Here is a 56584-nt window from a genome sequence, read left to right as displayed (position 1 = left end):
GATGACCGCCATCTCCATCTGCGCGAGGACGGTCTCGGGCGGCAGGTGCGCCTCGTCAGGCGCTTCCCCCCAGTGGCTCATCTCCCCATCCCGATACCCGTCCCGATCCTCGCCCCGATGACCACCGCGCGTCGCGGCGCGGACGTCCTACGTGGTTGCCTCGTCGTATTGAACGACGAACCCGCCGCCGGGATACGCCCGAAAGGCGCGATGTTATGGAGATCTTCGGTATAGACCGTCGAGGCGGGGGTGCACACGCCGACCGTGTCAGCGCCTGCTGACGAAGACGTGCTCGGCGATGCCGCGTGACAGCTCCGTCGCGGGACTGTCGTCCTCGTCGTCACCGATCACCCGCACCCCGTCGTCGGTCGCCCGGAGAATCACCTCTCGTCCCGGTTGTATCCCTATCTGCTTGAGTCTAAGCATCAGGTCGCTGTCGCTCTGCACCTGCTCGCTGATCCGGCGGATCACCGCGCCAGCGCCCTGCGGGCTCGCCACCGCGGTCATCACCGCGAGCGGCGGCTCCTCGGCGTCGTCGCCGTGCCCGCCGAGCTCGTCCAGGCCCGGGATCGGGTTGCCGTGCGGGCAGGTGGTCGGGTTGTCCAGCAGCGCGACCAGGCGGCGCTCGACGTCCTCCGACATCACGTGCTCCCATCGGCACGCCTCGATGTGGACGTCCTCCCAGGGCAGTCCGATGACGTTGACCAGGAGGCATTCGGCGAGGCGGTGCTTGCGCATGACGCGCGTCGCGAGACCCCGCCCGCTGTCGGTCAGTTCGAGGTGCCGATCGCCCTCGACCCGCAGCAGCCCGTCGCGCTCCATCCGCGCGACGGTCTGGCTCACCGTCGGGCCGCTCTGGGAGAGCCGCTCGGCGATGCGCGCGCGAAGAGGGATGATCCCCTCTTCCTCCAGCTCGAAGACCGTCCGGAGATACATCTCCGTGGTATCGATCAGGCCGTGTGAGGTCACAGCTCCCTCCAGTCTTATGGGCAAGAGTCTACTTGCTCGGGCCCCACGTCGCCGGGCCCTGCGAATATCCCCCCGAAGCCGGGTACGGGGAAACGCGAGATGAACGCGAAACCTTCCCACGACGCGGAGCCGTTCCTGCCCGGGACACCCGAGGAGCGGGCCGACCTGGACGCGCTGCGCCGCGCGGCGGCCGACTGCCGCGGCTGCGACCTCTACCGGAACGCCACCCGCACGGTCTTCGGCGAAGGCTCCCCCGGCGGGCGGATGCTGCTCGTCGGCGAGCAGCCCGGCGACCAGGAGGACCGCAAGGGCCACCCCTTCGTCGGCCCCGCGGGTCGCGTCCTCGACCGGGCGCTGGAGGAGGCCGGGATCGAGCGCGGCGACGTCTACGTCACCAACGCCGTCAAGCACTTCAAGTTCAAGCGGCAGGAGGGCGGCAAGCGGCGCATCCACGAGACGCCGAACGCCGGCGAGATGCGGGCGTGCCGCCCCTGGCTCCTCGCGGAGCTGCGGCTCCTGGACCCGGAGGTCGTCGTGGCCCTGGGGGCGACGGCGGGCAAGGCGCTGCTCGGCTCGTCGTTCTGGGTGACCAGGCAGCGCGGGCGGCTGCTCCCGCTGCCCGACCTGGAGGCGGTCGGCACTCCGGCCGCCGGGCGGGAGTCCGGGGACGAGCCGTCCGCCGAGGACGGCGCACGGCTCCTCGCGACGATCCACCCGTCGGCGGTCCTGCGCGCCGAGGACCGGGAGGACGCCTACCAGGGCCTCCTGGACGACCTGAGGATCGCCGCCTCGGCCCTGCGCTGACGGCGGCTCAGTCCTCGACCCGCACGGGCTCGGCCGGCACGGCCTCGGCGGTGCGGGTGTCGTAGCGGAGCAGGGAGGGGACGGCGAACCCCGCGACGACGACGAGCGCGGCGCAGGCCAGCCCGCCGCCGACCCAGGAGGCGGTCGCGCCCGCGACGCTCGCGGTCGCCCCCGCCCGCACGTCCCCGAGCCGGGGGCCGCCCGCGACGACGACGGTGAAGACGCCCTGGAGCCGTCCGCGCATCCGGTCGGGCGCGTACGTCTGGAGCATGGACTGGCGGAAGACCGACGACACCAGGTCGGCCGCGCCGCCGACGGCGAGCAGGACGACCGCGAGCCAGAGGCGGCCGGCCAGCCCGGCGGCCGCGACGGCGAGGCCCCAGACGGCGATGGCCGCCACGAGCGCGATCCCCTGCCGGTGCACGCGCCCTATCCAGCCGGACGACAGGCCGCCGAGGAACGCCCCGACCGCGATCGCGGCGAACAGGTAGCCGACCGCGCCCTCGCCGCCGAACCGGGTCTCGGCCACCTCGGGGAACAGGGCGCGCGGCATGGCGACCGACATCGCGATGACGTCCACCACGAACGACATGAGGAGCACCGGCTGCGTCGCGAGGTAGCGGAGCCCGTCGAAGACCGACCGCAGGCCGGGCGTGCCGGTGACGTCGCCGAGCGGCGGGATCGGCGGCAGCCTGAGCGCCGCGTACAGCACGACGGTGAACAGCACGGCGTCGAGCGCGTACGCCGCCGCGTAGTTCCAGTGGGCCAGCAGGACGCCGGCGAACAGCGGCCCGGACAGCATCCCGAACTGGCTCGCGGTGAAGTTGAGGGTGTTGGCCGCCGGGACGAGCGGCCGGTCGACCAGCCGGGGGACGATCGCGCTGCGGGTGGGCGAGGACACCGCGAACCCGACCGCCTGGACCGCCACCACGACCATGATCAACGCGAGGCTGCCGACCCCCAGCAGCGCCTGGACCAGCAGCAGCAGCGTGGCCGCCCACATGACGCAGGACGAGGCGAACAGCAGCCTGCGGCGGTCCATGTGGTCGGCCACCGCGCCGCCCCAGAGCCCGAAGACGATCAGCGGGACGAGGTTGACGACGCCGAGGGCGCCCACCCAGGCCGAGGAGCGGGTCATGTCGTAGACCTGGACGGGAACGGCGACGGCGGTGACCTGGAACCCGACGAACGACACGCCCTGGCCCAGCCACAGCCGCCGGTAGGCCGGGTGCCGGAGCGGCCGGGTGTCGATCGCGAGCCCCCGCAGCCGCCTGCGGCGGACCGTTCCAACGGGCGGCGGGGGTTTCTCCGGCTCGGCGTCGTCCTGCTCGGCGGACCGGCCGTGCCTTCCGGTCTCCCGTGCGTCGGCGCCGTCGGCGGGGGGCGGCTGCTGTTCGGGTGTCACGGAGCCAGTCTCTCCGTCACCCATCCCTCCGGGTCCCCGGGGGTCGCCCTCCGGTAGCGGATCCGGTCGTGCAGCCGGTCGCGGCGGCCCTGCCAGAACTCGATCGTCTCGGGCTCCACGCGGTAGCCGCCCCAGAAGTCCGGCAGCGGGACGGCGCCGGCCGCGTCGCCCTCCGGCGCCTCCGCCCCGCCGAAGGGGGACGCGGCCGGATCCGGCCAGCGCTCGGCCGCCTCGGCGTAGCGGCGCTCCAGCACCTCGCGGTCCCGGATGACGCCCGACTGGTCCTCGCTGGCCCACGCGCCGATCCGGGACCCGTACGGGCGGGTCCGGAAGTAGGCGGCCGCCTCCTCGCGCGAGAGCTCGGACACCGGCCCCGCGACCCTCACCTGCCGGTACAGGGGATGCCAGGGGAACACCAGCGCCGCGCGCGGGTTCTCCGCGAGGTCGCGGCCCTTGTGGGACGTCAGGTTCGTGAAGAACCGGAAGCCCTGCGGCCCGTAGCCCTTGAGCAGGACCGTCCGGGCGCTCGGGACCCCGTCGCCGGAGGCGGTGGCCAGGATCATCGCGTTCGGCTCGGCCAGCCCGGCGGCGTGCACCTCGGCGAACCACACGGCGAACAGGGCGAGCGGGTCGGCGGGGAGCGCCGACTCGGACAATTCGCCCACCTCATAGGATCTGCGGAGCCGTGCGGGGTCCGGCGTTGGGGAATCCACAGCGTCAGAGCCTCTCACCCCGAGCCCTGTGCAACTTGCAGGACCCCGGGGTACTGGTCAGTAAGGCGGGCAGGGTTCAATGGCACGGCACCGCCTTATCACACGGGACGAAAGGCAGGACGACACATGTCCGACTTCAAACCCGGTCTCGAAGGAGTCGTCGCCTTCGAGACGGAGATCGCGGAACCGGACAAGGAGGGCGGCGCCCTCCGCTACCGGGGCGTCGACATCGAGGAACTCGTCGGGCGTGTCTCCTTCGGCGACGCCTGGGGGCTCCTCGTGGACGACAGCTTCACCCCCGGCCTGGCCCCCGCCGACCCCCACCTGCTCCCCGTCACCTCAGGGGACGTGCGGGTGGACGTGCAGAGCTCCCTCCCCACCCTCGCCACCGCGTACGGGATGAAGCCGCTGCTCGACATCTCCGACGAGGAGGCCCGCGCCGACCTCGCCCGGGTGTCGGTGACGGCGCTGTCGTTCGTGGCGCAGTCCGCGCGCGGCGTCGGCAAGCCGATGGTCCCGCAGCGCCGGATCGACGAGTCCGGAACCATCACCGAGCGGTTCATGGTCCGCTGGCGCGGTGAGCCCGACCCCAAGCACGTCCGGGCCATCGACGCGTACTGGGTCTCCGCCGCCGAGCACGGCATGAACGCCTCCACCTTCACCGCCCGCGTCATCGCCTCCACCGGCGCGGACGTGGCGGCCAGCATGTCCGGCGCGATCGGCGCCATGTCGGGCCCGCTGCACGGGGGCGCCCCCGCCCGCGTCCTGCCGATGATCGAGAAGGTCGAGCAGCTCGGCGACGCCCGCAAGGTCGTCACCGACATCCTCGACTCCGGCGACCGGCTGATGGGCTTCGGGCACCGCGTGTACCGTGCCGAGGACCCGCGCGCCCGCGTGCTGCGCCGCACGGCCAGGGAGCTGGACGCGCCCCGCTTCGAGGCCGCCAAGGCCCTGGAGGACGCGGCGCTGGCCGAGCTGCGCGAGCGCCGCCCGGACCGCCCCATCGAGACGAACGTGGAGTTCTGGGCCGCGGTCATCCTCGACTTCGCCGAGGTCCCGACCTCGATGATGCCCGCGATGTTCACCTGCGGCCGCACCGCCGGGTGGGCGGCGCACATCCTGGAGCAGAAGCGCACCGGCCGCCTCGTCCGGCCGAGCGCCCGCTACACCGGCCCCGGCAGCCGCTCCCTCGACGAGGTCGCCGGTGCGGCGGAGGTCCTCAAGCGCCAGGCCGGCTGACGCGGCCGGTCCCCCGCCCCAACGCGCCTGAGGCCCCCGGTCGAACCGGGGGCCTTTGCCGTGCACGGAGGCGCCGGCCCGTCCGAGCCGCTTCGCGCAGGCGCCGCCGTGCCCGGGCTACTTCACGGCGGCGCCGCTCCCCTCCCCCGGCGGGCAGTCGGCCCGGCCCTGCCCGCGGGCGACGAGGCGGCCGCACACCTGCCTGACCTCCGTCGTCCCGTCCTGCCGGATCGTCGCGAGGATCACCGGCCGGTCGATCACCTGGTGGCCGGCGCCGCGGGAGGCGAACCGCAGCACGCCGCTGGCGCCGTTGCGCAGCACGTCGTGGTCGGGGTCGTTGAGCGCCGCGAACACCGAGCCCGCCGACGGCAGCGCCTTCTCCTGCCAGTACACCTTGCTCGCCACGGTCGCCACGAGGGTCGCCGCGTCGTAGCCGACGGCGGCGCGGGTGATGGACGGGCGCCGCCCCGACGGGTCGTCCTCGTCGTCGGTCATCTCCCGGACCCCCGGGTCGTAGTCGGAGTAGAACGTCTGCGGCGACTGGTCGCCGATCCACCGCCACGTCCACGCCTCCCGGGCGGCCAGCGGCGTGAAGTACAGGTCGAAGGTGTTCTTGCGGCCGAGCTCCTCGGCGTTGTCGCTGACGTACTTGGCGATCTCGTCGTCGGCGAGGACCAGCGGGCGCTTGGGGCAGGAGAGCTCCAGCACGTTGACGAACGAGCGGAACTCGTCCGACCGCCCCGCGTAGTAGAAGAGGTCGGGCTGGTCCTGGCAGGCCTCCCTGACCGACTTGTTCAGCTCGCCGGGGTTCCTGTACGGGCGCATCAGCGCCTTGCCGGGCCGGAACGACCGCTGGAAGTCGGTCGCCAGGTTCGCGCTGTAGAGGTCGTCGGGGTCGCCGTCGTAGATGACGACCGCGTCGTCCACCTTCCCGCCGCCGACGTCGCCGTGCCGCGCCCAGTACGCGGCGTGCCGGGCGGTCCGCGCGTTGGGGGACGCGAGCCGGAAGTAGTAGGGCGAGTATCCGGCGTCGCCGTCGAGCAGCGCCGTCCCGTCGTAGCTGTTGGCGGTGCCGACGAGCGGAAGCGCCGACTTGGCCAGCAGCCTGATCGCCTCCTGGGTCTGCCGGCGGCTCTGCTCGAACCCGATCACCGCGACGATCGAGCGGTCCTTCAGCGCCCGCGCGCGGATCTGCTCGGCGACGTCTCCGGCGTAGCGGAACTTGGCGCCCGCGTTGGCGACCAGCACCCGCAGCCGCAGGTCGTCGCCCTCGGCCGCGTCGTTGAACCGCTTCTGCGCGATCGCCAGCCCGATCAGCTCGCCCTGCACCCCGGCGAGCAGGTCGATCCGCTTGTTCTTGATGGACGGGTCGGCGGTCACCGGGCCGAGGTAGACCACGGTCGCGTACGGCTTGCGGGACTCCATGACGTGGTCGTTCAGCGACTCGATCCGGTCGAGGACCCTGTTGAGCCGGTTGTCGTTGTTCTTGCCGCCGGAGTCCTCGCCGAAGCGGAACGACCCGTCGGTGATGCCGACGCACTCGCCGTTCGCCATCCGCCTGATCCCGAACGGCGAGCAGTACCGCTCCACCTGCACGGAGATGACGGAGACGGACGCGGCGGCGACCGCGACCATCGCGATCCACGGCAGCGCCGGATGGGCGAGCCGGGGCCTGCGCCGCACCGGCCGGACGGGCGGCAGGTCGCCGCCCGGGTCGCGGGTGACGTCCACGCGCAGCTCGCGGCGCGATCCGAGGGCGCCGACGCGCCGCTGCTCGCGCGTGTAGCGGTCCCACAGGCCGCGCGCGGCGATGACGCTCTGCGGCTCGTCCGAGCCCACGTCCACCCGGACGGCCCGCGCGAGCCGCTCCAGCAGCCGGGGCCCGGACGGGTCGGACGGCTCCGCCGGGGCGGCCGGGTCGACTCCGGCGACGACGACGAGCGGGTCGAAGCCCGGCGGCCGGTCGCTCGCCTGGCCGTCGGCGCGGACCCGCTCGACCAGCTCGACGAACGCCACCCCCGGATGCCCGGCGGACAGGTGCTCGAAGATCAGCACCGGGTAGCGGACCCGGGCCCACGCGGCCCGCCGGTAGTCGCGCCGGTAGTTGCGGCGCAGGTCCTCCAGGAACGCGGCGACGAGCAGCAGGTCGAGCTGCTCGCCGTGGTCGTCCGGCTCGACCGGGCGGGGGTCGAACACGCCGAGCGCGAAGCCGAGGAAGCCGGTGGAGTCGCGGTCGACGTAGGGCTGGCGCAGGAACCAGCCGAACCGCCGCACCCCGTACCAGCCGCGCGTCCGGGCGACGATCTGCACGGTCACGAACGCCAGGCCGACGACCGCCGCGAGCACGGCGGAGGCGAGGTCGAGCGCCGCCGCCGTCCCGGCGCTGATCAGCGCGACGGCGGCGATGCCGATCGGAGCGATCTGCTCCAGGAACGATAAGAAGGTGGCGCGCCTGCCGGGCACCTCTTCGAGGTCGCGCAGGACGTCGCGCCCGCGCCGCCGGATCACCCGGTTGAGCTCGCGGCGCCGCGCGTTCTCGTTGTCGCCGACCGGCGGGTGCGTCAGCCGCCGGACGAGCAGGTGGTTCTCGCGCTCGGACGAGGAGGCGCCGCGCGGCGGGGGGCGCTCGCCGGCCAGCCGGATCTCCCGCAGGTCGCGCAGCCACAGCGCCATCTCCAGCAGCGGGAAGCGCAGCGCCGGCTCGCCCCGGGCGCGGCTGCTCGGCTGCGACAGCTCGCGCTTGGCCTCCCGCAGCACGCCCGCGACGCCGGTGGCGGGCGTGTCGGCGGCGATGTGCGACACCGGGGCCCGCTCGTCCTCGCAGCGCGCCTTGAGGATCTCGGCGGCGTGGGAGGCGGCGCGCTCCGGCCCGAGCAGCAGGAGCAGGGGCCGCAGCCGCTCCCGCCACCGCCACGGCGGCCGCTCGCGCAGCCGCTCGAACAGGTCGAGGACCCCGCGCAGCCGATCCTCGCTCAGGATCCGGTCGCCGTCGCCCGCCATGCGCCACGCCTCGCTTCCGTGCCTCGCCCGCTTCTGCCCCGCAGCCCCCCGACTCGCCGTCCCCGTTCAGGTTGGACGCGCGGAACGGTCGATCGGATCGAAACTTTCCGCTGATCATGCGCCGGTTCCCGAAACCCGGCCACTTTGCCATCATGGGGCGGCATGAGAGCAGCCCGCGGCGGAGACGACGAGCCCCTCGAAGGCGACATCGGCCCCGCGGCCGGCGCCGTGTCCGGTGCGGGGCACGGCCGCGCGGCGGCGCCCGCGCTCTCGGAGGCCGCGGAGGCGGCGCAGGCGCTGAGGCGGTTCGACGCGGAGCGCGAGGAGCGCCGCCGCGCCACCAACGCCGTCGCGGGACGGATCGCGGTCGCGCTCGCCGCCCTCTTGCTGGCGTTCCTCACCTACGACTCCACCGCCACGGCCGTGCGGGCGCACTCCCGGGGCGACGCCTGGATCTACCCGCCGGCCGTCGTCGGCGGCGTCTGCGCCGCCGGGCTGGTCGCCCTGCTGACCTGGGGGTGGCGCCGCCGGCGTCTCGGGATGTGAACTCGACCCACGATCTTCGCCGCAGGTCAGATAGCCTCGGGTGAGTGACCGACAGCGCGAATCCCACCATCGACATCCCCGCCGATCTCAGGCCCGCCGACGGCCGTTTCGGGTGCGGTCCCTCCAAGGTCCGTCCCGCGCAGCTCGCCGCCCTGGCCGAGTCCGGCTCGACCTACATGGGCACCTCGCACCGGCAGAAGCCGGTGAAGTCCCTCGTCGGCCGCGTCCGGGAGGGGCTCGCCGAGCTCTTCTCGCTGCCCGAGGGGTACGAGGTCCTGCTCAGCAACGGCGGCACCACGGCGTTCTGGGACGCGGCCGCGTTCGGCCTCGTCCGGCAGCGGTCGCAGCACCTGACCTTCGGCGAGTTCTCCAGCAAGTTCGCCAAGGTCACCACGGGTGCGCCCTGGCTGGGGAACCCCACCGTCATCTCCGCCCCGCCCGGCACGCACCCCGAGGCGTCCGCCGAGGAGGACGTGGACGTCTACGCGCTCACCCACAACGAGACCTCGACCGGCGTCGCCATGCCGATCAGGCGCCCGGCGGGCACGACCGCGCGGGACGGCCTCGTCCTGGTGGACGCCACGTCCGGCGCGGGCGGCCTGCCCGTGGACGTGTCCGAGACCGACGTCTACTACTTCGCGCCGCAGAAGTGCTTCGCGGCGGACGGCGGCCTGTGGGTCGCGCTCGCGTCCCCGGCGGCGCTTGAGCGGATCGACGAGATCGCCTCGTCCGACCGGTACGTCCCGGAGTTCTTCAACCTGAAGACGGTCGTCGACAACTCCGCCAAGGACCAGACGTACAACACCCCGGCCGTGGCCACGCTGCTGCTGTTCGCCGAGCAGATCGAGTGGATGAACGGGCAGGGCGGCCTCAGCTGGACGACGTCCCGCACGGCCGACTCGTCCCAGCGGCTGTACACCTGGGCCGAGAAGACCTCGTACACGACGCCGTTCGTGGTCGACCCGGCGCAGCGTTCGCAGGTCGTCGGCACGATCGACTTCAGCGACGACGTGGACGCGGCGGCCGTGGCCAAGGTGCTGCGCGCCAACGGCATCGTCGACACCGAGCCGTACCGCAAGCTGGGCCGCAACCAGCTGCGCATCGGCATGTTCCCGGCGATCGACCCGGGCGACGTCGAGGCGCTGACCGCCTGCGTCGACTACGTCGTCGAGCGCCTCTGAGACGAGCCGGAGCCCTCGGGGGGCCACGCCGCTCCCCCGAGGGCCGGTTCAGGCGACGGTCAGCAGACCGCCGGTGCCGCCCGCCTGCCGCACCACGCGATGGAGCAGGCCGGCTCGGTCGCCCTCGGCGTCGGCCGGGGTGAAGCCCGTCCAGACGCGCGGGTCCATGTCGGTGTCCCGCGCCGTGGGCACGAACGCCGCCGTCGCGAGGACCTCGGGCAGGTCGCGGCGCCCGGGGCGGCGCTCCATGCCGACCTTCAGGTAGGTGCCCTCGCGCAGCAGCACGACGGCGGCGAAGCGGACCCGGGTGTGCCGCTCGACCTCCCGGAACCAGCGCGGGTTCGACGCCCAGTAGATGTTCTGGTCGGTGTCCACGGCCATGGTCAGCGGGCTGAGCGCGCCGCGCGCCAGGTGCACCTCGGTGGGACGGTCGCGCTCGACCCACGCCAGCGCGACCCGTCCGACCAGGGCCCCCAGAACGCCGGTGATCTCGGCCGGGGGCCGGCGGCCGGCCAGCAGCCGGAGGATCGGCTCGCTGCCGGTGGCGCCGGACGCGGGCGGCGGCGCGAACCGCGCCCGCAGCCCGGCGGCGTCGATGTCGCCGTCGTACGCGCCCACGACCGTGGCCGGCGAGCCGGCGACGACCATGGGGCCGGCGTCGGCGGCCTCGGCCGGAGACCCCTGCGCCGCCCAGCGGGTGTGCCCGACGGCCGCGGCGGCGCGGTCGAGTTCGTGCAGGAACTCCGGCCGCCAGACCCCCGAGAACCGGCCGCGCCCCTTCACCACCCGGCAGCCCCCGCCGCCGGCCCCGCCGAGCCCCGGGGCGGCGCCGAGCAGCGCCAGGCCGGCCGAGTCGGTCCCCCGCTCCTCGGCGAGAGCGCCCAGCATGACGAACACGTCCGACGCCCGACCCGGGTCGGCCGCGAACGGCGAGCGCACCACCCCGAACAATCCGCACATGCAGGATGAGATGCGGATCGCGGGCGGGCGGTTCACCCCCGCGGCCTGGGCACGCACCGTGACCGGCCTTACCGGTGCTTATCACCCCATCAGCCACATTGGCCCCGATTAATTCCCACCATTGATCAGGGGCCCGGCACCCCGCCCTGTCCAGGGCCCTGGGGCCTACTTCTATGGCCGCATGTGGACCTTTCGTCCGCCGTTGATCAACGCTCCGCACGTCAGAGAGAATGGCCAGGCGGGGGCGACCTCTGGAGAGGAGAGTGAAAATTCCACTCTTCTGGGAGCGCACCGGCGACGGCGGCGGACGACTCCCGCGATCATCCGCTCCGACCAGGCGAAACACCATTCTCACCGACCGCCTGTCAGGACGGATGTGACAGGTTTTCTCGAACGTGTCACCACCATCGGGAACCTTGGTGGCGGACGCGGCATCGAACAATGCGATGCTCCCCGGTTTTGACGCCGGCACCCCTGCCGGAAGGACTAATCCCTTGAATGGTGACAGCCGTAATGACTATAGTCATCGATTCCGTGACCAGACGAATATATCGTCTGCCGTTCGGTCGCCGTTCAGGACGGGAGGGTTCCGCCCGGTGAGGCCTAGAGATCATCTGAGGTGCCCGTGACCGCGGTGGTGCTGGTCGGCGACTTCCCCAGCACGGGAGTCCTGCAGGCCACGGTGGCTCAGCGGGTGGCCGTGGAGGGCCGCGGCGACGAGGCCGCGCCCGCCTTCGTCGACCACATGGAGTACGCCCTCCGGCGGCGCGGCGCCGTGCTCGTGCTGTACCCGGCGTGGAAGAGGAGCCGTGCGCAGCGGCTGGTGCGCCTGGCACGCTCCGCGCTGCTCACCGACCGGATCGCCGGCCTGCCGCTCGACGTGCCGCCGCTGGCGCTGTCCCTGGTCGCCGACCAGTTGACGTTCGCGTCGGCCCACGCGCGGCCCGGAGTCCTCGCGACCCTCGCCCACCGGCTCTGCGCGACCCTCCACGCCGGAGCCTGGGTGAACAGCGTGGCGCGCCTCGAGCACGTCAAGACCGGACTCGGGGCGCACGTCTCGTCCTACCTGCCCGGCGGCGGGTTCTCGGTGACGGCCGGCGCCCACCCGGAGGTGCACCGCATCACCGCCGCCAAGCCCGTCCCGCGCCTGGCGTCGCGGCCCGCCGACCCCGTGCTGATGCTGGTGGCCGACGCGAACGGCGACGCCGGTTGGCTCCAGAGCAGGATGCGGCCGGTGCTCGCGGCGGTGACGTCGACCGCGGTGGCCCCGCAGCCGATGAGCGCGGAGTACTGGGGGACGAAGAAGTACACCGAGTTCGTGGCGTTCAGCGGTCACCCGCACGCGCTGCGGAGCCTGCTGGCCGGTTCTTCGTACAGGGCGTGCGGATGGTGCGGCGAACCGACCGCGCTGCCCGAGTGCCCGTTCTGCCTCATGGTCCAGCCGGCCCGGGAGGCGGCGCCCACCGAGGCCGTTCCCCCTGGTCACCCGCAGCGGCCGCACCCTCAGCCCTCTGGGGCCCAGCCTCCCCGTCCCCAGCCCCAGCCCCCGGCTCCCCAGCATGTCCAGCGACCGGCCGCCCCACCGCAGCCGTCCTGGCCGCAGGCTCCGCATCCCCCCGCGCCCCACCCCGTCCAGCCTCCCCAGGTCCGGCCCGACGAGGAGGCGCCGCCGACACGCCCGCAGTACCCGCGCCAGGACGGCGGTCCGCCGTCGGCGCCCCCCGACCAGACCGATGACGCCCCGTCCCTCACCACGCTCCTCGACGACGCGGCGCCCCGGCGGGCCGCGGCACCGGACTCCCCGCCCGAGCGGACGCCCCGGACGACCCCCGACGACGAGTGGCGCGATGGAACCGTCATCTTCCGTCCGCAGCGCCGCCGGTAAGCCTCCCTGCCCCCGACCAGAACGGAGTCCCATGAACCCGCGCCAGCGACGTGGAGTTCTGCTGATGATCCTGGCTGCGCTCGGCGCCGTTGCCGTGTTCATCAGCATCATCGGCTATGTCGGCTCTGTTCGGGCCGAGGTCGGTGTGAAGACCGACGTGCTCATGCTCAAGCGCGCCGTCCCCGCCTTCAGCCCGGTCACCGCGGCGGACCTCGACCGCATCCGGGTGCCGAAGCGGTGGTCGCCGGAGACGATGGTGACCGACACGGCCGCGCTCAACGGCAAGGTCGCCGCCGCCGATCTTCCGGCGGGGGCCTACTTACAGACGGGCATGCTCGTCCCCGGCCCGACCCTGCAGCCCGGCCAGCGCGAGATCGCGATCATGATCGACGCCGAGACGGGCGTGGCGGGCAAGGTCCACGAGGGCATGCCGGTCGACATCTACGCGACCTACCAGACGCAGAAGGGGAACCAGCAGCAGTCCTGCGCGGCGCGGATCGTCCGGGCGGCCAGGGTCATCCAGATCGGGCAGACGACCCAGGTCAAGGACGAGAAGAACAGCTCGGTGACGCAGTCCCAGGTTCCGATCACCTTCGCGCTGAGCGCGCAGGACAGCCTCAAGCTCACCCGCGAGGAGAGCTTCGCGACGAAGATCAGGCTCGCCCTCATCGGCGGGTCCGGAACCGGCCTGGACGGCACCCGGCTCCCGCCGGTCTGCGAAACGCTTCCGGCGAGGTGAGACCGGTGAACATCCACGTCCTCCTCGGCGTCGAGGACCGCGATCTCGCCGCCGCCCTCAGCGGGCAGTTCCGCGAGATCCCCGACATCGAGCTCGTCGCGGTCGAGACGACGTCCAACCATCTGGCGGGGACGGTCGCGACGACCCCGAACCTCGACGTCGTGCTGGTGCACCAGGGGCTCGGGCCGCTGCCGGCGCTCGACCTCATCCGCGACCTGGTGATCCGCCAGCCCCAGCTCGCCGTCATCCTGATCGCCGACGACGCGACGGCCGAGATGCTGGCGGCGGCGATGGCGGCCGGCGCGCGCGGGGTGATCTCCAACGAGCCGACCCTGTCGGAACTGCAGAACCGCGTCCAGCAGGCGTCGGAGTGGTCGCGCAGCATGCGCCGGCACTTCACCTCCGCCGAGATCCCCGGCCGGCCGGGCCGGATGGCCAGGCTGGTCACGCTCACCGGCGCGAAGGGCGGCGTCGGCACGACCACGCTGGCGATCCACCTCGCCATCGCCGTGTCCAGTGCGGGGAGGACGGTGTGCCTGGTCGACATGGACCTGCAGAACGGCGACATCCCGGGCTACCTCGACGTCCAGCACCGGCACAGCCTCGCCGACCTCGCCGCGGCCGCCGGCGACCTCGACGGAGCGGTCGTGGCAGAGGCGCTGTTCGTCCACCCGGCCGGACCGCACCTGCTGCTCGCGCCCGCGCACGGCGAGGACGCGGAGGAGATCTCGGCCCGTGCCGTGCGGCAGATCCTCACCGTCATCCGGTCCCGGTACGACGTGGTGATCGTGGACGGCGGCACCCATCTCGCCGACGCCAACGCGACGGCGGTGGAACTCGCGGACGAGGCCGTCATCGTCACCACCCCCGACGTGCCGGCGCTGCGCTCGGCCCGCCGGCTGGCGCAGATGTACGCGCGGCTCGCGATCCGCAAGGAGGACGAGGTGAGCGTCCTGCTCACCCGGCACGACAGGCGCAACGAGATCCAGCCCGAGCTGGCGAAGAAGATGGTCGGCTCGCCGCTGCGCGGCGTCACGGTGCCGGCGGTCTTCCGCGCGCTGGAGGAGGCGGCCAACACCGGCTCGCCGGGCGCGGTGAAGAACGCCGACTTCCGCAAGGCGATCGGCAAGGCGGCCCTGGACCTCGGGCTGCTCGACGCCGGGGCCGGGCAGGGCGCCGCCGCGGCGGCGGCGCCGGACACCGGCGACCGGGGCGAGGCCGCGATCGGGTTCGCCGGCGTCTTCCCGCTGATCCTGCTGGTCCTCGTGCTGGTGTGGCAGATCGTGCTGGTCGGGCTGACGTCCACCTACTCCAGCCACGCGGCGAACGAGGCCGCGCGGGCGGTCGCCGTGATCGGCTACGACAAGCGCGACACCCCCGAGGCGCGAGCCAACCGGGAGGAGGTGCGGCGCCGCGCGGTGGCCCGCATCAAGGGCAGGTGGAAGGACCGCGACCACCTCACGCTCGACGTCGTGGACGGCTACGCCGTGGTCACCATCGACACGCCCGTCCTGATCCCCGGGCTCCGCAGCTCGTGGGGCATCCGGACCCGAAGCAAGATCGTCTACGAGGGCGAGGGGTGAGGGACGTGGCGGCGCACGACGCCCGGCGCCGGGACGCGGGCGCGGCCGCGATCGAGTTCGCGGGCGTCCTCCCGATCGCGCTCTTCGTCATCTTCGCGGCCTTCCAGGCGTACATCTCCTTCACCACGGTGTCGCGCGTGGAGAACATCGCCCGCACCGGAGCCCGCGAGGCCGCCCAGCACTACGACCCGTCCCTCTGCGTCGAGTACGCGAACCGGGTCAGGCCCTACTGGCTGAACGTCTACAAGATCGATGGAGGGCGGACCGAGGTGGCGGGAGCCGACGCCGTGTACTGCCATGTCGAGGCCAAGCTGCCGCTGCTGTTCAAGGGGGTCCCCTTCGACTACACCGTGAACCGCACCGTCACCATGCCGCTGGGATAGCCGATGGCACTCAAGGACCGTCTCGACGACGACCGGTCGTCCAACGACCGGATGAGCAAGAGCACCGTCCAGCACTGGCGGCAGCGCCTGCTGGAGGAGGTCAACCTCGACGAGCTGGCGCGGCTGACGATGGCGCAGCGGCGGGCCCGGCTGGAGAAGGTCGTCGGCCTGCTGGTGACGCGGGAGGGCCCGGTGCTGGCGGCCGGGGAGCGCGCCAACCTGATCCGCCGGGTGGTGGACGAGGCCCTCGGCCTCGGCGTGCTGGAGCCGCTGCTCGCCGACCCGACCGTCACCGAGATCATGGTGAACGGCCCGGACTCGATCTTCGTGGAGCGGGCGGGCCGGGTCCACCGGCTGGACGCGGGGTTCGCCAACGAGGACCAGCTGTACCAGACCATCGACCGGATCGTGGCCCAGGTGAACCGGCGGGTGGACGAGTCGAGCCCGATGGTGGACGCCCGGCTGCCCACCGGCGAGCGCGTCAACGTGATCATCCCGCCGCTGTCGCTGGTCGGCCCGATCCTCACGATCCGCCGGTTCCCGCGCTCCTACAGCATCGAGGAGCTGGTCTCGATGGGCTCCATGGACCAGGCCACCGGCATGCTGCTGGCCGCGTTCGTGCGCGCCCGGCTCAACCTGGTCATCGCCGGCGGCACCGGCACCGGCAAGACCACCATGCTGAACGCGCTGTCGGCGTTCGTGCCCGAGTCCGAGCGCATCGTCACCATCGAGGACTCGGCGGAACTGCGGCTCAAGCAGGAGCACGTGCTGTCGCTGGAGTCGCGTCCGGCCAACATCGAGGGCAAGGGCGCGATCACCATCCGCGACCTGGTGCGCAACGCGCTGCGCATGCGGCCCGACCGGATCATCGTCGGCGAGGTCCGCGGCGGCGAGACGCTGGACATGCTCCAGGCGATGAACACCGGCCACGACGGCTCGCTGGTGACCGTGCACGCCAACTCCACCGAGGACGCGGTGTACCGGTTGCAGACGCTGGCCAGCATGAGCGACGTGCGGCTGCCGTTCGAGGCGATCCGCGACCAGATCGGCAGCGCCGTCGACGTGATCGTGCAGCTCAACCGGGGCCCGGACGGGTCGCGGCGCATCGTCGAGGTGGCGATGCTGGAGCACGCCCGGCGCGGCGAGATCACCACGCGTCCCGTGATGCGGTTCGAGTCCGATCCGATCGGCGCGGACCGGGTGGTGCGCGGGCGCTTCCGGCCGGTCCCGCTGCCGCGGGACCTGCTGACCAGGCTCTTCCACGCCGGGGAGAGCGTGCCGCCCGCGTTCGCCGGCGCGCCGTCCCCGAACGGGACCGCGCATCCCGGTGGCCGCCCGCGAGGGGAGCAGTCCCGATGAGCCTTCCACTTCCGGTGATCCTGGCGATGCTGGCCGCCGTCCTCGCGCTGGCGACCTGGGGCATCGGCGACCTGGTCGCGGGCTGGGGGCAGCAGCGCCGGCTGGTCGCGCGCTCCGAGATCGGCGGCGACGGCGACCGCGTCGACGGCCTGCTGGGACGGCTGGACGTCGCCCTGCGGCGCACCGCGGTCGGGCAGGCGCTGGCCCGGCGGCTCGCGGCCTCGGGGATGCGGATGCGGGTGTCCACGCTCGTGCTGCTGATGGCGGGCAGCGGCCTGGCGGCGATCGTGCTGATCAGCCAGTGGATCGCGCCGGTGTTCGGGGTGGCCGCCGCGATCGGCGTCGGCTTCGCCTTCCTCGCCTACCTGCGCCGCAAGGAGGACCGCCGGCGCGAGGCGTTCATCGCCCAGCTGCCCGAGCTGGCCCGGGTGCTGGGCAACGCCACGCACGCCGGGCTGGTGATGCGCACCGCCATCGAGATCGCCGCCGACGAGCTCGCCGATCCGGCCGGGGAGGAGGTGCGGCGCACCGCCGACGCGCTGCGCCTCGGCCAGTCGGTGGAGGACGCGCTGCGCGACCTCGGCGGGCGGCTGCCGTCCCGGGAGCTCGGCGTGCTGATCAGCACCCTGCTGGTGTCGGCGCGGGCGGGCGGGTCGCTGGTCACCGCGCTGCGCACCATCGCCAGCACCCTGGAGGAGCGCAAGGAGACCCGCCGCGAGGTCAAGACGATCATGGGTGAGGCGGTGGTGACCAACTGGGTCGTCGGCGGGTTCAGCGTGGTCGGCGTCATGATGATCAACTTCATGGTGCCGGGGGCCCTGCGCACCATGAGCGAGCACCTCGGCGGGCAGGTCATCCTCGCCGCGGCGGCCGCGATGTTCGTGGTCGGCCTGGTCGTCATCGGCCGGATCACCCGGATCGACGTGTGAGGCGGTGGACGAACAATGATCATTCTGGCCATGGCGGGCGCCGCGGCGCTGTGCGTCATCCTGGCCGCGTGGGGGTTCGGGCTGGTGGCCGCGGGCCAGCGGGTCGCCGCCTCGGCGGTGCCCGAGCCTCCCAAGGCGGACAAGAACGAGGTGTTCATCCTCGACGCCATCGCGGACCGGGTGGGGCGGCCGTTCACCGGCGCGGCGATGGAACTGCTCAGCCCGTGGCGGGCGGCGATCCGCAGACGGATCGACGCGGCGGGCCGTCCCGGCGGCATCACCGTCGAGGGCTACGCGCGCCGGACCGCGGGCTACGCCGTCTTCTTCCTCACCTTCGCGCTGCTGCTGGCCCTGAACGGGCATCCGCTCTACGGCACCGTCTGCCTGATCGGCTGCCTGCAGAACGAGTTCGTCATGTACGGCAAGAGGGTGGCCAGGCAGGACGAGATCCAGCGCTCCATGCCCGACTTCCTCGACGTGCTGGCGGTCACCGTCAGCGCCGGTCTGAGCTTCCGCCTGGCGCTGCACCGCGTCGCCGAGAGCATGCCGGGCGCGCTGGCCGACGAGTTCATGGTGGCGCTGCGCCAGATGGAACTGGGCACGCCGCGCCGTGAGGCCTTCGAGGACCTGCGCGACCGCAACAACTCCGAAGCGGTCAACCAGTTCGTGACGGCGCTGCTCCAGGCGGAGGAACTGGGCGCGCCGCTCACCACGGCGATGATGGACATCGGCAACGACATGCGCCGCGAGTCGGCGCAGTGGGCCAAGCGCAAGGCGCAGCGCACCACACCGAAGATCACGGGGATCACTCTGGGGCTGACCCTGCCGGCGCTGATGCTCGTGGTCATGGGGGCCGTCTACTACGGGTCGGGAGTGGGGGCCGGTGGTGGGCTCTTCGGCAACTGACCACGTCTTACCCACAGGGGGCATGATGGGCGACGCGCCGGCACCGCTGGGCGGCACCCGGGCCGCGGCCTGGGAGCGGCCCGTCCAGGGGGAACTGACCGAGCAGGTCGGCGGAGCCTTCCAGATGCTCCTGCAGATCCGCATGTTCATCGCGGCGGTGACGCTGTCGCTGGTCCCGCTCGAAGTCGAGTACCTGGACGTCTTCCTTCTCGTCCTGACGGTGGCGCTGCTGTCCTGGCTGGCCGGGCGGTACTGGCGCTACGTCGCCCCCCGCCTCGCGCGCCACCCCCTGCTGTTCGCGCTCGACATGGCCGCCTCGTTCACCGTGCTCGGCCTCGGCGGCACGTCCGGCCCCTACCTGCTGGCGACCGTCGCCACCGCCGCCCTCGCGGGCCTGCTCTATCACTGGCGCGGCATGCTGACGGTGGCCGGGCTCCAGACCCTCTGCTACTACGTAACGTTCGTGTTCACCATCGACTCCGCGCCGGACGCGCAGCCCCCGACCTTCCAGGACGTCCTGGGGCAGCCGCTGTGCTACCCGCTCGCGGGGTTCGCCGGGGTGGCGCTGCGCCGCCTGCTCGACGCCAACGCCGAGCAGGAGTCGGCCCGGCGGCTGGCCGAGGTGAAGGCGGCCGCGGCGGAGGAACGCGCCCGCCTGGCCCGCGAGATGCACGACTCGCTGGCCAAGACCCTGCGCGGCATCGCCCTGGCCGCCACGGGGCTGCGCGTGTGGGTCGAGCGGGACCGGGACCGGGCGCTGGACGAGGCCGACCGGATCGCCACCGCCTGCCAGGTCGCCTCCCAGGAGGCGCGGAGCCTGCTGTCGGAGCTGCGCCGCGACACGATCCCGCGCTCGCTGTCGCAGGTGGTCGCCGAGACAGCGCGGGACTGGTCCGACGCCGCGGGCGTCCCGGTGGTGTGCGAGATCGCCCCGGACATCGATCTGCCCTTACGGGTGCGGCACGAGGCCGTGGCGATCCTTTCCGAGGCGCTGACCAACGTCGAGCGGCACGCCGGAGCCGGCTCGGTGCGGGTCCGGCTGGCCCGCGGGGACGGCGAGGTGCGGCTGACGGTGTGCGACGACGGAGCGGGATTCCGCCCGCCCGAGCTCACCGCGCTGGCGCGGGAGGGCCACTACGGCCTCATCGGCCTGCACGAGCGGGCCCAGCGGGTCGGCGGCGTGGTGAAGATCCTTTCGACCCGGGGGAAGGGCACCACCGTTCTGGTCCGGCTGCCCATCGACGAACGAGCGCACCGATTGGCCGAGGTGAGTTGAACGATGGCCCGAGTCGTGGTGGTCGACGACAATGTCGTCGTGCGGTCCGGATTAGTGTCGCTGCTGGAGGCCTCGGGCATCGAGGTGGTGGGCGAGGCCGGCGACGGCCGGACCGCCATCGAGATCGTCGAGCGGGTGCGGCCCGACCTGGTGCTGCTGGACGTGCAGATGCCGCTGGTCGACGGCGTCACCGCCGCGCAGACGCTGAGCCGCCTCACGAGGGTGATCATGCTGACCTACACCGAGGATCCGCGGATCGTGCGGGAGGCCATCGGCAACGGCGCCTCCGGCTACCTGGTGCACGGCCAGTTCTCCGCGCAGAAGCTGGCCGACGCGGTGCACGGCGCGCTGCGCGGGGCGAACCCCCTGTCGGAGGCCGCGGTGTCGGCTCTCGTGGGGGCGTTACGCGAGGTCTCCGCCCGTCCTGAGCCGCCCGGCGCCGACGGCGACGCCGAACCCGGCGGGGAGCCGCGCGACGACACGCCCGCGGCGTCCGGGCCGTCGGGACCGTCCGGGCCGGCCGGAGCGCCGTCCGACGACGGCGAGCGGCGGGTCGCGCGGTTCGGGCTCTCCGCCCGGGAACTGGACGTGATGCGCCTGATCGTGCAGGGCAGGACCAACGTCGAGATCGCCGGCCACCTGTTCCTGGCGGAGAAGACCGTGAAGAACCACGTGAACCGGATATACGCGAAACTCGGCGTCACCTCCCGCGCCGCCGCCATCGCGCAGTGGATGGGAACCGCAGGGGAGGACACCCGGTGACCGCGTCCGGGAATTCCCGCCCCTTAGGTCCGAGGGCCCTATCGGAATTGGGTCCGCGCCGGGTCCGTGATTGGGTCGACGGGCCCTGGGAGGGCACCGCCGATTTCCGTAATGTTCCAGTCAATGGAGCAGATGGAAACGGCGGTCAGGAGGCAGAAAATGAGCCCGATCCTTCCCCTGTACGTGCACACCGAGACTTTCATGCGGAATCGCGCCGACGACGTCCAGGACTTCGTCCGGGCCCGGATCGCGCGCATCCGCGACGCGGAGGACCGCGGGGCCAGCGCGATCGAGTACGCCGGCCTGGTGCTGATCGCGGGCATCATCATCGTCTTCCTCATCACCGCCGCCAAGTCGACCATCAAGCCGAAGGTCGAGGGGGCCATCAACGAGATCTTCGGCGGCGGCGGCGACGGCGGGGACCCGAAGAAGAAGTAACGCCTCGACTGACCGCGGTCGCCGAGCTGCGGCGCACTCGACAGGGAGAGCCACCGGAGGGTGGCTCTCCCTGTCTTTTTCATGTGGATTATCCATTCCGTGTGACGGGAGCAGACAGATGTTCGAACCTGGCCGGGGACATTCTCGGGGCTTTCGAGCCGGAGTGGGCGCGGCCGCCCTTCTCCTGGCCCTGTCCGCTTGCGGCGGTGGCGACGACGGTTCCGACCCGCCGAAGAAGACCGGCGGACCGGCCGGCAAGGCGCCCGGCACCGGAATCTCGGTGCCCATGGCGCACCGTGCGGGGCCTGCGCACGTGGAGCTCCTCGCGTTGAGCCGGACCTCCGGCAGCGCCGTCACCGGGCAGTTCCGCATCGTCAACGACGGGCAGAGCCAACTGAACCTGCATATCAGCCTGTTCGAAGGCGGCCGTGAGGGCGACATCCGAAGTCTGGAGGCCAACGGCATCGGATTACTCGACGGCGCGGGCGGCAAGCTCTACATGCCGTTGAGGAAGGCCGACGGCACCTGCCTGTGCTCCTCACTCGCCGACAAGGAACTCGCCCCCGGCGCCTCGCTGGACGTCTACGCCGTGTTCCCCGCGCCGCCCGCCGGGGTGAACAGGGTGACGGTGACGCTTCCGCTGACGGTGCCGATGCAGGACGTCCCGCTCTCCAACGGCCCCGTCCGGGCGCTGCCGGACCAGACCGATCCGGCCTCGGTGTCGCTGGCGTCGCCCCGCATCCTCACCGTGGCGGGAGTCGCCGAAGGCGACGAGCAGTCCGTGGACGACGACGGCGACAAGCGGGCCGTGCGGTTGTCGTCGGACGTGCTGTTCGCGCTGAACAAGGCCGATCTGACCCCGCAGGCCGACAAGCTCCTGCGCGGCGTGGCCAAGCAGATCGACGCCTCCCGGGGCAGCACGGTCAAGGTCGACGGCTACACCGACTCCAGCGGCAACGACGCCATCAACCAGCCGCTGTCCGAGCGGCGCGCCAAGGCCGTGGCCGACCGGCTCAAGCAGCTCGTCACCCGCACTGGCGTGACCTTCCAGACCGCCGGGCACGGATCGGCCGACCCCGTGGCCCCGAACGACACCGAGAGCGGTCGCCGCAAGAACCGGCGGGTCACCGCGAGCTTCACCATGCCTTCCCCGCCGGCCGCTCCGGCGGGCGGGCGGCCCTACCGCTGGGCGCCCGGCAAGCCGGCCTCGTCCAAGACGGCCGCCTTCACCGCGGCGGAGGCCAGGAACCTCCAGGTGGAGGTGAACTCCATGCACCGCGATCCGGCGGGCCTGACCACCTTCGTCTGGACGCTGCGCAACAACGGCCGGTCCCAGGCGGACGTGGGCTCGGCGTTCCAGCTGGACCTCCAGTACAACGGCAGGCTGAGCCCCGTGTCGCAGAGCACCGACGGCATCTCCATCCGCGACACGGCCGGCGACGTCTGGTACTACCCGCTGCGCGCGTCGAGCGCCGAGTGCGTCTGCACCTCCCTGCCCCGGGCCGACGCCAAGAAGGTCCTCGCCCCCGGCGAGAGCGTGACCTACGCGGGCGTCTACCGGCTTCCTCCCGAGGCCCGGACCGTGGACATCGACTTCCCCTGGTCCGGCCAGGAGGGGCTCCGCATGAAGGGCGTCGCGGTCAGGTAGCCGACACGGACCGGCGTGGTCCGCGCGGCCCGCGAGGCCGCACGGACCACGCCCGTCAGCGGCGGTTCATCTTCAGCAGCTCGAACAGGGCGGAGTGGGCGTCGGTCCACACCGGGCCGCCGCTGCGGATCCCGTGCCAGCGGGTGGAGCGGGCGGCGAGAGGACGCAGGTCGTCCGCCGACCGGGCCATCGCCACCCACTCGGACGAGAACGACAGCCTGTCGCCCTTCGGGGCGGTGTCCGACGCGGTGAGCGTCGCCATCCCGGCCGCCCGGCCGGTCGCGCCCAGCATGGGGGCCAGCTCCAGGTTGCGGTTCGACACGTTGAAGACCAGGACGCCGCCGGGCGCGAGCTTGGCGGCGTACAGCCCGATGGCCTGCCGGGTGAGCAGGTGGGTCGGCACCGCGTCGGAGCTGAAGGCGTCCAGAAGGATCATCCCGTACGAGCGGTCCGGTGCGCGCTGGAGCTCCAGGCGGCCGTCGCCGACGATGGTCCGCACGCGGCAGGGGCAGTCGCGGAGGTAGGTGAAGTAGCGCGGGTCGCGGGCGATGCGGACCACCGCCGGGTCGATCTCGAAGAAGTCCATCCGCTGGCCCGGGCGACCGTACGCGGCGAGACCGCCGGCGCCGAGCCCCACGACGGCCACCCGCCCGGACCGCGGCCCCGCGCCGTACGCGGCGAACACGTCGCCGATCGGCCCGCGCCGCGCATAGTACGAGACCGGCGTCATGCGCTGCCCGGGCGCGCGCAGCTGGAAGCCGTGGACGGTCGTCCCGTGCACGAACGTGGCCCGCTCGGGGGTGAGCCGCACCTGGTACTGCCCGAAGAACGTGCGCTCCCGGTCGATGCTGTGCGACTGCTTGACCGTGAACGGGACCAGCACCGCCGCCACCGCCACGGCCGCCAGTACACGGGGCCGCCGGACGATCAGCAGGATCCAGGACGCGGCGAGCGCGAACCCGGCGCAGCGCAGGGCCGTCGTGTCCATGAAGCACAGCAGCAGCGCGGCGAGCGGCGCGGTCACCAGGAACGCCCACCGGGTGAGCGCGGACCCCGGGATGCTCCGCGCCGGCCACCGCGCCGCCAGGGGCAGGAGGCCGAGGCTCGCCACGACCACCGGCAGTTCGGCGGTCCAGTTGAACACCAGCGGGGCCACGATGCCGTTGAACAGGCCGCCGAGCGCGCCGCCGACCGAGGTGACGAAGAAGAACTCCGTCAGCCGCCGGGGCGCCGGCCGGTCGGCGGCCAGCAGGCCGTGGCAGGTGAGGCCCGCCAGGGCGAGCAGCGCCAGGTCGAGGGCGATGGCCGCCGGGGCGTACCCGATGCCTCCTCTGATCAGCGTCCAGGGCAGCACGACCGCGGCGATCGCCGACGCGACCACCGCTGCGGGCAGCCGGCGATGCGTGCGCAGGGCGAACGCCACGATGAAGGTGACCAGGTACAGCGCCAGCGGGATCACCCACATCAGCGGCACGGGCGCGATGTCGGTCGACATGTGCGCCGTGACGCCCAGCATGAGCGAGGACGGCACGAACGCAAGGAACAGCCAGCGCCCGCGGCGGCGCCATCCGATGGGCTCCTCCCCCGCGTCCTGAGCGGCGGCCTCCTCCGCGGGCCCGGTCTCGGGAGCCTCGCTCTCGGGAGCGCCGGCCGCGCCGGGCCGGACCGCCCGGCGGACCACCACCGCGCACGCGGCCATCAGCGTCACGAAGACGCCGTAGCCGATCGCCCACCAGGTCGCCTGCCCGCCCACCTCGGCCGCCGGCTCGATGAAGAGCGGGTAGGACAGCAGCGCCAGCAGGCTTCCCGTGTTCCCGGCCGCGTAGAGGAAGTACGGGTCGCCGGAGCGCGGCAGGTCGGACCAGGAGTACCAGCGCTGGATCAGCGGGCTGGTCGCCGCGACCGCCGTGAACGGCGCGCCGACCATGACGGTCAGCACCAGCAGCAGCCACAGCGCGGGGGGAGCGGACGCCGGGGCCCCCGCCCATTCCGGCGCGGCGATGGGAAGCAGCGGGAGCGGCAGCAGAATGAGGACCGCGTGGAGGATCGGCTGCTTTCTCGCGCCCAGCCGCTGAGCGAAATGCGCATATCCGTAACCGAGCAGCAAGGCCCCCTGAAAGAACAGCACCGCCGTGTTCCACACCATCGGCGATCCGCCATAGGCCGGCAGGATCATCTTGGTGACCATCGGCTGCACCACGAAGAGGAGGCCGGCCCCGACCAGGCTGGCCAGGGTGTAGATCCCGACCAGGGCGGGCAGCCGCCACCGTCCGCTCCGCGCTGCCCGCTCGCTCCGGCTCGGGGACTCGACGACGACGCTCAACTGCGCGCTCCTCGCGATAGATCGGTGTCCGCATGCGGCGGTATTCGTCGATGAAGACCTCTCCGCGGCCGAGCGTAACTGTGCCCAGGACTCATTTTTGAGGGCCCGGAGACCCAAATGCGACGCGGTTTATCCGGGGCGGAGAACCTGGGTCCGCGGGCCTAGCGAAACCACTCCGAGCAAAGGTGAGGAGTCGGCCGGGGCGGGCGGGCGGCGGCGGAACGGGCCGCCTCGCTCAGCGGTCGAGGCCCCAGCGGTAGATCACATCGCGGCCGCGGGTCAGCCATGTTCCGTCGCCGAACGGCACGGCCGGGGTGAGGTCGTCGAGGTGGCTCTCCTCGGGGTAGGCGACCATCCCCAGCGGGCGTCCGGATCTCACCAGCCAGTGGCTGGACGGGCGCCACCGCTCCGCTCCGAAGAGCTCGGTCTCGATCTCGTCGTAGGCGTCCTCCAGTTCGAGGAGCAGGAGATCGTCGCTCAGATGGCCACCGCTGTGGCCGGTGATATCGGGGGCGATGTGCACCGGTTCCGTGTCCCGTTCGGAGGCGAGGAGGTCGGCGCAGGTGACCACGGTGGCGGTGTCCTTCCCGCGGGCGGAGTGCCACCGCACGTCGGTGGTGTCGCCACCGTCGCTCAGGCCGACGGTGACGAACCCCGAACCGGAAGGGTCGCCGTCCAGGAGTGCGCGGTCCGCGGCGTGCGAGACCGCTCCGCCGGAGCCGACCCGGAAGGTCATCGCTCGGGCGGCGACGCGGAGGCCCACCGCTAAGGGGCGCGCGTCAGGCCCTAAGGCGAGGTCGACCGAACGCTGACGGCCGCCGGCCGGGACGACCAGCCGGTCGAGTTCGTCGCCCGCGACGCTGAAGAGCGCCAGGTCGATCGCGTCGTTCGGGTCCGCGCCACCGGCGGGGACGGCCAGCCACACCCGCGGCTCGGCTCCGGACGGCCGGACCCAGCGCACGTAGCGGACGGGGTTGCCGGCCGGGCCCGTGCACGGGCGTTCCCACAGCAGGGTCCCGTCCCGGGTGACGAGCCGGTAGGAGTTCTCGTCCACGAGCACGGCGTGGGACAGGTCCGGGGCGACCGGACCGGCCCCGATGATCGGTCGTCCCCTCGCGCGGCCGGGGAAGAAGGCCACCGGCTCGGCGGACCGGGCGCCTTCCGCCGTCATGTCATGGACGGCCAGGCCCTTCTCGGTGCGGACGAGCAGGCGCGGCACGGGACCGGTGCGATCGATCACCCCGGCTCCGCTGCCCAGGAGCCTGGCGTTCTTCGTGCGGTACACGAGCAGAAGCCGTGGACGGATCACTCTGCCTACCTCCTCCCGGCGGCGCCCGCCGCCGAAGACGATGCTCGGGGACCACGACTCGCCCCCACCGTGCCACACCCCGAATCGGCGGCACGGTGAGGCCGTCATGGCGGATTCAATGCCTTGACCGGATCGGGATACATGGTGTAGAGGTACGGTTTCCCGTTCGCGTCCAGCTTGTAGATCGCGCGGATCGTCGCGTTCTGGAAGTTGATCGCCTTGAACTGCGTGGGGTCGGCGGCGTTGCGGTACCACCCCTTCATCCGGCTCGCCGCCCCGGCCGGCAGGTCGTTGATCGAGAGCTCCACCGCCTGCGTGCCGCTCGGGGGGAAGGTCGTGAGCTTCGCCCGGGCGGCGCCCTCCGCCAGCGCGAAGTCGAGCGGGTCGCTGAACTTGGTGGAGAAGGGCCCGACCTTGTGCGTCCCGCCGGTGATGGCGTCGGTGTTGTCGAGCGTGCCGTCCGGACGGCGGGGGTTCGGGTTCATGGGGTCGACCTTGGTGGCGTTGTCGCCCTTGACGTACCCCTGGTAGTTGCTGGTCGGGCCGTAGAGCTGCGGTGTCCCGTCCGGGTTGTACTTGGGCTCGCCCAGACGGAGCCTGATGCGGTCGTCGGGCGGGTCGAGGTGGCGCTGGACGCCATGGGCGCCGGGCCCCGCGTTGCGGAGCTGCGCGATCTTCTTCAGGGCGGCCTCGCGCAGGGCCTGGTCGACCCTGGTCTTGCTCGCGTCGGCCTTCTCGCACGGGGTCGGCGCGGCCGCCCGCACCTGGACGGCGAGTCCCCGCGCGCCGCGCAGGACCGGCAGTGTCAGCGCGCCCGCGGGGGCCGTGAAGGATCCCCCGCGGGGCGGGCCTAAGGCGCCGGGTTTGCAGCCGGCCGCCCGCTTGGCGTCGTCGGCCTTCCGTTTCGCCTCGTCGGCGGCCTTGCGCGCGCCGACCAGATCGCCGGACTTGGCGGCCTTGCCGGCGCGTTCCGCGGCGCCGGCCGACTCCTCGGCCAGCTTGCCGGCCTTGCCGAGCTTCGAGGCGGCCCTGCCCAGCCTGCCGAGCTTGCCGATCTTGCCGATGCCCTTGCCGACGTCGTAGTAGGGGATGGCCCAGGAACCGACGTTCCAGATGGTGCGGCCGGTGGCGCCGAGGTAGTTGCCGTCCTTCCACATGTCGACGGTCTCGTCGTCGACCACCATCTGGCGGAGGGCGTCCCAGGGATGCTCGAAGACGTACTTGCCGGCGTCGATGATCGTGCCGGGGTCGGTGACGAGGTCCACCAGGCCGGTGACGTCGTCGACGATCGCCTTGCCGAGGCCGTCCCACACCAGTTGCTTGATGCCGGTGCCGAGGCCGCTGAAGAAGTTGCCGACCTGGTCACCGAAGCCCTGGGTGACCGCTTGCAGCGGCGATAACCCGGTGTACGCCTGGTTCCAGCCGGGCCCACCGCTGTCGTTGCCGCCGTTGCCGCCGTTACCGGTTCCGCCGCCGTTACCGGTTCCGCCGTCGGTTCCGGTTCCGCCGTCGGTTCCGGTTCCGCCGTCAACGCCGTTCCCGCCGTTCCCTCCCTCGGTGCCCTGGCCCGTGCCGCCGTCCGGATTCCCCGTCCCCCCGTCGAGGCCGTGCCCTCCCCCGCCTTCGGGTGACACGCAGCCGTCGCCCTGGAACACCTTGCAGATCGCGCCCCTGGTTCTGGGCGAGACCACGTTGGGAATGGACATGGCCAGCAGCCCGACGATGATCGCGGACGCGACGAGCACCAGGCTCGCGTACTCGATCGCGGAGGCGCCGGAATCCCTTTTTCGGCCCTGCCAACGACCGCACCACATCGCGCGAACCCCCGATACCCCGTGCATATCAAGATTGATGAGAGTAGACGGGGTTCTTCGGTGGGGCTTGGGCCCTGGGACCTAATTAAGTGGCCGGTGGTTAATGCCGCGCCACCATGGTCGGCACATGGCACGCCGAGGCTGGGTCCGCAGGCCCAGAACCGCACGGAAATGCCAGAACGTTCACGATCGGACGGGGCCCGGGGGCCCTGGGGATTGCCTCGTTAAATGTTTACCGTGCTGAAGTATGCGCGCTGTGCTTTCGGCCTGGTTCTCGGCCGCGCTCGTGGCGGCGCTCGCGGTCTGCACGCTGAAGGTGACGGCCCCCGCGATCGAGCGCGGCGAACCCGTCGACGAGTACGCCCAGGTCCTGCGGGTCCACCTGCCCTGGCTGCTGTTCTGCACCTTCATGGCCGTCACCGCCGGCAGCTACGTGCGCGACCGGGATGGCGGCCGCGGCCGGGTCCTCGCCGCGCTCCCCGTCCCCCTGCTCGGCAGTCTCGCCGCCGCCGTCCTCGGCATCCCGTTCTCCGACACCGCGGTCGGCCTGATCCTCCATCTCATCGAGGCGGTCCTCGGCGTCGCTCTCGGACTGGCCCTTTCCAGAACCCTTTCCCGGCGCTGGGCGGCCGAGGCCGTGGAGGCCCGGGAACGCCGCGGCCGGCGAAAGGCCCGCCGGTGAGCGGCGGGCCCGGAATTGGGTCCCTGAAAAGGCCTGGGGGCGCGGTCGCCCGCGGCCAAAGCGGGCCGGCGGGCCGCCCGCGCCATTCCTCATTGGGCCTCAGGGCCCTGTCTTCCCGATCAACGGCTCCTTAGAGTTCTTCGGGGGTCATGGGGCCGATCTCGTGAAGATGGGGCGCAGATGCTGCGACGGATCAGATCCGCTGGCGGACACGGGGGCGACGCGGGGGTCGCCACGTCGGTCCTGGTCATGGGCGTGGCCATCATGCTCGCCGGCGGCTTCCTCATGTTCGGCCGGATCGCCCAGGCGGGCGACATGCGGAACCAGGCGCAGATCGGCGCGGACGCGGCGGCGCTCGGCACCCTCGCGCCGCTCCGCGACAAGGCCGTCGACCAGTTGGTCGGGTGGGGCCGCGACCCGTCGTCGGTCGGCTACTGGATGGTGGACTCCCCGCCCGAGAAGGTCGCGGAGAAGTACGCGGACAAGAACGAGTCCCGTGCGACCAGGGTGCGGTTGAGCGGGATGCTGGGCTACACGGCCATGGTGGAGGCCGCCACGAAGCTCTGCCAGCTCAAGCGGGAGGACGAGCTGACCGAGAAGGAGAAGGACGACCTCCGGAACGGTCGGAACCTGTGCACCGACAGGGCGGGGAGGAAGGGCATCGGCCGGTCGGGGACGGCGCGGGCCGTCGCGAGGATGATCCCGCCGCAGTGCGAGTACAGGACCGGGCCGGGCCCGGAGGGCTCGACGGGCAGCGGACCGGTCGTGGAGATCACGTGCGGCGACCGCCACGTCCGGGCCTTCCCCAACGGTGACCGGGCGGCCATCACCCGGCTGTTCAAGATCAGGCTGGTCGACGACGAGGACCCCGTCGCCTACACCGGCGCACCCGACGGGCTGAGCGGCGGCAGCGGCGCGGTCGTGTCCGAGTGCGCGAAGACCGGCAAGAAGCCGGCGGAGGACCTCGAGTTCGGCGCGGCGGTGGTGGCCTGGTCGCTGTGCTGGCTGGGCACGCCGTACGCGTGGGGCGGCGGCAACTACAGCGGGCCCACCAGGGGCATCTGCTGCTCCCCCGGCGGTTATGACGGGCGCCTCTACTTCGGGTTCGACTGCAGTGGCCTGACGCTGTACGCGGTGTACCAGGCGTCCCGGGGGCGGATCGCGCTCGGGCACTACACCGGCGACCAGGTCAGCGACCCGCGCGGAAGCTATGTGCCGACGAATGCGCTCAAGCCCGGCGACCTCCTGTTCTTCGGCGCGCCCCCGCATCACGTCGCCATTTATTACGGGGACGGGAAGATGGTGGAGGCTCCGCAGACGGGGGACGTCGTGAAGATATCCCCTCTGCGGCCGGTGACCTCGGCCCGCCGATTCGGCTGAGCGCCTACGGCAGGGGCCTATAGCACATCGGGCCCCCACCCGGGTCCGCAGGCCCTGGAAGTCGAGAAAAGGCCGGTCTACCGTTCCCGGCATGCGTGAGGGATCTCGCCGAAACGTCGGCGCACAATGGCGGGACGCCGGAGCCAGTGCGATCGAGTACGCGGCATTGGTCGGCATCGGATCGATCCTTATCGGCATGCTCGTGCTGATGATGCCCAATCCCGTCCTCCCGGCGGCGAAGAAGGCGATCTGCGAGATCTTCGGCTCCGGCTGCGAGGCGCCGGAGTACGACTACAAACCTCCGGCTTCGGCGTGCGTCACCGGCTCCGACTCCAAGAAGGTCGGTTATTCGATCACCGCCTTCTCCGTGAAGTTCGGGCAGAACTTCCAGTTCGTGAAGGTCAAGTACGCCGACGGTTCGACGCGCATCACGATCGTGCCCGCCGACTACAAGCTCGGCGCGGAAGCCGAGATCGGCGCCAAGGCGCAGTTCGGCAAGGGGAGTTTCGGCGGGGATCTGGGCGCGAAGGTGGAAGGGTCCGTCAACTTCAAGTACGGCGACACCTGGGTCTTCCCCAACGACAAGGCCGCCGACGACTGGCTCGACGACGTGAAGTGGGACCTGGCGCGCAAGGAGGCGGAGAAGGTCAGCCCCGGGCTCTGGGCCTTCGACAAGATCACCGGATGGGAGCCCCGGACCCGCGACCCCGAGATCACCCAGTGGGAGGTCGGCGCCGAGGGCGTGTTCAAGGTGGCCGCCGCTCTCGGCAACCTGACCACGAGCACCTCGGGTGAGAAGAAGGTGAAGGACATGGCGACCGGACTCGAACTCGAAGGCAAGGCCGGGGACGCCGCGCTCGTCACGACGGACCGGAGCGGGTCGGCGAAGGACGGCTACCCGAAGACCACCTACACCTTCCAGGTGAAGGGGTCCATCAAGGGCGGCGCCAAGGTGCTCGGCTACGGGACGGGCGGGGAGGCCACCTACCTCGGCCAGACCAGGATGACCTTCGACAAGGACGGCAGATTAGCGAGCATCACCTGGCTCACGACGCAGGAGAGCAACTCCAACCAGAGTCTGAAGAACCCGGGGAAGAAGAACGGGAGCGGAACGGGCACCGGCAAGCAGGTGACCACCACCGCCACCACGGTCAACTTCGACGATTCGAACCGGGCGATCGGCGAGAAGTGGATCCGCGACAACGCCTTCATGATGCCGTTCCAGACGATCCGGAACGCCGTCGACGAGAACGGCTCGATCGTCTCCAAGGACCCCGGGCCCAACGCCGACCCGCTCGACCGGCTGATCTACGAGCGCGGCCTGGTCAGCAGGAACGTCTACACGGGCGAGGTGGACGAGTTCAAGATCGCGGCCGAACTGGCGGCGGAGATCAAGTTCGGTGTCGAGGGCGGCTACGAGGGGGAGAAGCAGAAGATCACCGACTCCCAGTACCTCGGCCCCCCGCAGAATGGTGAACGGACCTTCCAGCAATGGCCGGAATGCGCGAAGAACTGAGAGGGCGGCGATGGGTGCGAAGAGACTGACGACGGCGGCGGCGGGCGCTCTCGCGATCATCGCCGCGGTGGCCGGGTGCTCGTCCGGCGGGTCGGGGAAGACCCCCGGCGGATACGTCCGGGGTGACGCGAAGGTGCTCACGGTCGCCTACCCGAAGGACTGGGGGCGGGGGCCGGACGGCGGCGCCGCGCTGTCGGTGCAGTCCCCGCGGCGGACGGCCACCCTGTCGGTGGTCACCGATCTGGGCGAGCGGGGCCGTCCGGAGATGCTGGAGGCGACCATCGAGGCCGCCTCGATGATGAACGCCAGGGACTACCACCGGACGGGATCGAAGTCGATCAAGGTCGCGGGGGCGAAGGACGCCCGGCGCGTCGACTTCACCTTCAGCGGCTTCCTGGGGACGGGCGCCCCCGGGCAGGCCGCCGACGTCGGCGTGATCGGCGGGAACGGCAGGATGCACGTGGTCCGGCTGATCTGGCGGCGGGGGGAGCTCAAGGACGACGTCGTGGACGGCGTCATCGACTCGATCAGGGTGCGCTGAGATGGTCCGGATGCTGGGCGCCTGGGGCGCCGCGCTGATCGTCTGGCTGCTCGGCTTCTCGATCGTCGCGCGGCTGGCCGCGGGGGCCGGGGGCGGCGGCGAGCCGCTCTCCGACCTCGACCGGATCGTCCGTCTCGACCTGCCGTGGATCCTGGTCAGCGTGTCGATGGTCGTGGTGGCCGGCGCCGTCCAGCGGGACCGGGCGCGGCGGGTGCGCTGGCTGGCGAGCGTCCTCGCGGTGCCGCTGCTGGCCGTCCTCGCCGGGGTCGCGGCCCCGGTGGGCGGCGGCACCGACGCGCTGTCCGCGGTCCTGTACGTCGCCGAGGGAGTCGCCGGGACGGCCGGAGGCCTGGCCCTGGCCGCGCTCGTCGGCGTCGACCGCGAGGAACTCGGCGGGTACTGGTGATGCCGTCGTGGTCGTTCGGTCTCATGGCGCTGGGGTTCGGTGCGGCCTTCTGCGCGGTCGGCGTCCACCGCTACCGGGCGGGCCGGGCGTTCCTGGCCTCCGCGCACCGGGTCGCGGGAGTCGTCGCCGGGATCCACCGGGTCGAGAGGACCGACACCTACGAGTTCTTCCCGGTCCTGCGCTTCCGCACGCTGGACGGCGCCGAGATCGAGACGGTCGCCCAGACCAGGGGCGGGTCGTTCGAGCTGACCCGGCTCAAGGGCCGGCAGGTGGCGGTGTTCTACGACCCGCGCGATCCGCGCACGGCGCGGATGGACACCTCGTCCGGGAGGGGGACGGCGGGCTCGGTCGGCATGGCGGTCTTCGGCTTCTTCCTCGTCGTCCTCGGCGCCGGCCTGGTCTTCGCGAGCCTGGCCTGAGGACGGGCCCGCTCCGCGGCGCTTCCGGGGGTCAGAAGTAGGAACCGGTCGCGGGCGCCTTTCCACCGAAGTAGGCCTTCGCCTCGGGGCGGAACAGCAGGACCAGGATGACGATCGGGAGGACCAGGTTGAGGACGCCCCGGGGGTCGCCCTCCCCGACCCTGGCGAGCGAGAGCAGGATGTAGAAGATCTCGAGCGCGATGATGCCGCGCCGCAGCCCCGTCCCGCCGTTCGGAACGCGCAGCGCCAGCATCAGGCTGAGGACGCCGGGAAGGGCGAACCAGAGCGCGGCGCCGATCGCGGCGGCCGTGACCCCGACGGCGGCGAAGAACGCCAGGGTCATGACGAGCGTGAGCCCGGCGGCGACGAACATCAGCACGCGCACGGTCCTGACCTGATTCGGCATGCGTCCACCATCGCGTGTCAAGGGCGCTTCGCACAATGCCCGGCCGTGGTGCCGGCGGCAAATCGGGCCCTTGCACCAGCCATTTTAGGTCCCAGGGCCTAATACGGAGCTTCAGTGAAAGCATTCCGCATTCCACGCGGCATGATTATGGCGCGTGAGCCGCGCTTTTTATCGATGCCCGCGCCCCGATTGGGCCCTGGGGCCCATGTGCGGGGCCGGTGCGGCGGATTGAATGGTGCGGGGCGCCCCGCAGCCGGCGTGCGTCCGGTCAGGTGCCGGGGCGTGGACAGGGGCGGATCGGGGCGAGGGTCGATGGTCGCGTTGGTGCTGGTGCCCGTCGGGCTCGTCGTCGGCGTGCTCGCGGCGCCGCTGGCGGCGCCGTACGTCGGTGACGTCACCCGCCGGCACCGCGCCGTCCTGGGCCTGGTCACCGCGGCGCTCTTCGGCGTGCTCGGATGGCGGGTCGGGTTCGAGCCCGTCCTGCCCGCGCTGCTGTACCTCGCGGCCGCGGGCGCCCTGCTCGGCTTCATCGACGTCGGGGTCAGGCGGCTGCCCGACCGGTTCACGCTCCCGTCCTACGGCGTCGCGGCGGTGCTGCTCGCCGCGGCGGCGCCGTTCACCGAGGACGGCGCGCGGCGGTTCGAGCACGCGCTCGCCGGCATGGCCGCGCTGTTCGCGCTGTACTTCGCGCAGGCCCTGCTCGTCCCGTCCGGGATCGGCCTCGGGGACGTCAAGCTGTCCGGCGTGCTCGGCCTCTACCTCGGCTGGTTCGGGCAGAACGCCTGGATCACCGGCCTGCTCACGACCTACCTGCCGGGCGGCCTCGTCGCCCTCGGCATCATGATCGCCCGCCGCTCCCGCAAGGGCGACTTCCCCTTCGGCCCCTACATGCTCGCCGGCGCGCTCGTCGCGGTGCTGTCCCCGGGCGCGGGATGAGATGCAGATCATGGGTGGACGGTTCGAGGCGGCCGGGAGGCCGAATAAGCTCAGGAGCGTGAACCGCGCGCCCCAATGGCTGCTGCCCACCGTGCTGACCGCGCTCATCCTGGCCGTGGTCGTCGGGGCGCTGCTGGGCTGAGCGGCGCGGATCAGTGATCGTCGGGGCGCGGAACGGGGATGATCGATCCATGTCAGCACGCCGGGCCGCCGTCCGTGCGGGCACCGCGATCGCCCTCGCCGGCGCCCCGGTCTGCCTGCTCTCCCCCTCCGCCTCCGCCTCCGCCTCCGCGGGTCGTGGCGACGCGGTCGCCTTCACGATCAAGGACACCCGGATCACCGAGTCCAGCGGGCTCGCGGCCAGCTCCCTGCACCGGGGCGTCGTCTACACCCACAACGACTCCGGCGGCGTCCCGAAGGTCTACGCGCTGGGCCCGGACGGGAGGGTCGTCGCCGTGCTCACGCTCGCCGGCGCGGGAGCCCGCGACTGGGAGGCGATGGCGATCGGCAAGGACGGCCGCGGCCGTCCGGCGATCTTCGTGGCGGACATCGGCGACAACCTCGGCGGGGCCTGGCCGTACGTGACCGTGTACCGGATCCCCGAGCCGGCCCGGCTGGTGAGCCAGGCGCTGCCCGCGACCCGGTTCCGGATGAAGTACGAGGACGGGCCGCGCAACGCCGAGACCATGATGATCAACCCGCGCACGAACCGGCTCTACATCGCCAGCAAGCTGTTCGGCGGCAAGGTCTACGAGGCGCCGGCGCGGCTGCGGACCGGCGGCTCCAACGTCCTGCGCCAGGTCGGGGACGCCCCGCCCATCGCGACCGACGGCGCCTTCGCCCCCGACGGGCGGACCTGCGTCATCCGCACCTACTTCGGGGCCCGGCTGTACTCGGTCGGCGCCGACGGCCGCCCCGCCAAGACGATCAAGTCGCTGGACCTGCCCCGGCAGGTGCAGGGCGAGTCGGTGACCTACACCCCGGACGGGAGGTCGCTGCTGGTGGGCTCCGAGGGCGTGAACCAGCCGGTCTACCGGCTGCCGCTGCCGGAGGAGGCGCGGCCGTCGCCGGCGTCCTCCCCCGGGAGCGCGGGCGCGGGCCACGACACCACGAGCGGCCGCCGGGACGCCACCAACACCCGGATGGCGCTGTTCCTCGCCCTCGCGATCGCGGGGGCGGTCGGCTACGGCCTGGTGCAGCGACGGCGGTGAGGGCACGGCGGCGGTTCCACGGAGGCTCGGCTCACGCGACCGGTGAGCCTCATGTGACGGCGGTGGAGTCCCGACCTGACCGGCGCGATGGATGTCGGTTCCGGAGGGCGACCGGATCGTGGAAGGGGGCGACGGTCCCGCGGGGACCCGTGTGAGGATGCGGACTGTGGAGCATGAGCTGGTGGGCCTCGCGGGATCCGGCGGCCGGTGGCGCCCGGTCGCCGCGGGTCCGTTCACCGTCCTCGCGGTGGCGCTGGCGCTGCTGCCGATCAGGCCGGTGTGGCTGTGGGCCGCGCTGATCGGCGCCGTCGCCGCGTTCCCGTGGCTGCTCGGCGCGGTCCCGGAGGCGCGCCGCCGCCGCCCGCGCCCGTACTGGCGGCTGTCGGCGGCCGGTCTGGAGCGCGTCGGCCCCGGCGGGCTGACGATGGTCTCCTACGAGCGGTCCCGGATCGACGGCCTGGCCATCACGACCGGCGACGGCGTCCTGACCGTCTTCCACCGGTTCGGCCGCACCGCCGTGGGCGGGATGACGGCGATGGGGCTGGAGCCGCTCGCGGTGTTCGTGGCGGCCCGCAGGCTCGGCATCCCCATGCACGTCCTGGACGGCGAGGCCGCCGACCTGCTCGACCCGGCGCTCGACGAGGCCCTGCGCGTGTCCGGGCTGGAGGACGACGTCCCCGGCGGCGGCCCCCTGCCGCGCGACCACGCGGCCGAGAAGCGCCTGCTGGACCAGGAGGCGGCCCTGCTGGCCGCGGCGCACGAGCCGCCCGCGCGGGCCCCCTCCGGCCGCGCGTCCCGCGCGACGCCCGAGGAGCAGCGGCTGGCCACGCCGGAGCCGCTTCCGAGCCGCCGCCGGATCATGCTCCTCGGCGCGCTCACCGCCCTGCTCGGCGCCGTCATGATCGTCCGGATCGCGCTGGACGGGACGGGCCAGTTCGGCGCCCGGCTCGCCGCGGGCTGCTGGGCGCTCGCCGCGATCGGCGGCGTCCTCGCGGCGCGCCGTCGGCTGCTGCGGGCCGCACAGGTCCGCTGGACGATCACGGCGGAGCGGCTGCTGGTGCGGGCCCGCCCCGGCCGCCGCCGCGAGATCCAGGACCTGCGCGCCGAGAACGTCGCCGCGGTCGTCGTCGGGCCCGGCCTGCGGCTGGACCCGGTGAGCGGCGAGCCGCGCCGCGCCGACCTCGCCGCGCTGGCGTTCGGGCACCGGCTGGAGCTGGTCGCCCGGCTGCCCGCCCACGGCCTGGACGGCTTCCAGCTCGCGCACGCCCTCGACGACCACGGCTACCGCGTGATCACTCCCGGGGCGCGGTCGCCGCGCCGTCCCGACTACGGGCTCGAAGGGCTGCCGGAGATCTTCGCGCAGGTGCCCGGCGGGCGCCTGGTCGTGGAGGGCGACGGGCTCGGCTGGGCGGACGCCGCCGGCGACGTGGTGCTGAAGATGCCCCAGGACCGCATCGGCGGCATCGAGCTGCTGACCGTCTCCGGGCACGCCTGGGTCCGGCTGTACGACTCCGACGGCGACGAGTTCTTCTCCGCCCCCCTCTCGGCGCTGCGGATCTCCCGCACCGACCTGCGCGACTCCGCCCGCCGCGCCGGGCTCCCGGTCAACGACGCCGAGTACGACGCCTACCTGAGCGCCGCGTTCCACTCGGCCATGTCCTCGCTGTCGGCCCCCGGCCCCGAGCCCGCCCCGGCCCTGTCGGCGCAGGGCGCCGCGCACGAGGGCGCGGCCGCCCGGCCTGAGCCGCCGGAGGAGTCCGGTTTCGTCTTCCCCGCCCACACCCCGCCCAGCCCGGTGACCGCGCCGGGCACGGTCCTCGACGCCACCCGCCGGTCCCGCGTCGGCACCTACGGCATGAGCGTCCTGCTGTGCGAGGCGGTGGCGCTTCTGGGCGCGGTGTGGCTCGGCCCAGACCTGGGCGGGTTCAACGCCACGGCGATGTGGTCGATGCCGACCGGGGCGTTGGCCGGGCTTCTCGGCTACTGGCTGTACGACCGCAACCGGTCGCAGCTGCGCGTGTCGGCCGCCGGGGTCGCCGTCGTCACCCGGCGCGGCCGGGTCGAGTGGGACCTGCCCCGCGACCGCCTCGGCGGCGTCGGCATCGACGACGCGGTCGAGCGGATGCCCCGCCTGGTGGTGTGGGGGCCGTCCGGGCGGGTGCTGCGCCAGATCACGTTCCCGCCCGACCTCGGCGAGCTGCGCCGCGCCTGCGAGCGCTACGGAGTCCCCTGGGGCCCGCCGGACGCCGACCGTCCCGCCCCTCCGCCGCCGGAGCTGTGACGCAGCGGCCACGTCATCAGCGCCTCGTACTCCAGCTGGGCGTTGTCCTTGCCCGGCAGGTGGCTGCGCATCAGGTGGACCGAGTCCGCCGTCCACGGCATGCCCGCGAACGATGACAGCGCCTCGACGAGCGACCGCACGTCGACGGGCCGCCGCGACCGCGCCAGCGTCATGTGCGGGCGGAAGCCGCGGTGCTTGTCGGGGATCGTCCCGACCCGGCGGCCCGCGGCGGTGGTGGAGGCGGCCAGCCTCGCCAGGGCGCGGCGGTCGCCGTACAGGCCCGTCCACAGCACGCGGGCGTGCGCGCCGTTGCCGGGGAACGCGCCCGCGCCCGCCAGCGACAGCGTCATCCGCTCGTGGCGGCGGACGGCGCGCTCCAGCCTCGGGAGCAGGCGCTCCAGGGTGCGGTCGTCGACCTCGTCGAGGAACGTCAGCGTGACGTGCATCAGATCACGCCGGATCCAGCGCAGCTCGGAGACCGTGCCGAGATGGGGCCGGACGGCCTCCGCGAGCTCGTCCAGAACCTCCGGCGGCGGGACGAGCGCCACGAAAAGCCTCATGAACGCTTCCACAGGGCCACCCCGCCAGCTTTTCAGCAGGCGGCGTTCCTTGTCACGCAAATAGGGTCAACCGAATCGCCGTACCGCGCCGGTCTTATGGGGCCCGTGCGAGCCCTTTACCGCTCGGCGACCCGGGCGCGGCGAAACCGGGCGAGGGCGGGACGCACCGTCCCGCGCCCGGACGACGCGGCCCGCTGCTCGTCGGTCCTCCACCGCAGGGCCAGGGCGCCCACCGCGAGGGCGGCGACCGCGGAGACCAGCCCGCCGAGGACGAGGGAGGCCCGCGCGCCGAAGTGCTCGGCCAGCCAGCCGACCGCGGGCGCGCCCAGCGGGTTCGTCCCGAGGAACACCAGCATGTAGAGGGCCATGACGCGGCCGCGCATCTCGGGCGCGACGCCGAGCTGCACGGACGCGTTCGCCGCCGTCATGATCGTCATCATCGCGATCCCGGTCGGCACCAGCAGCGCCAGGAACGACCAGTACGTGGGCATCAGGCCGGTGAGGACCTCCAGCGCCCCGAACGCCAGGCCCATCGCCACCAGCAGCCGCAGCCGGGGCCGGGCGACCCTGCGGGCGGCCAGCAGGGCGCCGCTGAGCGCGCCGAGCGCCAGCATGCTGGACGCGAGACCGAACGCGGAGGCTCCGGTGTGGAAGACCTCCTTCGCCACCAGCGCGACCGTGGTGTTGAAGTTCATCCCGAACGTGGCGAGGAACCCGACGAGGATGAGCACGAGCATCAGGTCGCGGCGCCCGCGCACGTAGCGGAGCCCCTCGCGGAGCTGGCCCTTGGCGCGCTTGACGGGGGCGGCCTGGTTCAGCTCGTCCGTCCGCATGGCGTAGATGCCGAAGAGGACCGCACCGAACGACGCGGCGTTCACCAGGAAGACCGGGCCGGTGCCGATCAGCGCGATCAGCACCCCGGCGACGGCGGGGCCGAGCAGCCGCGCGCCGTTGAAGGTGGCGCTGTTCAGCGCGATCGCGTTCGGCAGGTCGCGCTTGCCGACCATCTCGACCACGAAGGACTGGCGGGTCGGGTTGTCCACGACGGTCGCGACGCCGAGCCCGAACGCCAGCACGTACACGTGCCACACCTGCGCCGTGCCGGAGATCGCGAGGAGGCCGAGGACCAGCGCGAGCACGCCCATCGACACCTGCGTCAGCATCAGCACGCGGCGCTTGGAGTAGCGGTCGGCGATGACGCCGCCCCAGAGGCCGAACAGCAGCATCGGCAGGAACTGCAGGCCGGTCGTGATGCCGAGCGCGGTGCCGCTGCCGTGGGCGAGATCGAGGACGAGCCAGTCCTGCGCGATCCGCTGCATCCACGTCCCGGTGTTGGAGACGACCTGGCCCGCGGTGTACAGGCGGAAGTTGTGGTTGCGGAGCGAGCGGAACATGCCGGCGCGGCCCCCGGGGTCCTCGGCGGGCGCCTCGTCGCGGTCGGCCGGTTCCGGGCCCGGGGTCTCGGGGACGGCGGGTCCGGACGGTCCGGAGGGCTCCGAGGATCCGGCGACGGTGGGTGCGGACGCGGATTCCGGGACGTCCGCCACGGTCTCGTGGAACGTTCCGGCCTGGTCCGTCGCGGCCGCGGAGGGGGCGGCGTCCGGGCGCGCGGCCGGGCGGGCGGGCGCGTGCGCGGCGGAACGCGGGGCGGGGCGGCGACGGCGGGAGCGGGCAGGGCTCGCGACGGCGGCGGTCCGGGCCGGATGTGCGGCTCGCCGCCCGCGGGCGCCGCGCGTCGCGGTCCCCTCGGGTTCGTCGGGGGTTTCGTTAGCAGAAGTCATTACCAAGGCTAACGGTAATCAACCCGCCCGCATTCCGGCAAGCGCCAACGAATCCGATCAAGTCGATCCAGGCGCCCGCGGGCCCCTGGCGGCGGCTTCAGGAGCGGCTGAGCTTGTCGATGACGGGGGCGGCGCGGCGGAGGATCTCCCGCTCCTCCTCGGTCAGCTCGCCGAGGCGCATGGCGAGCCAGGCCTCCTTGCGGCGGCGCTCGTCGGCGAGCAGGGCGGCGCCCTCGTCGGTGGCGTTCAGCACGACCTGGCGCCCGTCGGTCGGGTGCGGGCTGCGCGCGACGAGCCCCCGCTCCTCCAGGTAGGCGATGACGCGGGTCATCGAGGGCGGCTGCACCTTCTCGTGGTCGGCCAGCTCGCGCGGCGTCATCGACCCGTGCCGCTCGATGGCGGCGAGCGCGGCGAACTGCGTGAGCGACAGCGGGCTCGGACCGCCCTCGCCCGCCGCGGACGGCCGCAGCGTGCGCAGCCGGCGCGACAGCCGCGCGATCGAGATGCGCAGCTCCTCGGCCAGGCCGGGCGCGGACGCCGTGCGGCCCCGGATCGGTGGCAATGTCATCGTCTTCGGTCTCCTGTGCTGCCCATGCTGCCACGCCGCCACTTGACACTTTCGCTAAGCTCCTTAGCCTGTCAGCTAAAGAGACATAGAGGAGGGTCGCGATGCCCCGTGCGGGACTGTCGCCCGACGCGGTCGTGGACGCCGCCGTCGCCGTCGTGGACGCCGAGGGCCCCGGTGCCCTCACGCTGGCGGCGGTGGCGGGAAGGGCCGGGGTCGCGACGCCCTCCCTGTACAAGCATGTCCGCAATCTCGCGGAGTTGCGACACCTGGTGACCGCGCGCGTCCTGGAGGAACTCGCCGAACGGCTCGGGGAGGCCGCGCTCGGACGGTCCGGCGACGACGCCGTCCGGGCGCTGATGTACGCGTACCGGGCCTACGTGGTGGAGCATCCGGGCCGCTACGGGGCGATGGAGCAGACGGCGGACCCGGAGGGCGGCTCGGCCGGCGACGCCGCGGAGCGGCTGCTGAACATCCTGTACGGGGCGCTGCGCGGCTACGCCCTGGAGGGGCCGGAGCTCGTCCACGCTGCGCGCTGCCTGCGCTCGGCCGTCCACGGGTTCGCCGTCCTGGAGGCGGCGGGCGGCTTCGGGCTCCCCGCCGACCTGGAGGGCAGTTATGAGCTGCTCATCACGATGGTCACCGGCGGACTGGCGGGCCGGGGCCGCGTAGCCTGAGCGCATGAGCCCTCCGCGCCGCCCGGACCCGCCGCCGATGCAGACCAACGACGTCCGCATCGCGGCCGCCGGAACGGCCGCCTGGGCGGTGGCGCTCGTCGTGCTGCTGATCGTCGGGCTGCCCTCGCAGGACCGCTGGTGGCTGTGGGTGTGCGGCGCCGGCATCGGCATCGGGCTTTTCGCCATGTGGTACGTCCCCCGGCTCCAGGCCGGCCGCGCCCGGCAGGAGGCCGAGCGCGCCGCCAGGCGCGAGACGCCCTCCTAGGGCTCCCTAGGCCTCCAGGTCGTCTTCGGCGAGCAGGACGGGCAGGGTCTCGGGGGCCCGCAGGACGGCCTCCAGCAGGAGCCGGTCGCCCCAGTGCCCGGTGGACCAGGCGAGCGCCCGCGCCAGGCCGGCGACGCCGCTCGCGTGGACCTCGCCGTCCCTCGTCCACCACGGGACGTCCTGGCCGTCCACGATGAGGCGCTCGTGGGCGACGTAGTCGGCGGGGGCGCCGGGCATCACCGCCCTGACGGCCTCCGGGACGGGACGCCTCTCGCCGTCCGACCCCACGAGCCCCGGGATCTCCTCCCCGGCGAGCGGCAGGTCCAGGAGTTCGGCCAGGCGCGCGTCGCGCCCCTCCCCGGCGATGACGAGCGGCTGCCCTTCGAGGAGGGGGAGCAGGTCGGGGCCGTCGAGGACGAGGGCGTCCGCCGCGTCGACCACCTCGACGTCGCCGTCGACGACCGCCCGCACGCGCTCGGGCGGCTCGACGGCCGCGTCCGGGGCGTCGGCCAGCGCCGTCCAGAGCCCGCCCAGCTGGGACCGTCCCACCGGCCGCCGGGCATCGCCCAGGCGATCCAGCAGCTCCTGCGCGCCCCCGGGCTCATCGAGCAGTTCCACCAGTGACGTGCGGACGCCCAGGGCGAGCAGGAAGTGCTCGTCGAGGCCCTGCGGCGCGACGTCGTAGAGCCCTGCGAGCGCCTCGTCGCCGCCCAGGCGGAACTCGCCGGGCCTGCGGCCGTCCAGCACCGGACGGCGGCTCAGCCACCACGCCGTGTAGGACGGGACGACGACACGCCGCCCGTCGTGCAGGGCGACATGGGCGGGATCCACGATCGCGGAGCGGCACGGCGGGGCGGCGAGAACCCTGAGCGCCGCCGCCCAGTCGTCGACGAGTTCGAGATCGCGGACCGCCGCGAACTCGGGGACGAGCGGGGGGAGGTCCTGCTCGCCGGTCCGGCGCAGCACCTCGTCCGCCCACAGGTCCTCGTCGTCGAGTTCGAGGCTCTCGGCCTCGTCGGCGAGGCCCGTGAGGTTGACGTCCTCGGCCCTGGCCATCGCGAACCCGTCCAGGACGCCCGCGGCCGTGAGCGTCTCCGCGCCCCACCGCTCCAGGATCTCCGCGTCCACGACGCCGAACGGCGCGTCGCCGGCCATGATCTCGCGCAGCGGGCTCTCCGGCAGCAGCAGCTCGCCCGCCGGGTAGAGCTCGCCGTCCTCGCCGGGCAGGGCCAGCTCGGCCAGCCACGGCTCGTCGCCGGGATCGGCGTGCGCGGCCGCGACCAGGCCCAGCACGGCCTCGGCGACCGCGTCGGGATCGTCGGCGTCGAGGGACTCCTCGACGGCCGCCCGCACGGCGGCGTCCGCCAGCACGGCCCGCGGCCCGGCCTCGACCGCGCCGAGCCGCGCCAGGAGCGGGTGCACGGCGTCCGGGTGGACGAAGCGCAGCCCGAGCACCTCCAGGCCCGCCGGATCCACGCCGTCCGCGATCAGCAGGCCGCGCGGCCCCCGCACCACGCGCCCCGTCCCGCCCGCCAGCGGCACCGGCAGGGCCCCCAGAGCGTCGGTGGCGGCCCCGGCGAGCGCGTCGTACACCCGGTGCCACCACGCCGGTTCCCGGTCCACAGCGGCCAGCTCGTCGATCACGTCGGCCAGTTCCACCCGCCGCACCCCGAGCGCCGCCAGCGCCGGGCTCCGCGCGGGCCACTCCGGCGGCAGCAGGCCGCCCACGACGGTGTCCGTCTCCTCCTCGGCGCCCCGGCCGCCGAGCACCTCGACGAACGCGGCGGGCGCGTCCACCGCGATCGCGTCGCGCCCGCGGGTCCGGTGGGGCAGGACGGGCGCCTCCGGGAGCCGCTCCCGGATCCCCCGCCGGATCCGCGCGTCCAGCTCTCCGGCGGCGATCGGCCCCGGCACGAGCTCCAGCACCTTCGGGGAGACGGGCAGTTCGGCCAGCAGCCGCACGTAGGCCTCGGCGGCCCGGTCGGCGAGGAGGTCGGCCAGCGCGCCCGGCGCGACGTGCCGCCGGTCGGGCGCGAGCGGGAAGGACGCGATGAGCAGCGCGGGCAGGTCGAGGCGCTCGTCGCTGGGCGTGGGCGCGTGCAGGACGCCGGGCGTGTCGCCGGGGAGCCCGTCCTCGGGCAGGGCCCACCGCACCTGCCAGAACGGCCGGGCCCGCTCCTCCACGGGACGGTCCCGCAGGAGCTCCGCGGGGATCTCCCCGTGCGCCTCGACCGTCCGCCACCGGCCGCCGTCGATGATCACCTCGCCCGGAGCGCGCCGTTCGGCGGTCAGCGTCCGGACGTCCCCGTCGACGTCGATCTCGACGTGCTCCAGCGCGGGCAGCGCCAGCATGAGCGCCGCCCCCACCTGCCGGAGCTGCCGCCGGACCGGCTCCACCGCCTCGCCCCGCAGCGGCAGCCGCACGACGCTGTCGAAGCCCGCCGGGACCTCGGGCGGCCGGTCCAGGGCGAACGGCAGCCGCAGCAGCGGGACGTGCCCGCCGCGCCGCCCCAGCTCCCCGGCCAGCCCCGGAATCCCCTCGACCAGGTCCCGGGCCCGACTCAGCGACCACTCGACGCCCGCCGTCCCGGACGCGATGGCCGGGGTGTCGGTCACGGCGACGACGGCGGCGAAGCCGACGCCGAAGCGGCCGGCGGCGGCCGGCTCGTCGCGCTTGGCCGAGGCCCGCAGCGTCGAGAGGGCCTCCACCCCGGCGGCGTCGAGCGGCGCCCCGGTGTTCGCCGCGGTCAGCAGCGGCTCCCCGCCGGTGCGCAGCGCCAGCCTGAGGCGGCCCGGCACGGCGGCGCGCCGCGCGGCGTCGGCGGCGTTCTGCGCCAGCTCGATGACGACGCGGTCGCGGTAGCCGCCGAGGGCGTGGTCCTCCTCGGCGTTGGCGTCCTCGCGGAAGCGCGCCGGGGATTCGGCCCAGGCGCGCAGGACCCGCTCTCGCAGCGCCCGCGCGCCGAACACGTCCTCCATGGGATCAGCTGTGGCCGAGCGCCTCGTCGTCGAGGGACGCGGCGTCCTCGTCACCGCCGGTGGGGACGACCTCGTAGCCGAGCTCGTCGATGACCGGCGGGTTGTGCTCGGACACCGCCGGAAGGGAGACGGCCTCGGAGTGCGCGCCGCAGCCGTGGTCGGCGGAGACGACGCGGCCGTCGTCGGGCGCGTACTCGTTGGCGCAGACGCCGAACACCTGCCGCAGCGCGCCCGCCAGCACCACGTAGAAACCGCAGGTGGAGCACTGGGCGGGGGCGGACGCGGCGATCGGGGCGCGGGGCCCGGCGACGCCGTCGTACCAGCGGGCGGCGGCCTCGTCGCGGCCCTCCCGCGACAGCACCCGCACCCGCCCGAGGCCGAGCTCCCACTGGGTCTCGCGGTCGGTCGACTCGTCGACCTGCGTGAAGCCGGGCGCGAGCCGCACGTCGTCGGGCGCGGTCGGCAGCAGGTCGCCGGGGCCGAGGTCGCCCGGGCGCAGCCGCTCCAGCCACGGCACCCACGGCGGCGCGAGGAGCGCGTCGTCGCCGGGGAGCAGGACGCACTCGCTGACCGTGACGTTCCTGGCGCGCGACGCGCGGGTCACCGTCACGGCCCACCGCCAGCCCGTGTACGCGGGGTCGAGGCAGACGAAGTAGTGCGTGACCACCCGGTCGCCCTCGGCGCGCAGGCCGAGGTGCTCGCCGACCTGGGTCTGGCCGGCGGTCTCCTCGGCGGCCTCCCGGGCGAGGTCGACCGCCTCGGCGCAGGCGGAGTCGACGGCGGGTGTGCGGGACCGGCGGGCGGCCCCGGACGTGGTGCGCGCGGCGGCGGAGCGCGCGGGGCTGGACTGGCGCTGTGGGCTCACATGTCAATTCTCGCCCATGCGGGCACGTGGCCCGCACAAGGCGGGCGCCGTCCGCGAGGTGATCCCTCATTCCAGCGGGGAACGTACTCTCAGTCGAGGACTCCGATGGCCGCCCCCGGCCCCCGAGCCGGGACGACCGCGAGGAGAGAACAGGGCGGATGGCAGACCGGACACGGGCAGGTCGGTCCGCGCGCGCCGTCGCCGGGGGTGCGGCGCGGGCGTGCCGCGCAGCGCGCTCGGCGGCGCTCGGGACCGGACGGCTCACCCGCCGCGTCACCCACGCCCAGGGCGCCGGCCGCAGCGGGCTCGGCAGCCTGATCGAGGCGTGCGCGTTCAACTCCGCCGGGGACGCGCTGGTCACCGTCGCGCTCGCGGGAACCCTGTTCTTCGGCCTGGACGTCAACCAGGCGCGCAGCCAGGTCGCCCTCTACCTCGTCGTCACGATGGCGCCGTTCGCGCTGGTCGCACCGCTGATCGGCCCCGCGCTGGACCGGGCCAGGCACGTCCGCCGGTACGCGATCGCGAGCACGTTCGTGATGCGGGCGCTGCTGTGCTGGGCGCTGGCGAGCGCGCTGCCCCACGGCGACCAGGTCACCTTCCTCCCGGCCGCGTTCGGCGTGCTGGTGCTCTCCAAGGCCTTCGGGGTGCTGCGCGCCGCGGTCACCCCCCGCGTCCTGCCCGAGGAGATCTCGCTGGTGACGGCGAACGCGCGCTGCTCGTTCGCCGGGCTCATCGCCGCGTCGATCACCGCGCCCGCCGGGGCCGGCCTCGCCGTGCTGGTCGGGCCGGGCTGGGTGCTGCGCATCGGCACGGTCCTGTTCCTGCTGGGCGCCGTGTTCACCATACGGCTGCCCCGGCACGTGGACGTCCCCGAGGCCGAACCGGCGGCGGAGAAGGCCGCCCCGCGCCGCGCGTGGCGGGCGCTGCCGCGCGTCGGCCCGGTCGTCGCCGAGGCGATGCAGGCGAACGCGGTGCTGCGCGCGTTCTCCGGCTTCCTGATCATCTATCTGGCGTTCCTGCTGCGCCAGGAGCGGTTCGACCCGGTGTCGCACCACGTCGCCCTCGGCCTGCTCGCGGCGTGCGCGGGCGCGGGCGGGCTGATCGGCACCGCGCTCGGCGCCTGGATGAAGGCGCGGGCGCCGCGGTTCATCGTCTCGGCGACGCTGGCGTGCGTCACCGGAGTCACCGCCGCGGGCGCCGCGTTCTTCGGGCTGTGGGCGGCCCTCGCCGTGGCGACCGCGGCCGGGCTCGGGCAGGTGCTCGGCAAGCTGTCCATGGACGCGGTCGTGCAGCGCGAGATCGGCGAGGAGGTGAGCTCGTCCACCTTCGCGGTCTCGGAGACCCTGCACCAGCTCAGCTGGGTCCTCGGCGGACTGCTCGGCCTCGGCATGTCGATCGTCGCCGACGGGCGGCTCGCACTCGCGGTCGTCGCGGCGGCGCTGGCCCTCGCGTCCGGGCTGCTGGTGCTGCGGCAGGCCGGAGTCCAGCGCCGGGCCGGCGGGCCCGACCGCACCGGCCCGCTCAAGGACGCGCACCACGAGATGCGCGCCTGACCTCCGGCGCCGCGAGGCGCCCGGACGGCCGGGAGCGGGCGGGGACGGTCAGGGCGCCAGGTCGTCGGCGACCGCGCGCAGCACTATGGCGATCTTCTTGGCCTCCGCGGGGGCCGGGTGCTTGCCCCGCCGGTAGGTGTTGGAGATCCCGTCCAGCAGCTTGATCAGGTCCTCGGTGATGACGACCATCTCGTCGGGCTTCTTGCGCCGCTGCTTGGCGATGGTCTTCTCCACCGACGGCAGCGTCTCCAGCACCCGCACCTGCAGGGCCTGCTGACCGCGGCGCCCCTCGACCACGCCGAACTCGATGCGCTGGCCCGGCTTGAGGGTCGTGACCCCGTCCGGCAGCGCCGACGAGTGCACGAAGACCTCACCGCCGTCGTCGCGGGTGAGGAAGCCGAACCCCTTGTCGGAGTCGTACCACTTGACCTTGCCAGTCGGCACCGGAGACCTCGTTCGGTAAGCGTCCTGAATCGACCCCAAGATTAGTGCCTCGCCGCGGGCCGGTGAACATGCCGGGGGCGCCGCGAGGCCTACGGGGCAACGCGATCGACGCTATCCCGGCCGCTCCGGAACGGCATCCGAATATCGCCGCGCAGCTCAGCCCGCCGGGGGGCGGGTCAGCCCGCCGGGAAACCGCCGAGCCAGCCGGGGAACGCCAGCAGGTCCGGCAGGACGACGTCCGCGCCGTAGGCGGTGAGGGCCGCCGAGTCGTACGCGCCGGTCGCGACGGCCACCGCCACCGCCGAGGCCGCCCGGGCGGCGTCCACGTCGCCGGTGTGGTCGCCGATGTAGGCGCCGGCGCCGTGCTCGCGCAGGGCGGCGCCCTTGTCGGCGCCGAACAGGCCGCCCACCACGGCGTCCGCCGCCAGCCCGAGGAACCGGACGGTCCGCTCGGTGTCGGCCTGGTTCTTGCCCGACACGACGACCACCCGCCCGCCGCGGGCCCGCACCGCCTCCAGCGCGGCGGCGGCCCCCGGCATGAGCACGGTCGCCGGGACCGCGACGTCGGCGTAGATCGCCCGGTAGCGCGCCGCCATCGCCGGCACCTCCTCCGGCGGGAACCAGTACGCCAGCTCCTCCTCCAGCGGGGGCCCGATGCGCCGCACCACCTGCGCGGTGTCGATCGGCACGCCCGTCTCCGCCGCCAGGGCCGCGTAGACGGCGCTGATCCCGGCGCGGGTGTCGGCGAGGGTCAGGTCGAGGTCGAAACCGATCGCGAGGCCGTCGCGGGACGGCGCGGAGGAGGAAAGATCGAGCACGTCCACAGGGTAAGGGGGTGGACACACGGAAGGACCCGCGCTCTCCTGGTAGTGGCGATGCGACGGGATCCGAGTAGGAGAGCGCGGGACCGTGTCTCGGATATACCCGGGCCCTCGACCACAAACCACCTGACCAGGGAAAACGCAGCATACGAACGCACCACCCCCGCCCCAAGGACGACCCGGGCCCGGCCCGGTGAAGGAGGCCGCACATGGCAGGGACCCAGACCGAGCCGGGCGGTGACCACCGCGCACCGCGCGCCCGCCGGCTGCCCGCCGCCGCGGCGACCCGCCGCCGCGCCGCCGGCCTGCTCGCGGCGGCGGTCTCCGTCGCCACCACGCTCGTGGTGGTGATCCTGGCCGTGCACATCGTCTTCGTCGCGTTCGAGGCCAACACCTCCAACGACCTCGTCCGCTGGTTCGGGGACCGGGCCACCGACCTGTGCTGGCAGTTCAGGGACGTCTTCCAGCCGGAGAACCCCAAGGTGGAGGTCGCCGTCAACTACGGCCTGGCCGCCCTCGTCTACCTGGTGGTCGGCCGCATCCTCGTCGGCCTCGTCCGCCGCCTGGGCCGGTAGCGGGCTAGTCGCGGCCGGGGAAGCGGACCTTGTCGAAGGGCCACGCCGTGCTGAGCCATTCGCGGACGAACCCCTCCAGCTCCTTCTCCAGGACGGAGTTCTCCTCGTCCGCGCGCACCCAGAACACCACCACCGCGTCCGAGCCGGGACGGTCCGACGGGGCGACGTGGATGCGGCCGAGCTGCTTCTCCCCGTCCGGTGTGATCACGACGTAGCTGAACGAGCGCCGCAGCTGCCCCTGCTTCTGCAGCCACGCGACGTCGATCAGGGCCTGCTCGAAGGTGAACTCGCGGTCGGGCCAGCCCCACTCGGGCCCGAACCGGCCGGCCAGCCGGTCCAGGCTGCCGATCACGGCGCCGTAGTCCTTGACCACGTCGTGCACGGTGATCGGACGGATCTGGAAGTCGGGCCCGGCCACCAGCGTGGGCACCACGAAGTCCTCGGGCAGGAAGGCCCCGTCGGCCGCCTTCCGCGGAGACTTGAACATCGCCGACCTTTCCGACGACGCCCCTTCCGGCGACGGGGCGCGGACGAAGGAACTCTAGTCCGCGGGCACCCCGCCGCGAGCGGCATCACGGATTCGGGCGCGCCGCGCGCGACGCGGGGGACCGGCCGCGTGAACATGCCTTACTGTTCTTGCGGAGGGAATTCATCACCATGACGACATCTACGCGCGACCGCATCGTGGCCGAGTCGCTCCGGCTGTTCGCCGACCGGGGCTACGCGGCGACGTCGGTCGCCGAGATCGAGGCCGCGGCCGGCCTGTCCCCGGGCGCGGGCGGCCTCTACCGGCACTTCCGGTCCAAGGAGGAGGTGCTCTCCTCGGCCATCCGCGAGCACATCGAGCGGACCCGCCGGCAGATCAGCGACGTCCTCACGCAGTCCACCGCCTTCGAGGAGCGCCCGCTCGAAACCCGGCTGCGCATGACGTGCCAGGCCGGGCTCGCCAAGATGCGCGAGGAGCAGGACCTCATCCGGGTCCTGTTCCGCGACCTCGACCAGTTCCCGAACCTGGTGGCGGAGATGCGCGAGGGCATCGTCAACCCGCTGTACGACGGCATCGCCACCTGGCTGGCGGCGCAGCCCGAGTTCGAGGGCTTCGACGAGGACTGGCCCGCGGTCGCGTCGATCCTCGGCGGCGCCGTGGTGAACTACTGGCTCGCGAACGAGGCGATGTACGAGCCGCCGACGCGCATCGACGAGAAGCGGTTCGTGGAGAGCTGGGCGCGCCTCGGCCTCGGGCTGGTGCATCTGGACCGCACGCCCGCCACCTGATCGCGGCCGGCCGGCGTTCCCCACCTCGCGCGGGCCTCTAACCTGGAGGCCCGCGTGCCTGCGGCATGCACGCGACTTAAAGTTGGGGAACGGCATGGAAACGTATGCGGACTGGTTGCGCGCGCGCGGCGACGACGAACTGCGCGCGCTGCTGGCCGCGCGTCCCGAGCTGCTCGCCCCCGTCCCCGCCGACCTGACCGCGCTCGCCGCCCGCGCCGCCACGCCCGCCGCCGTGTCCCGCGCGCTCGACCGCCTGGACCGCTTCACCCTCGCCGTCCTGGAGGCCCTGCTCGTCCTGCCCGCCCCGGCCGGGCCCGACGCGCTCGCCGCCGCCCTCGACGCCACCCCCGGGCAGGCCGAGGGCGCGCTCGCCACCCTCCGCCGGTTCGGCCTGGCGTGGGGGGACGGCGCCCCGGCCACGGCGCCCGGCGTCCGGCAGAGCCTGCCGCACCCGGCCGGGCTCGGGCCGCCCGTCCGGGAGGTCTTCGCGGGCTACCCCGCCGAGCGGCTCACCGACCTGGTCACCGACCTGGACGGCGAGGCCCCGCGCGGCTTCGCCGACTCCGGCCGCCTCCTCGCCCGGCTCGCCGAGCTGCTGAGCGACCCCGCCGCCCTGATCGAGGACGCCGGGCCCGAGGCGCGGGCCGCCCTCGACCAGCTCGCGTGGGGGCCTCCCGTCGGGCGGGTCGCCGACGCGCGCCGTCCCGTCCGGCTCGACACCGCGACCACCCCCATCGAGCGGCTCCTGGCGCGCGGCCTCCTCGCCGCCGAGGACGACCGCACGGTCACCCTGCCCCGCGAGGTCGCCCTGCACCTGCGCGGCGGGCGGCTGTTCCGGGACGTCCCCGCCGAGCCGCCGCCGCTCGCCCCGGCGGCCGAACCGCGCCGCGAGGACGTGGTCGTGCGCGCCGCGGCGGGCGAGGCCGCGGGCGCCGTCCGGCTCATCGAGGACCTGCTGGAGCGCTGGGGCCTGGAACCGCCGCCCGTCCTGCGCAGCGGCGGCCTCGCCGTCCGCGACCTGCGCGCCGCCGCGACGCTCCTGGACGTCCCCGAGTGGAAGGCGGCCCTGCTCGTCGAGGTCGCCTACGCGGCGGGCCTGCTGACCCGCAGCGGCGACCTCGACGGCGAGTGGCTGCCCACGCCCGCCTACGACCTGTGGCTGATGCGCGACACCGCCGGGCGCTGGACGGAGCTGGCCCGCGGCTGGCTGAAGTCCGACCGCGCCGCCGGGCTCGCCGGCGACCGCGACGACCGCGACCGGCTCATCAACGCCCTCAGCGAGGCGATGGTGCGCAGCAGCGCGCCGTCCACCCGCCGCGCCGTCCTCGACGTCCTCGCCGGCGCGGGCCGCGGCGTCGTCGTCGGCGAGGACGCGCTCCTGGCGCGGCTGGCGTGGCTGCGGCCCCGCCACGGCGGGCCCGCCCGCGACCGCCTCGTCGGCTGGACGCTCCGCGAGGCCGCCGCCCTCGGGCTCACCGGCTTCGGCGAGCTGGCCCCGTTCGGCCGCGACCTGCTCGCCGGCGACGACCCCGAGCCCGCGCTGGAGAAGTACCTCCCGGAGCCCGTCGACGAGATCCTCGTCCAGGCCGACCTGACCGCCGTCGCGCCCGGCCCGCTGGTCACCGAGCTCGCCCGGGAGCTGGCCCTCGCCGCCGACGTCGAGTCGACCGGCGGCGCCACCGTGTACCGCTTCACCCCCGAGTCGATCCGCCGGGCCCTGGACGCGGGGCGGACCGCCGCCGACGTCACCGACCTGCTGACCCGGCACTCGGCGACCCCGCTCCCGCAGCCGCTCCTCTACCTGATCGACGACGTCGCCCGCCGCCACGGGCACCTGCGCGTCGGCGCCCTGTCGTCCTACGTCCGGACCGACGCGCCCGCCACCCTCGACGAGATCCTCGCCGACCGGCGCGCCGCGCCGCTGCGGCTGTACCGCCTCGCCCCGACCGTCCTGGCGTCCGGGCTGCAGCGCGCCGACCTGCTCGACGGCCTGCGCGCCATGGGCCTCGCCCCGGTCGCCGAGGCGCCCGGCGGCGGCGTGATCGTGACCCGGCCGGACGCGCAGCGCGCCGACCCGCCGCCCACCGCCGAGATCGTCCGGTTCCGCCCCGACGACCGCACCGACGCCTCGATGATCTCCGCGGCCGTGCGGGCGCTGCGCGCCGGCGACGAGGCGTCCCTGCACGGCGCCGAGCACGCCCGGCAGGCCCCCTCCGGCGAGCCGCCCCGCTCACCCGCGATGGCCACCGTCGAGCGGCTGCGCGGCGCCGTCGAACGCGGCGGCCGCGTGTGGATCGGCTACCTCGACCAGCAGGGGCAGGCGTCCAGCCGCATCGTCGAACCCGTCCGCGTCGAGGGCGGCTTCCTCACCGGCTACGACGCGACCCGCGCCGCCGTGCACCGCTTCGCGCTGCACCGCATCACCGGGGTCTCCGAGCTCGACGACGCCTCCTGAGCCGTCCCGGCGCGATCCGCCGATGTCCGGAACCGGACGCCGCGAACGACGGGAACCGGCGAACCTCGCATACGGTCCAATCAACAACCCATCGGACGGGATAGCGTGTCCGGGCGAACGGTGCGAGGGAGGCTCCCGATGAGCGGGTACGGAGGGCGTCCGCCGTCGGGCTGGGACGACCCCTACGGCGGGAACCGGCAGTGGGACACGGGCGGCGCGTACGGGCAGGGCTACGGCTACACCCAGCCCGGCTACGGCCAGCCCGGCTACGGGTACGGGCCTCCGGGGGTCCCCCACCAGGCCACGAGCAACGGCTTCACCATCGCCGCGCTCGTCTGCAACGCCGTCGCGATCGTCATGTGCTGCAACATCGTGGCGATTCCCGGCGTCATCACCGCGGCGATCGCCCTCGGCCGCGTCCAGACCGACCCGGAGTCCGCCCGGAGACTGACGATCTGGAGCTGGTCGCTCTTCGCCGCGTCCCTCGTCATCGGCATCGCCCTCCTGATCGTCTGGGTCCTCTTCGGCATCATGTCCGAGCCCGACTACGGCTCCACCGAGGGGATCTGACCCGCCGCGCGCCGCGCCGCCGGACGACGGCGCGCAATAAACGCGGTGGCCGGGGCGTTGAAGACCCCGTCCTCTCCGGAACGCGCGAAGTGCGGTCGCCGCTCGGGTAGCGTGCGGCAGCGATGCCGGTGTCCGGACGAGGCATCGATCTTCCGAAACCCGACGGGGGCTTCTGCTTTGACCGACGGTCCGCTCATCGTCCAGTCCGACAAGACGCTGCTGCTGGAGGTCGACCACGACCTGGCCGACGCCTGCCGCAAGGAGATCGCCCCGTTCGCCGAGCTCGAACGGGCGCCCGAGCACGTCCACACCTACCGGGTGACGCCGCTCGCGCTGTGGAACGCGCGCGCCGCCGGCCACGACGCCGAGCAGGTCGTCGACACCCTCATCCGGTTCTCCCGCTACCCCGTCCCGCACGCCCTGCTCGTGGACGTCGCCGACACCATGGCCCGGTACGGGCGGCTGCGGCTGGAGAAGGACCCCGTGAACGGGCTCGTCCTGTCGTCCTCCGACCGGTCGGTCCTGGAGGAGGTGCTGCGCGCCAAGAAGATCAAGGGCATGATCGGCGACCGGGTCGGCGACGACGCCGTGGCCGTCCACCCGAGCGAGCGCGGCGCCCTCAAGCAGGCCCTGCTCAAGCTCGGCTGGCCCGCCGAGGACCTCGCCGGCTACGTGGACGGCGAGGCCCACGCCATCTCCCTCGCCCAGGACGGCTGGGAGCTGCGCTCCTACCAGAGCGAGGCCGCCTCGGCGTTCTGGCACGGCGGCTCCGGCGTCGTCGTCCTGCCCTGCGGCTCCGGCAAGACGATCGTCGGCGCCGCCGCCATGGCCCGCGCCCAGGCGACCACGCTGATCCTCGTCACCAACACCGTCTCCGCGCACCAGTGGAAGCAGGAGCTGCTGCGCCGCACGTCCCTCACCGAGGACGAGATCGGCGAGTACACCGGCACCAAGAAGGAGATCCGGCCGGTCACCATCGCCACCTACCAGATCATGACCACGCGCAGGAAGGGCGCCTACGCGCACCTGGAGCTCTTCGACGCCCGCGACTGGGGCCTGGTCGTCTACGACGAGGTCCACCTGCTGCCCGCGCCGATCTTCCGGATGACCGCCGACCTCCAGGCCCGCCGCCGCCTCGGCCTCACCGCCACCCTCGTCCGGGAGGACGGCCGCGAGGGGGACGTGTTCTCCCTCATCGGCCCCAAGCGGTACGACGCGCCGTGGAAGGACATGGAGGCGCAGGGCTGGATCGCGCCCGCCGACTGCGTCGAGGTCCGCGTCACCCTCACCGACTCCGAGCGCCTCGCCTACGCGACCGCCGAGCCCGAGGAGCGGTACCGCTTCTGCGCCACGACCGACACCAAGACCAAGCTCATCCAGGCGCTCGTCGACCGGCACCGCGGCGAGCAGACCCTCGTCATCGGCCAGTACATCGACCAGCTGGACGAGCTCGGCGCGCTCCTGGACGCGCCGGTCATCAAGGGCGAGACCCGGATCCGCGAGCGTGAGCGGCTGTTCGACGCCTTCCGCAGCGGAGAGATCAGCGTTCTCGTCGTCTCCAAGGTGGCGAACTTCTCCATCGACCTTCCCGAGGCGTCCGTCGCCGTCCAGGTCTCGGGCGCCTACGGGTCCCGGCAGGAGGAGGCGCAGCGGCTGGGTCGCCTGCTGCGGCCCAAGGCGTCCGGCGCGGGAGCGCGCTTCTACGCCGTCGTGGCCCGTGACACCCTCGACCAGGACTACGCCGCCCACCGGCAGCGCTTCCTGGCCGAGCAGGGCTACGCGTACCGGATCGTCGACGCCGACACCGTCCTCGCCGGCGACGAGTTCTGACGCCTCACCGCGACACCGCCCACCGGCCGAGAGCCAGCCGGCCGGTGGGCCGGACGGCGCCTTCTCGGGATCGGCGTCAGCCGCCGCCCGCTCCTCGGTCGACCCGACGAACGGGCCGACCGTCCGGATCCGAGGTCAGCCAGGAACCGTCCCCCAGCGGCTCCAGATCGTAAGAATGGCGGGAATGCGCCTCGAACCGGTCGACCACTCCCCCGGTGCGCAGATCGATCCGGTAGTGGACGTGCCATTCCCGTTCGTCGTCCGGCACATCGTCCTCTTCCCGCTCGCCGCCGATGGTGACGATGGCCGTGTCGGCGTCCAGATACCCGCCGCTCCACTCGAAGGCCGCGGTTTCGGGGTCGTGGCCGAACGCCGCCACCGGCAGGCTCAGCACCACCTCGCCGCTCGGACACTCGTGGAAGGCCACATCGGCCTGCCCGTGGTCGATGCTCATGAACTGCCCGCCGCCCGGCGCCAGGGCCATGACGCACCGGTCGTCCCACGGGTACTGCTCCACTTCCAGCGTCGCCCCCTTGAGGGAGCCGGCGAAGACGAGCGCACCGTCCTGGCCCTCGCCCACGTCCAGCAGCATCCGTGACCCGTCCGGCAGTGGCAGGTGCTCTCCGCCGTGCCCGCAGGACCCCAGATCGGCCTGCGCCCGGACCTTTCCGGACCCGGCGTCGAGAACCACCCAGGTGTCGGGGCTTCCGCGACCCGCCATCGCATCCGGCCGGTACACCCAGACGAGCGTCCCGTCCGGCGAGAAGGCGACCGTCGGCCTGTGCCCGTACTTCTCGGTCGACCTGGGCAGCAACGCGTATCGCCACAGCTCGGCACCGTCGCGGCGCAGGCGGACGATGTCGTGCTGCGTCGCGTAGACGAGGGAGTCGCCCAGAGGGGCGACGGCGAGACTGCTCACGTCCAGGCCGGCGCCGACGTCGACGGACCAGGCCGCCTGGAGGGGGCCTTCCGCGGCGGCGTCGACCTCGTAGACGCAGAGACGCCCGTCCAGAGACCGGGCGAACAGGTGATCCATGGCGCGCAGGCTAACAGCGCACAGGGACAGAAAATGGAAAAGGGCCCCGCCGTGACGGCGGGGCCCTTTCCTAATATGTGTCCGGCGGCGTCCTACTCTCCCACACGGTCTCCCATGCAGTACCATCGGCGCTGAAGGGCTTAACTTCCGGGTTCGGGATGGGACCGGGTGTTTCCCCCTCGCCAAAACCACCGAACGTCTCAACGCACCACCCACAGGTGGGCAAATCAACGTCCAAGCCAATCGGCTCAGAATTCACTTATCAAAACCACGGGAACCCAGTTGTTTCCTGGGAACCACACAGGGACGCGAACATCTCTCGCAGCGACTCACTCTGAACGTTCAGTGTGTTCAAGCCACTCGGCCTATTAGTACCGGTCGACT

Annotated in this window: 52 protein-coding genes and 1 rRNA gene (1 of these 53 cut by a window edge); 33 read left to right on the top strand and 20 right to left on the bottom strand. The window is 73.2% G+C overall.

The annotated features are described in order from the left end of the window. Positions 1-81, bottom strand: partial view of an ATP-binding SpoIIE family protein phosphatase gene (locus ABWI04_RS12510; RefSeq protein ID WP_353832472.1) — the 5' portion only. It extends 2247 nt beyond the left edge of the window; only the first 81 of its 2328 coding nucleotides appear in the window; the start codon lies at positions 79-81; the stop codon falls past the left edge of the window. A gap of 186 nt (positions 82-267) precedes the next feature. Beyond that, on the bottom strand, positions 268-969 hold the full coding sequence (locus ABWI04_RS12505) for an iron-dependent transcriptional repressor DtxR (protein ID WP_353832471.1): 702 nt from the start codon (positions 967-969) through the stop codon (positions 268-270). A gap of 99 nt (positions 970-1068) precedes the next feature. Here ABWI04_RS12505 and ABWI04_RS12500 point away from each other — a divergent pair, with 99 nt between their 5' ends. Further along, positions 1069-1773 carry a UdgX family uracil-DNA binding protein gene (locus ABWI04_RS12500; protein ID WP_353832470.1) on the top strand — a complete coding sequence of 235 codons (705 nt, stop codon included), beginning with the start codon at positions 1069-1071 and terminating at the stop codon, positions 1771-1773. A gap of 7 nt (positions 1774-1780) precedes the next feature. Here ABWI04_RS12500 and ABWI04_RS12495 read toward each other — a convergent pair whose 3' ends face one another. Continuing rightward, the gene (locus tag ABWI04_RS12495; RefSeq protein ID WP_353832469.1) at positions 1781-3178 is read right to left on the bottom strand and encodes an MFS transporter; all 1398 of its coding nucleotides are present in this window, start codon (positions 3176-3178) and stop codon (positions 1781-1783) included. After that, the gene (pdxH, locus tag ABWI04_RS12490; RefSeq protein ID WP_353832468.1) at positions 3175-3843 is read right to left on the bottom strand and encodes a pyridoxamine 5'-phosphate oxidase; all 669 of its coding nucleotides are present in this window, start codon (positions 3841-3843) and stop codon (positions 3175-3177) included. The genes ABWI04_RS12495 and pdxH overlap by 4 nt, the downstream gene beginning before the upstream one ends. A gap of 174 nt (positions 3844-4017) precedes the next feature. Here pdxH and ABWI04_RS12485 point away from each other — a divergent pair, with 174 nt between their 5' ends. Further along, complete coding sequence (locus ABWI04_RS12485; protein WP_345173201.1) at positions 4018-5130, top strand: citrate synthase 2; 1113 nt, start codon at positions 4018-4020, stop codon at positions 5128-5130. A gap of 117 nt (positions 5131-5247) precedes the next feature. On the opposite strand, the gene ABWI04_RS12480 is transcribed toward ABWI04_RS12485, so the two are convergent. Continuing rightward, on the bottom strand, positions 5248-8130 hold the full coding sequence (locus tag ABWI04_RS12480; RefSeq protein ID WP_345173200.1) for an ABC transporter substrate-binding protein: 2883 nt from the start codon (positions 8128-8130) through the stop codon (positions 5248-5250). Positions 8131-8292: 162 nt separating this feature from the next. On the opposite strand from ABWI04_RS12480, the gene ABWI04_RS12475 reads away from it, so the two are divergent. Both ABWI04_RS12475 and serC read left to right on the top strand, forming a co-directional pair. Next, positions 8293-8676 (top strand): hypothetical protein, encoded by a 384-nt coding sequence (locus ABWI04_RS12475; RefSeq protein WP_345173198.1) that lies wholly within the window; start codon positions 8293-8295, stop codon positions 8674-8676. A 44-nt stretch (positions 8677-8720) separates the two neighbouring features. After that, positions 8721-9857: a phosphoserine transaminase gene (gene serC / locus ABWI04_RS12470; RefSeq protein WP_345173197.1), complete on the top strand. Its 1137-nt coding sequence runs from the start codon at positions 8721-8723 to the stop codon at positions 9855-9857. Between the two features lie 48 nt (positions 9858-9905). On the opposite strand, the gene ABWI04_RS12465 is transcribed toward serC, so the two are convergent. Continuing rightward, entirely contained in the window at positions 9906-10817 is a 912-nt protein-coding gene (locus ABWI04_RS12465; protein ID WP_345173196.1) for a class II glutamine amidotransferase domain-containing protein, read from the bottom strand. 625 nt (positions 10818-11442) lie between these two features. Here ABWI04_RS12465 and ABWI04_RS12460 point away from each other — a divergent pair. The 11 genes from ABWI04_RS12460 to ABWI04_RS12410 all read left to right on the top strand — a co-directional run bounded on the left by ABWI04_RS12460 (position 11443) and on the right by ABWI04_RS12410 (position 22725). Next, positions 11443-12702, top strand: coding sequence for a hypothetical protein (locus tag ABWI04_RS12460; protein WP_353832467.1), 1260 nt, complete (start codon positions 11443-11445; stop codon positions 12700-12702). A gap of 64 nt (positions 12703-12766) precedes the next feature. Continuing rightward, positions 12767-13441 (top strand): Flp pilus assembly protein CpaB, encoded by a 675-nt coding sequence (gene cpaB, locus ABWI04_RS12455; protein WP_345173193.1) that lies wholly within the window; start codon positions 12767-12769, stop codon positions 13439-13441. Between the two features lie 5 nt (positions 13442-13446). Continuing rightward, a complete protein-coding gene (locus ABWI04_RS12450; RefSeq protein WP_353832466.1) occupies positions 13447-15024 on the top strand; it encodes a CpaE/TadZ family protein in 1578 nt (525 codons plus the stop codon). Between the two features lie 5 nt (positions 15025-15029). Continuing rightward, positions 15030-15407, top strand: coding sequence for a TadE/TadG family type IV pilus assembly protein (locus ABWI04_RS12445; RefSeq protein WP_353832465.1), 378 nt, complete (start codon positions 15030-15032; stop codon positions 15405-15407). A 3-nt stretch (positions 15408-15410) separates the two neighbouring features. Then, positions 15411-16766 (top strand): TadA family conjugal transfer-associated ATPase, encoded by a 1356-nt coding sequence (locus tag ABWI04_RS12440; RefSeq protein WP_353832464.1) that lies wholly within the window; start codon positions 15411-15413, stop codon positions 16764-16766. Then, positions 16763-17695, top strand: coding sequence for a type II secretion system F family protein (locus ABWI04_RS12435; protein ID WP_345173187.1), 933 nt, complete (start codon positions 16763-16765; stop codon positions 17693-17695). The genes ABWI04_RS12440 and ABWI04_RS12435 overlap by 4 nt, the downstream gene beginning before the upstream one ends. A 15-nt stretch (positions 17696-17710) precedes the next feature. Continuing rightward, on the top strand, positions 17711-18601 hold the full coding sequence (locus ABWI04_RS12430; protein WP_345173186.1) for a type II secretion system F family protein: 891 nt from the start codon (positions 17711-17713) through the stop codon (positions 18599-18601). A 22-nt stretch (positions 18602-18623) separates the two neighbouring features. Next, entirely contained in the window at positions 18624-19877 is a 1254-nt protein-coding gene (locus ABWI04_RS12425; protein WP_345173184.1) for a sensor histidine kinase, read from the top strand. Positions 19878-19880: 3 nt separating this feature from the next. Then, a complete protein-coding gene (locus ABWI04_RS12420; RefSeq protein ID WP_353832463.1) occupies positions 19881-20639 on the top strand; it encodes a response regulator in 759 nt (252 codons plus the stop codon). A 159-nt stretch (positions 20640-20798) separates the two neighbouring features. Continuing rightward, positions 20799-21077 carry a Flp family type IVb pilin gene (locus ABWI04_RS12415; RefSeq protein WP_353832462.1) on the top strand — a complete coding sequence of 93 codons (279 nt, stop codon included), beginning with the start codon at positions 20799-20801 and terminating at the stop codon, positions 21075-21077. 286 nt (positions 21078-21363) lie between these two features. After that, on the top strand, positions 21364-22725 hold the full coding sequence (locus tag ABWI04_RS12410) for an OmpA family protein (RefSeq protein ID WP_353832461.1): 1362 nt from the start codon (positions 21364-21366) through the stop codon (positions 22723-22725). A 55-nt stretch (positions 22726-22780) separates the two neighbouring features. Here the strand turns inward: ABWI04_RS12410 and ABWI04_RS12405 are convergent, their stop codons facing one another. The 3 genes from ABWI04_RS12405 to ABWI04_RS12395 form a co-directional block, all read right to left on the bottom strand. Continuing rightward, complete coding sequence (locus tag ABWI04_RS12405) at positions 22781-25048, bottom strand: spermidine synthase (RefSeq protein ID WP_353832460.1); 2268 nt, start codon at positions 25046-25048, stop codon at positions 22781-22783. Positions 25049-25283: 235 nt separating this feature from the next. Next, entirely contained in the window at positions 25284-26357 is a 1074-nt protein-coding gene (locus ABWI04_RS12400) for a hypothetical protein (RefSeq protein ID WP_345173177.1), read from the bottom strand. A gap of 104 nt (positions 26358-26461) precedes the next feature. Further along, positions 26462-28171, bottom strand: a complete 1710-nt coding sequence (locus ABWI04_RS12395) for a hypothetical protein (RefSeq protein WP_353832459.1) — start codon at positions 28169-28171, stop codon at positions 26462-26464. A gap of 247 nt (positions 28172-28418) precedes the next feature. Between ABWI04_RS12395 and ABWI04_RS12390 the strand changes: the two genes are divergently transcribed. The 6 genes from ABWI04_RS12390 (at position 28419) to ABWI04_RS12365 (ending at position 33115) form a co-directional block, all read left to right on the top strand. After that, positions 28419-28853, top strand: coding sequence for a hypothetical protein (locus ABWI04_RS12390; protein ID WP_345173174.1), 435 nt, complete (start codon positions 28419-28421; stop codon positions 28851-28853). Positions 28854-29033: 180 nt separating this feature from the next. Next, the gene (locus ABWI04_RS12385) at positions 29034-30233 is read left to right on the top strand and encodes a C40 family peptidase (protein WP_353832458.1); all 1200 of its coding nucleotides are present in this window, start codon (positions 29034-29036) and stop codon (positions 30231-30233) included. A 91-nt stretch (positions 30234-30324) separates the two neighbouring features. Then, entirely contained in the window at positions 30325-31749 is a 1425-nt protein-coding gene (locus ABWI04_RS12380; RefSeq protein ID WP_353832457.1) for a hypothetical protein, read from the top strand. 10 nt (positions 31750-31759) lie between these two features. After that, the gene (locus tag ABWI04_RS12375; RefSeq protein WP_345173169.1) at positions 31760-32290 is read left to right on the top strand and encodes a hypothetical protein; all 531 of its coding nucleotides are present in this window, start codon (positions 31760-31762) and stop codon (positions 32288-32290) included. Between the two features lies 1 nt (position 32291). Beyond that, complete coding sequence (locus tag ABWI04_RS12370; RefSeq protein ID WP_345173168.1) at positions 32292-32696, top strand: hypothetical protein; 405 nt, start codon at positions 32292-32294, stop codon at positions 32694-32696. Then, the gene (locus tag ABWI04_RS12365; RefSeq protein ID WP_353832456.1) at positions 32696-33115 is read left to right on the top strand and encodes a DUF3592 domain-containing protein; all 420 of its coding nucleotides are present in this window, start codon (positions 32696-32698) and stop codon (positions 33113-33115) included. The genes ABWI04_RS12370 and ABWI04_RS12365 overlap by 1 nt, the downstream gene beginning before the upstream one ends. Before the next feature lie 31 nt (positions 33116-33146). Here ABWI04_RS12365 and ABWI04_RS12360 read toward each other — a convergent pair whose 3' ends face one another. Further along, complete coding sequence (locus ABWI04_RS12360) at positions 33147-33521, bottom strand: hypothetical protein (protein ID WP_353832455.1); 375 nt, start codon at positions 33519-33521, stop codon at positions 33147-33149. 312 nt (positions 33522-33833) lie between these two features. Here ABWI04_RS12360 and ABWI04_RS12355 point away from each other — a divergent pair, with 312 nt between their 5' ends. From ABWI04_RS12355 to ABWI04_RS12340, 4 genes are all read left to right on the top strand, one after another. After that, complete coding sequence (locus ABWI04_RS12355) at positions 33834-34457, top strand: prepilin peptidase (RefSeq protein ID WP_353832454.1); 624 nt, start codon at positions 33834-33836, stop codon at positions 34455-34457. Positions 34458-34467: 10 nt separating this feature from the next. After that, complete coding sequence (locus tag ABWI04_RS12350; RefSeq protein WP_268248262.1) at positions 34468-34599, top strand: hypothetical protein; 132 nt, start codon at positions 34468-34470, stop codon at positions 34597-34599. Positions 34600-34648: 49 nt separating this feature from the next. Then, a complete protein-coding gene (locus ABWI04_RS12345) occupies positions 34649-35668 on the top strand; it encodes a hypothetical protein (protein WP_353832453.1) in 1020 nt (339 codons plus the stop codon). A 166-nt stretch (positions 35669-35834) separates the two neighbouring features. Beyond that, positions 35835-37949 carry a hypothetical protein gene (locus ABWI04_RS12340; protein WP_353832452.1) on the top strand — a complete coding sequence of 705 codons (2115 nt, stop codon included), beginning with the start codon at positions 35835-35837 and terminating at the stop codon, positions 37947-37949. Here the strand turns inward: ABWI04_RS12340 and thpR are convergent. From thpR to ABWI04_RS12325, 3 genes are all read right to left on the bottom strand, one after another. After that, positions 37886-38509, bottom strand: a complete 624-nt coding sequence (thpR, locus tag ABWI04_RS12335; RefSeq protein ID WP_353832451.1) for an RNA 2',3'-cyclic phosphodiesterase — start codon at positions 38507-38509, stop codon at positions 37886-37888. The genes ABWI04_RS12340 and thpR overlap by 64 nt on opposite strands. A gap of 116 nt (positions 38510-38625) precedes the next feature. After that, a complete protein-coding gene (locus ABWI04_RS12330) occupies positions 38626-39903 on the bottom strand; it encodes an MFS transporter (RefSeq protein WP_345173594.1) in 1278 nt (425 codons plus the stop codon). A gap of 484 nt (positions 39904-40387) precedes the next feature. Next, entirely contained in the window at positions 40388-40858 is a 471-nt protein-coding gene (locus ABWI04_RS12325) for a MarR family transcriptional regulator (protein WP_345173153.1), read from the bottom strand. Between the two features lie 101 nt (positions 40859-40959). Between ABWI04_RS12325 and ABWI04_RS12320 the strand changes: the two genes are divergently transcribed. Together ABWI04_RS12320 and ABWI04_RS12315 are read left to right on the top strand one after the other, a co-directional pair. Next, on the top strand, positions 40960-41532 hold the full coding sequence (locus ABWI04_RS12320) for a TetR-like C-terminal domain-containing protein (RefSeq protein ID WP_345173151.1): 573 nt from the start codon (positions 40960-40962) through the stop codon (positions 41530-41532). A 4-nt stretch (positions 41533-41536) separates the two neighbouring features. Continuing rightward, positions 41537-41797, top strand: a complete 261-nt coding sequence (locus ABWI04_RS12315) for a DUF2530 domain-containing protein (protein WP_353832450.1) — start codon at positions 41537-41539, stop codon at positions 41795-41797. A gap of 6 nt (positions 41798-41803) precedes the next feature. Here ABWI04_RS12315 and ABWI04_RS12310 read toward each other — a convergent pair whose 3' ends face one another. Both ABWI04_RS12310 and ABWI04_RS12305 read right to left on the bottom strand, forming a co-directional pair. Continuing rightward, positions 41804-44776 carry a sacsin N-terminal ATP-binding-like domain-containing protein gene (locus ABWI04_RS12310; RefSeq protein WP_353832449.1) on the bottom strand — a complete coding sequence of 991 codons (2973 nt, stop codon included), beginning with the start codon at positions 44774-44776 and terminating at the stop codon, positions 41804-41806. Between the two features lie 4 nt (positions 44777-44780). Next, a complete protein-coding gene (locus tag ABWI04_RS12305; RefSeq protein WP_345173145.1) occupies positions 44781-45641 on the bottom strand; it encodes a DUF3027 domain-containing protein in 861 nt (286 codons plus the stop codon). 158 nt (positions 45642-45799) lie between these two features. On the opposite strand from ABWI04_RS12305, the gene ABWI04_RS12300 reads away from it, so the two are divergent. Next, positions 45800-47194: an MFS transporter gene (locus ABWI04_RS12300; protein ID WP_345173143.1), complete on the top strand. Its 1395-nt coding sequence runs from the start codon at positions 45800-45802 to the stop codon at positions 47192-47194. Positions 47195-47242: 48 nt separating this feature from the next. Here the strand turns inward: ABWI04_RS12300 and ABWI04_RS12295 are convergent, their stop codons facing one another. After that, entirely contained in the window at positions 47243-47638 is a 396-nt protein-coding gene (locus ABWI04_RS12295) for a cold-shock protein (protein ID WP_345173141.1), read from the bottom strand. 176 nt (positions 47639-47814) lie between these two features. Next, positions 47815-48456 carry an HAD family hydrolase gene (locus ABWI04_RS12290; protein ID WP_345173139.1) on the bottom strand — a complete coding sequence of 214 codons (642 nt, stop codon included), beginning with the start codon at positions 48454-48456 and terminating at the stop codon, positions 47815-47817. Positions 48457-48668: 212 nt separating this feature from the next. On the opposite strand from ABWI04_RS12290, the gene ABWI04_RS12285 reads away from it, so the two are divergent. Then, complete coding sequence (locus tag ABWI04_RS12285; RefSeq protein ID WP_353832448.1) at positions 48669-49034, top strand: hypothetical protein; 366 nt, start codon at positions 48669-48671, stop codon at positions 49032-49034. 4 nt (positions 49035-49038) lie between these two features. Here ABWI04_RS12285 and ABWI04_RS12280 read toward each other — a convergent pair whose 3' ends face one another. Further along, entirely contained in the window at positions 49039-49521 is a 483-nt protein-coding gene (locus tag ABWI04_RS12280; protein WP_345173135.1) for a GNAT family N-acetyltransferase, read from the bottom strand. A gap of 170 nt (positions 49522-49691) precedes the next feature. Here ABWI04_RS12280 and ABWI04_RS12275 point away from each other — a divergent pair, with 170 nt between their 5' ends. The 4 genes from ABWI04_RS12275 (at position 49692) to ABWI04_RS12260 (ending at position 55164) form a co-directional block, all read left to right on the top strand. Further along, the gene (locus ABWI04_RS12275) at positions 49692-50309 is read left to right on the top strand and encodes a TetR/AcrR family transcriptional regulator (RefSeq protein ID WP_345173134.1); all 618 of its coding nucleotides are present in this window, start codon (positions 49692-49694) and stop codon (positions 50307-50309) included. A 94-nt stretch (positions 50310-50403) separates the two neighbouring features. Beyond that, on the top strand, positions 50404-52764 hold the full coding sequence (locus ABWI04_RS12270) for a helicase-associated domain-containing protein (RefSeq protein ID WP_345173132.1): 2361 nt from the start codon (positions 50404-50406) through the stop codon (positions 52762-52764). Between the two features lie 138 nt (positions 52765-52902). Beyond that, complete coding sequence (locus ABWI04_RS12265; protein ID WP_353832447.1) at positions 52903-53334, top strand: DUF4190 domain-containing protein; 432 nt, start codon at positions 52903-52905, stop codon at positions 53332-53334. A gap of 177 nt (positions 53335-53511) precedes the next feature. Further along, positions 53512-55164 carry a DNA repair helicase XPB gene (locus tag ABWI04_RS12260; protein ID WP_353832446.1) on the top strand — a complete coding sequence of 551 codons (1653 nt, stop codon included), beginning with the start codon at positions 53512-53514 and terminating at the stop codon, positions 55162-55164. 76 nt (positions 55165-55240) lie between these two features. Here the strand turns inward: ABWI04_RS12260 and ABWI04_RS12255 are convergent, their stop codons facing one another. Next, entirely contained in the window at positions 55241-56200 is a 960-nt protein-coding gene (locus ABWI04_RS12255) for a hypothetical protein (RefSeq protein ID WP_353832445.1), read from the bottom strand. A gap of 79 nt (positions 56201-56279) precedes the next feature. After that, positions 56280-56396 (bottom strand): 5S ribosomal RNA (gene rrf, locus ABWI04_RS12250). Positions 56397-56584: the final 188 nt, after the last annotated feature.

The organism is Actinomadura sp. NPDC000929, from assembly GCF_040492065.1.
GTDB lineage: Bacteria > Actinomycetota > Actinomycetes > Streptosporangiales > Streptosporangiaceae > Spirillospora > Spirillospora verrucosospora.
Note: the sequence above shows the minus strand (reverse complement) of the source record. Positions and strands in the feature narration are given on the sequence as shown.

Bases quoted from the DNA above. Each gene is read 5' to 3' on its own strand.
- ABWI04_RS12500 (WP_353832470.1), top strand. From the start codon at position 1,069: ATGAACGCGAAACCTTCCCACGACGCGGAGCCGTTCCTGCCCGGGACA.
- ABWI04_RS12485 (WP_345173201.1), top strand. From the start codon at position 4,018: ATGTCCGACTTCAAACCCGGTCTCGAAGGAGTCGTCGCCTTCGAGACG.
- ABWI04_RS12480 (WP_345173200.1), bottom strand. From the start codon at position 8,130: ATGGCGGGCGACGGCGACCGGATCCTGAGCGAGGATCGGCTGCGCGGG.
- ABWI04_RS12475 (WP_345173198.1), top strand. From the start codon at position 8,293: ATGAGAGCAGCCCGCGGCGGAGACGACGAGCCCCTCGAAGGCGACATC.
- ABWI04_RS12465 (WP_345173196.1), bottom strand. From the start codon at position 10,817: ATGTGCGGATTGTTCGGGGTGGTGCGCTCGCCGTTCGCGGCCGACCCG.
- cpaB (WP_345173193.1), top strand. From the start codon at position 12,767: ATGATCCTGGCTGCGCTCGGCGCCGTTGCCGTGTTCATCAGCATCATC.
- ABWI04_RS12440 (WP_353832464.1), top strand. From the start codon at position 15,411: ATGGCACTCAAGGACCGTCTCGACGACGACCGGTCGTCCAACGACCGG.
- ABWI04_RS12435 (WP_345173187.1), top strand. From the start codon at position 16,763: ATGAGCCTTCCACTTCCGGTGATCCTGGCGATGCTGGCCGCCGTCCTC.
- ABWI04_RS12430 (WP_345173186.1), top strand. From the start codon at position 17,711: ATGATCATTCTGGCCATGGCGGGCGCCGCGGCGCTGTGCGTCATCCTG.
- ABWI04_RS12425 (WP_345173184.1), top strand. From the start codon at position 18,624: ATGATGGGCGACGCGCCGGCACCGCTGGGCGGCACCCGGGCCGCGGCC.
- ABWI04_RS12420 (WP_353832463.1), top strand. From the start codon at position 19,881: ATGGCCCGAGTCGTGGTGGTCGACGACAATGTCGTCGTGCGGTCCGGA.
- ABWI04_RS12415 (WP_353832462.1), top strand. From the start codon at position 20,799: ATGAGCCCGATCCTTCCCCTGTACGTGCACACCGAGACTTTCATGCGG.
- ABWI04_RS12410 (WP_353832461.1), top strand. From the start codon at position 21,364: ATGGCGCACCGTGCGGGGCCTGCGCACGTGGAGCTCCTCGCGTTGAGC.
- ABWI04_RS12395 (WP_353832459.1), bottom strand. From the start codon at position 28,171: ATGTGGTGCGGTCGTTGGCAGGGCCGAAAAAGGGATTCCGGCGCCTCC.
- ABWI04_RS12390 (WP_345173174.1), top strand. From the start codon at position 28,419: ATGCGCGCTGTGCTTTCGGCCTGGTTCTCGGCCGCGCTCGTGGCGGCG.
- ABWI04_RS12385 (WP_353832458.1), top strand. From the start codon at position 29,034: ATGCTGCGACGGATCAGATCCGCTGGCGGACACGGGGGCGACGCGGGG.
- ABWI04_RS12380 (WP_353832457.1), top strand. From the start codon at position 30,325: ATGCGTGAGGGATCTCGCCGAAACGTCGGCGCACAATGGCGGGACGCC.
- ABWI04_RS12375 (WP_345173169.1), top strand. From the start codon at position 31,760: ATGGGTGCGAAGAGACTGACGACGGCGGCGGCGGGCGCTCTCGCGATC.
- ABWI04_RS12370 (WP_345173168.1), top strand. From the start codon at position 32,292: ATGGTCCGGATGCTGGGCGCCTGGGGCGCCGCGCTGATCGTCTGGCTG.
- ABWI04_RS12365 (WP_353832456.1), top strand. From the start codon at position 32,696: ATGCCGTCGTGGTCGTTCGGTCTCATGGCGCTGGGGTTCGGTGCGGCC.
- ABWI04_RS12360 (WP_353832455.1), bottom strand. From the start codon at position 33,521: ATGCCGAATCAGGTCAGGACCGTGCGCGTGCTGATGTTCGTCGCCGCC.
- ABWI04_RS12355 (WP_353832454.1), top strand. From the start codon at position 33,834: ATGGTCGCGTTGGTGCTGGTGCCCGTCGGGCTCGTCGTCGGCGTGCTC.
- ABWI04_RS12350 (WP_268248262.1), top strand. From the start codon at position 34,468: ATGGGTGGACGGTTCGAGGCGGCCGGGAGGCCGAATAAGCTCAGGAGC.
- ABWI04_RS12345 (WP_353832453.1), top strand. From the start codon at position 34,649: ATGTCAGCACGCCGGGCCGCCGTCCGTGCGGGCACCGCGATCGCCCTC.
- thpR (WP_353832451.1), bottom strand. From the start codon at position 38,509: ATGAGGCTTTTCGTGGCGCTCGTCCCGCCGCCGGAGGTTCTGGACGAG.
- ABWI04_RS12330 (WP_345173594.1), bottom strand. From the start codon at position 39,903: ATGTTCCGCTCGCTCCGCAACCACAACTTCCGCCTGTACACCGCGGGC.
- ABWI04_RS12325 (WP_345173153.1), bottom strand. From the start codon at position 40,858: ATGACATTGCCACCGATCCGGGGCCGCACGGCGTCCGCGCCCGGCCTG.
- ABWI04_RS12320 (WP_345173151.1), top strand. From the start codon at position 40,960: ATGCCCCGTGCGGGACTGTCGCCCGACGCGGTCGTGGACGCCGCCGTC.
- ABWI04_RS12315 (WP_353832450.1), top strand. From the start codon at position 41,537: ATGAGCCCTCCGCGCCGCCCGGACCCGCCGCCGATGCAGACCAACGAC.
- ABWI04_RS12310 (WP_353832449.1), bottom strand. From the start codon at position 44,776: ATGGAGGACGTGTTCGGCGCGCGGGCGCTGCGAGAGCGGGTCCTGCGC.
- ABWI04_RS12300 (WP_345173143.1), top strand. From the start codon at position 45,800: ATGGCAGACCGGACACGGGCAGGTCGGTCCGCGCGCGCCGTCGCCGGG.
- ABWI04_RS12285 (WP_353832448.1), top strand. From the start codon at position 48,669: ATGGCAGGGACCCAGACCGAGCCGGGCGGTGACCACCGCGCACCGCGC.
- ABWI04_RS12280 (WP_345173135.1), bottom strand. From the start codon at position 49,521: ATGTTCAAGTCTCCGCGGAAGGCGGCCGACGGGGCCTTCCTGCCCGAG.
- ABWI04_RS12275 (WP_345173134.1), top strand. From the start codon at position 49,692: ATGACGACATCTACGCGCGACCGCATCGTGGCCGAGTCGCTCCGGCTG.
- ABWI04_RS12270 (WP_345173132.1), top strand. From the start codon at position 50,404: ATGGAAACGTATGCGGACTGGTTGCGCGCGCGCGGCGACGACGAACTG.
- ABWI04_RS12265 (WP_353832447.1), top strand. From the start codon at position 52,903: ATGAGCGGGTACGGAGGGCGTCCGCCGTCGGGCTGGGACGACCCCTAC.
- ABWI04_RS12255 (WP_353832445.1), bottom strand. From the start codon at position 56,200: ATGGATCACCTGTTCGCCCGGTCTCTGGACGGGCGTCTCTGCGTCTAC.